The sequence below is a fragment of the Microbacterium sp. GW821-FHT01D02 genome (genome assembly GCF_059422585.1).
Genome location: NZ_JBWKXB010000002.1, coordinates 678,906 through 736,576, shown reverse-complemented (window position 1 = coordinate 736,576; position 57,671 = coordinate 678,906). Strand labels below are relative to the sequence as shown.

At 70.5% G+C, this 57,671-nt stretch carries 45 protein-coding genes (2 of these 45 cut by a window edge); 30 read left to right on the top strand and 15 right to left on the bottom strand.

The annotated features are described in order from the left end of the window. Together AC07VM_RS12305 and AC07VM_RS12300 are read right to left on the bottom strand one after the other, a co-directional pair. Window positions 1-208, bottom strand: partial view of a hypothetical protein gene (locus AC07VM_RS12305; protein WP_494911443.1) — the 5' portion only. The gene continues 134 nt to the left of window position 1, outside the view; the window shows 208 of its 342 coding nt (coding positions 1-208); its start codon is at window positions 206-208; the stop codon falls past the left edge of the window. Window positions 209-252: 44 nt separating this feature from the next. Then, window positions 253-402 (bottom strand): hypothetical protein, encoded by a 150-nt coding sequence (locus AC07VM_RS12300; RefSeq protein WP_494911441.1) that lies wholly within the window; start codon window positions 400-402, stop codon window positions 253-255. Here AC07VM_RS12300 and AC07VM_RS12295 point away from each other — a divergent pair. Continuing rightward, the gene (locus tag AC07VM_RS12295) at window positions 401-736 is read left to right on the top strand and encodes a hypothetical protein (RefSeq protein WP_494911440.1); all 336 of its coding nucleotides are present in this window, start codon (window positions 401-403) and stop codon (window positions 734-736) included. The two genes, AC07VM_RS12300 and AC07VM_RS12295, sit on opposite strands and share 2 nt — an antisense overlap. Continuing rightward, the gene (recQ, locus tag AC07VM_RS12290) at window positions 664-2,640 is read left to right on the top strand and encodes a DNA helicase RecQ (protein WP_494911713.1); all 1,977 of its coding nucleotides are present in this window, start codon (window positions 664-666) and stop codon (window positions 2,638-2,640) included. Before AC07VM_RS12295 ends, recQ begins: the two co-directional genes overlap by 73 nt. A gap of 164 nt (window positions 2,641-2,804) precedes the next feature. Here the strand turns inward: recQ and AC07VM_RS12285 are convergent, their stop codons facing one another. Then, entirely contained in the window at window positions 2,805-4,079 is a 1,275-nt protein-coding gene (locus tag AC07VM_RS12285; protein ID WP_267417129.1) for a TetR/AcrR family transcriptional regulator, read from the bottom strand. Window positions 4,080-4,213: 134 nt separating this feature from the next. Here AC07VM_RS12285 and AC07VM_RS12280 point away from each other — a divergent pair, with 134 nt between their 5' ends. The 3 genes from AC07VM_RS12280 (at window position 4,214) to AC07VM_RS12270 (ending at window position 9,534) form a co-directional block, all read left to right on the top strand. Then, window positions 4,214-5,512: an MFS transporter gene (locus AC07VM_RS12280; RefSeq protein ID WP_494911438.1), complete on the top strand. Its 1,299-nt coding sequence runs from the start codon at window positions 4,214-4,216 to the stop codon at window positions 5,510-5,512. A gap of 2 nt (window positions 5,513-5,514) precedes the next feature. Next, window positions 5,515-7,269, top strand: coding sequence for a glycoside hydrolase family 3 protein (locus AC07VM_RS12275; RefSeq protein WP_267417131.1), 1,755 nt, complete (start codon window positions 5,515-5,517; stop codon window positions 7,267-7,269). A gap of 201 nt (window positions 7,270-7,470) precedes the next feature. Further along, complete coding sequence (locus AC07VM_RS12270) at window positions 7,471-9,534, top strand: acyl-CoA dehydrogenase family protein (protein WP_494911437.1); 2,064 nt, start codon at window positions 7,471-7,473, stop codon at window positions 9,532-9,534. A gap of 91 nt (window positions 9,535-9,625) precedes the next feature. On the opposite strand, the gene AC07VM_RS12265 is transcribed toward AC07VM_RS12270, so the two are convergent. Next, window positions 9,626-10,090, bottom strand: a complete 465-nt coding sequence (locus tag AC07VM_RS12265) for a DUF6841 family protein (RefSeq protein ID WP_494911435.1) — start codon at window positions 10,088-10,090, stop codon at window positions 9,626-9,628. Window positions 10,091-10,153: 63 nt separating this feature from the next. Then, complete coding sequence (locus tag AC07VM_RS12260) at window positions 10,154-11,257, bottom strand: hypothetical protein (protein ID WP_494911434.1); 1,104 nt, start codon at window positions 11,255-11,257, stop codon at window positions 10,154-10,156. A gap of 110 nt (window positions 11,258-11,367) precedes the next feature. Here AC07VM_RS12260 and AC07VM_RS12255 point away from each other — a divergent pair, with 110 nt between their 5' ends. The 18 genes from AC07VM_RS12255 (at window position 11,368) to AC07VM_RS12170 (ending at window position 39,829) form a co-directional block, all read left to right on the top strand. Continuing rightward, window positions 11,368-12,414, top strand: coding sequence for an NAD(P)-dependent alcohol dehydrogenase (locus tag AC07VM_RS12255; protein WP_494911432.1), 1,047 nt, complete (start codon window positions 11,368-11,370; stop codon window positions 12,412-12,414). Window positions 12,415-12,461: 47 nt separating this feature from the next. Then, on the top strand, window positions 12,462-13,031 hold the full coding sequence (locus tag AC07VM_RS12250; RefSeq protein WP_494911431.1) for a DNA-3-methyladenine glycosylase I: 570 nt from the start codon (window positions 12,462-12,464) through the stop codon (window positions 13,029-13,031). Window positions 13,032-13,178: 147 nt separating this feature from the next. Then, window positions 13,179-19,235, top strand: a complete 6,057-nt coding sequence (locus tag AC07VM_RS12245) for an Ig-like domain-containing protein (protein ID WP_494911430.1) — start codon at window positions 13,179-13,181, stop codon at window positions 19,233-19,235. Window positions 19,236-19,287: 52 nt separating this feature from the next. Further along, window positions 19,288-20,259, top strand: coding sequence for an AAA family ATPase (locus AC07VM_RS12240; RefSeq protein ID WP_494911429.1), 972 nt, complete (start codon window positions 19,288-19,290; stop codon window positions 20,257-20,259). After that, a complete protein-coding gene (locus tag AC07VM_RS12235) occupies window positions 20,259-21,521 on the top strand; it encodes a DUF58 domain-containing protein (RefSeq protein WP_267417139.1) in 1,263 nt (420 codons plus the stop codon). Before AC07VM_RS12240 ends, AC07VM_RS12235 begins: the two co-directional genes overlap by 1 nt. Further along, window positions 21,518-23,923, top strand: a complete 2,406-nt coding sequence (locus AC07VM_RS12230; protein WP_494911428.1) for a transglutaminase TgpA family protein — start codon at window positions 21,518-21,520, stop codon at window positions 23,921-23,923. Before AC07VM_RS12235 ends, AC07VM_RS12230 begins: the two co-directional genes overlap by 4 nt. Continuing rightward, a complete protein-coding gene (locus AC07VM_RS12225) occupies window positions 23,920-25,248 on the top strand; it encodes an RDD family protein (RefSeq protein WP_494911426.1) in 1,329 nt (442 codons plus the stop codon). The genes AC07VM_RS12230 and AC07VM_RS12225 overlap by 4 nt, the downstream gene beginning before the upstream one ends. Next, window positions 25,245-26,063 carry a PP2C family protein-serine/threonine phosphatase gene (locus AC07VM_RS12220; protein ID WP_267417142.1) on the top strand — a complete coding sequence of 273 codons (819 nt, stop codon included), beginning with the start codon at window positions 25,245-25,247 and terminating at the stop codon, window positions 26,061-26,063. Before AC07VM_RS12225 ends, AC07VM_RS12220 begins: the two co-directional genes overlap by 4 nt. After that, window positions 26,063-27,289, top strand: a complete 1,227-nt coding sequence (locus tag AC07VM_RS12215) for an FHA domain-containing protein (protein WP_494911423.1) — start codon at window positions 26,063-26,065, stop codon at window positions 27,287-27,289. Before AC07VM_RS12220 ends, AC07VM_RS12215 begins: the two co-directional genes overlap by 1 nt. Next, complete coding sequence (locus tag AC07VM_RS12210) at window positions 27,286-28,929, top strand: serine/threonine-protein kinase (RefSeq protein WP_494911421.1); 1,644 nt, start codon at window positions 27,286-27,288, stop codon at window positions 28,927-28,929. The genes AC07VM_RS12215 and AC07VM_RS12210 overlap by 4 nt, the downstream gene beginning before the upstream one ends. Next, window positions 28,926-29,654 (top strand): hypothetical protein, encoded by a 729-nt coding sequence (locus AC07VM_RS12205; protein WP_494911419.1) that lies wholly within the window; start codon window positions 28,926-28,928, stop codon window positions 29,652-29,654. Before AC07VM_RS12210 ends, AC07VM_RS12205 begins: the two co-directional genes overlap by 4 nt. Beyond that, entirely contained in the window at window positions 29,651-31,099 is a 1,449-nt protein-coding gene (locus AC07VM_RS12200; protein ID WP_494911418.1) for an RDD family protein, read from the top strand. The genes AC07VM_RS12205 and AC07VM_RS12200 overlap by 4 nt, the downstream gene beginning before the upstream one ends. A gap of 43 nt (window positions 31,100-31,142) precedes the next feature. Next, complete coding sequence (locus AC07VM_RS12195; RefSeq protein WP_267417148.1) at window positions 31,143-35,663, top strand: type VII secretion EssC family protein; 4,521 nt, start codon at window positions 31,143-31,145, stop codon at window positions 35,661-35,663. Between the two features lie 41 nt (window positions 35,664-35,704). Further along, window positions 35,705-36,592, top strand: a complete 888-nt coding sequence (locus AC07VM_RS12190) for a hypothetical protein (RefSeq protein ID WP_494911416.1) — start codon at window positions 35,705-35,707, stop codon at window positions 36,590-36,592. A gap of 127 nt (window positions 36,593-36,719) precedes the next feature. Continuing rightward, window positions 36,720-37,007, top strand: coding sequence for a WXG100 family type VII secretion target (locus AC07VM_RS12185; protein ID WP_028501988.1), 288 nt, complete (start codon window positions 36,720-36,722; stop codon window positions 37,005-37,007). A gap of 150 nt (window positions 37,008-37,157) precedes the next feature. Continuing rightward, on the top strand, window positions 37,158-37,472 hold the full coding sequence (locus AC07VM_RS12180; protein ID WP_267417152.1) for a hypothetical protein: 315 nt from the start codon (window positions 37,158-37,160) through the stop codon (window positions 37,470-37,472). Between the two features lie 10 nt (window positions 37,473-37,482). Further along, window positions 37,483-39,144 carry an alpha/beta hydrolase gene (locus tag AC07VM_RS12175; RefSeq protein WP_494911415.1) on the top strand — a complete coding sequence of 554 codons (1,662 nt, stop codon included), beginning with the start codon at window positions 37,483-37,485 and terminating at the stop codon, window positions 39,142-39,144. A 118-nt stretch (window positions 39,145-39,262) separates the two neighbouring features. Beyond that, a complete protein-coding gene (locus tag AC07VM_RS12170) occupies window positions 39,263-39,829 on the top strand; it encodes a hypothetical protein (protein WP_267417155.1) in 567 nt (188 codons plus the stop codon). 80 nt (window positions 39,830-39,909) lie between these two features. On the opposite strand, the gene AC07VM_RS12165 is transcribed toward AC07VM_RS12170, so the two are convergent. Together AC07VM_RS12165 and AC07VM_RS12160 are read right to left on the bottom strand one after the other, a co-directional pair. After that, on the bottom strand, window positions 39,910-40,383 hold the full coding sequence (locus AC07VM_RS12165; protein WP_267417157.1) for a recombinase family protein: 474 nt from the start codon (window positions 40,381-40,383) through the stop codon (window positions 39,910-39,912). A 51-nt stretch (window positions 40,384-40,434) separates the two neighbouring features. Then, window positions 40,435-41,424 (bottom strand): malate dehydrogenase, encoded by a 990-nt coding sequence (locus tag AC07VM_RS12160; RefSeq protein WP_494911413.1) that lies wholly within the window; start codon window positions 41,422-41,424, stop codon window positions 40,435-40,437. Between the two features lie 52 nt (window positions 41,425-41,476). Between AC07VM_RS12160 and AC07VM_RS12155 the strand changes: the two genes are divergently transcribed. Together AC07VM_RS12155 and pip are read left to right on the top strand one after the other, a co-directional pair. After that, window positions 41,477-42,361 (top strand): neutral zinc metallopeptidase, encoded by an 885-nt coding sequence (locus tag AC07VM_RS12155; protein WP_494911412.1) that lies wholly within the window; start codon window positions 41,477-41,479, stop codon window positions 42,359-42,361. A gap of 59 nt (window positions 42,362-42,420) precedes the next feature. After that, a complete protein-coding gene (gene pip, locus AC07VM_RS12150; protein ID WP_494911410.1) occupies window positions 42,421-43,389 on the top strand; it encodes a prolyl aminopeptidase in 969 nt (322 codons plus the stop codon). Between the two features lie 91 nt (window positions 43,390-43,480). Here pip and AC07VM_RS12145 read toward each other — a convergent pair whose 3' ends face one another. Genes AC07VM_RS12145 through AC07VM_RS12135 form a run of 3 tightly spaced genes read right to left on the bottom strand, consistent with a single transcriptional unit; the run spans window position 43,481 to window position 46,995 of the window. Beyond that, window positions 43,481-45,277, bottom strand: coding sequence for an aldehyde dehydrogenase family protein (locus AC07VM_RS12145; protein WP_494911408.1), 1,797 nt, complete (start codon window positions 45,275-45,277; stop codon window positions 43,481-43,483). A 28-nt stretch (window positions 45,278-45,305) separates the two neighbouring features. Next, complete coding sequence (locus tag AC07VM_RS12140; protein WP_494911407.1) at window positions 45,306-46,700, bottom strand: MFS transporter; 1,395 nt, start codon at window positions 46,698-46,700, stop codon at window positions 45,306-45,308. A 31-nt stretch (window positions 46,701-46,731) separates the two neighbouring features. Then, a complete protein-coding gene (locus AC07VM_RS12135; RefSeq protein WP_267417165.1) occupies window positions 46,732-46,995 on the bottom strand; it encodes a glutaredoxin family protein in 264 nt (87 codons plus the stop codon). A 145-nt stretch (window positions 46,996-47,140) separates the two neighbouring features. On the opposite strand from AC07VM_RS12135, the gene AC07VM_RS12130 reads away from it, so the two are divergent. After that, entirely contained in the window at window positions 47,141-47,533 is a 393-nt protein-coding gene (locus tag AC07VM_RS12130) for an SIP domain-containing protein (protein ID WP_267417166.1), read from the top strand. Between the two features lie 14 nt (window positions 47,534-47,547). Here the strand turns inward: AC07VM_RS12130 and AC07VM_RS12125 are convergent, their stop codons facing one another. Next, on the bottom strand, window positions 47,548-48,003 hold the full coding sequence (locus AC07VM_RS12125) for an FAD synthase family protein (protein WP_494911406.1): 456 nt from the start codon (window positions 48,001-48,003) through the stop codon (window positions 47,548-47,550). Between the two features lie 120 nt (window positions 48,004-48,123). Between AC07VM_RS12125 and AC07VM_RS12120 the strand changes: the two genes are divergently transcribed. After that, window positions 48,124-49,344 carry a glycosyltransferase gene (locus tag AC07VM_RS12120; protein WP_494911405.1) on the top strand — a complete coding sequence of 407 codons (1,221 nt, stop codon included), beginning with the start codon at window positions 48,124-48,126 and terminating at the stop codon, window positions 49,342-49,344. Here AC07VM_RS12120 and AC07VM_RS12115 read toward each other — a convergent pair. Genes AC07VM_RS12115 through rfbA form a run of 3 tightly spaced genes read right to left on the bottom strand, consistent with a single transcriptional unit; the run spans window position 49,341 to window position 52,623 of the window. Next, entirely contained in the window at window positions 49,341-50,756 is a 1,416-nt protein-coding gene (locus AC07VM_RS12115) for a sugar nucleotide-binding protein (RefSeq protein WP_494911403.1), read from the bottom strand. The genes AC07VM_RS12120 and AC07VM_RS12115 overlap by 4 nt on opposite strands. Continuing rightward, on the bottom strand, window positions 50,756-51,754 hold the full coding sequence (gene rfbB / locus AC07VM_RS12110) for a dTDP-glucose 4,6-dehydratase (RefSeq protein WP_494911402.1): 999 nt from the start codon (window positions 51,752-51,754) through the stop codon (window positions 50,756-50,758). Before rfbB ends, AC07VM_RS12115 begins: the two co-directional genes overlap by 1 nt. Beyond that, window positions 51,754-52,623 (bottom strand): glucose-1-phosphate thymidylyltransferase RfbA, encoded by an 870-nt coding sequence (gene rfbA, locus AC07VM_RS12105; RefSeq protein WP_494911400.1) that lies wholly within the window; start codon window positions 52,621-52,623, stop codon window positions 51,754-51,756. Before rfbA ends, rfbB begins: the two co-directional genes overlap by 1 nt. Window positions 52,624-52,800: 177 nt before the next feature. Between rfbA and AC07VM_RS12100 the strand changes: the two genes are divergently transcribed. Further along, window positions 52,801-53,823 carry a glycosyltransferase family 4 protein gene (locus tag AC07VM_RS12100; protein WP_494911399.1) on the top strand — a complete coding sequence of 341 codons (1,023 nt, stop codon included), beginning with the start codon at window positions 52,801-52,803 and terminating at the stop codon, window positions 53,821-53,823. Between the two features lie 13 nt (window positions 53,824-53,836). On the opposite strand, the gene AC07VM_RS12095 is transcribed toward AC07VM_RS12100, so the two are convergent. Then, a complete protein-coding gene (locus AC07VM_RS12095; protein WP_494911397.1) occupies window positions 53,837-55,831 on the bottom strand; it encodes a glycosyltransferase in 1,995 nt (664 codons plus the stop codon). 192 nt (window positions 55,832-56,023) lie between these two features. Between AC07VM_RS12095 and AC07VM_RS12090 the strand changes: the two genes are divergently transcribed. Together AC07VM_RS12090 and AC07VM_RS12085 are read left to right on the top strand one after the other, a co-directional pair. Continuing rightward, window positions 56,024-56,977, top strand: a complete 954-nt coding sequence (locus tag AC07VM_RS12090) for a glycosyltransferase family 2 protein (RefSeq protein ID WP_494911395.1) — start codon at window positions 56,024-56,026, stop codon at window positions 56,975-56,977. Further along, on the top strand, window positions 56,968-57,671 hold the 5' portion of the coding sequence (locus AC07VM_RS12085; protein WP_494911393.1) for a CDP-alcohol phosphatidyltransferase family protein. The gene runs 16 nt beyond the window's last position; only the first 704 of its 720 coding nucleotides appear in the window; it begins with the start codon at window positions 56,968-56,970; its stop codon lies off the right edge, out of view. The genes AC07VM_RS12090 and AC07VM_RS12085 overlap by 10 nt, the downstream gene beginning before the upstream one ends.

Here is a 57,671-nt window from a genome sequence, read left to right as displayed (position 1 = left end):
CGGCGAGGAGCACCACGGCGTCGAACACGAGGAATGCCTGCACCGTGTTCCACTGCAACGTGTAGTCGCACTGATCCGGACCGCATCCGGCGACGCTGAGCGACGTGAGGAAGATGTCTGCGGCGAAGAAGAGCGCCACGAGGATGTGGATCACCAGCAGCACGACCGCGCCGCCTGTATCCGTCGCCCTCGTCCGTTCGCCGCTCACGCCGCCCACTCTAGGCGGGCGGCGTGAGTGGCCGGGAGGTCCGGTCAGCCGACGGTCTCCCGCACGGCGGTCCCGTGCACGTCTTCCCGACTCTTCTTGGGGAAGAGGAAGGTCAGGGCGAGGAAGGCGATCAGCCGCGGTCCCACGACTCCGACCGAGCTGGGGCACCGTGTCGAGATCTCGACCGCCGCCATGACCCTCGTCCTCAACCGGCTCGAGGATCGCGGGCACGTGCGTCGGGACCGGCGCGTCGAAGCGCGGCGCGCGGTGTGGTCGCGGGACGCTCTGGGTTTTCGCCGGAAGAGCCACTCGCCTGTGGATGAGGTGCCGCCCGCGTCGGCGGGGGTCGTTACGCTGGAGGGATGCCGCAGACTCCCCGTGACCCGTACGCGGATCTGCCGTACGCCGACGAGCCCTACGACGACGGCTGGGAGTCCTCCGCTCCGCCGGAGCCCATGGACTGGGAGCCGCAGGGCGCCGGCTACGAGCCGCCGCTCGACTGGGGGCAGGGGCCGGTCACGCCGGTGACCTCGCCGTCTGCCGCCGCCGCCGCGGCACCGACCACCCGCCGGGCGACGCCGAGCCGTTATCCGACCGCGCGCGAGGCGCTGCACACGGTCTTCGGCTACGAGGAGTTCCGCGGCGACCAGGCCGACATCGTCGAGCAGGTCATCGCGGGCGGAGACGCGGTCGTGCTGATGCCGACCGGTGGCGGAAAGAGCATCACGTACCAGGTGCCGGCGCTCGTGCGCGAGGGCACCGGGCTGGTGATCAGTCCGCTCATCGCGCTCATGCACGACCAGGTCGACGCGCTGCGGGCGAACGGCGTCAACGCCGCGTACCTCAACTCCACGCAGGCGATCGACGAGCGCCGCGAGGTCGAGCGCGCCTACCTCGCCGGTGAGCTCGACCTCATCTACGTCGCCCCCGAGCGGCTCTCCAACGCCCAGACCACCGCCCTGCTGCAGCGCGGCACCCTCAGCGTGATCGCGATCGACGAGGCGCACTGCGTGTCGCAGTGGGGTCACGACTTCCGGCCCGACTACCTGGCCCTCGGCGACCTGGGCGAGCGGTTCCCCGGCGTTCCGCGCATGGCCCTCACCGCTACCGCGACCGCGGCGACGCACAAGGAGATCACCGAGCGGCTGCGGCTCGACGGCTCCCAGGGGCGTGCGGAGGCGAAGCACTTCGTCGCGAGCTTCGACCGCCCGAACATCCAGTACCGCATCGTGCCCAAGGTCGATCCGCGCAAGCAGCTGGTGGCGTTCATCAAGTCGCAGACTCCGGCGAGCGACGACGGCGCGCAGCCGGCGGGGATCGTCTACGCGCTCAGCCGCAAGTCGGTCGAGCAGACGGCGACCTATCTCGCTGCCCAGGGTCTCGACGCGCTGCCGTACCACGCGGGCCTGCCCGCCGAGGTGCGTGCGGCCAATCAGGCCCGCTTCCTCCGGGAAGACGGCGTGGTCATGGTCGCCACCATCGCGTTCGGCATGGGCATCGACAAGCCCGACGTGCGCTTCGTCGCGCACATCGACCTGCCGAAGTCGGTCGAGGGGTACTACCAGGAGACGGGGCGTGCGGGTCGCGACGGCGAGCCGTCCGTGGCCTGGATGGCGTACGGGCTCGGCGACGTCGTGCAGCAGCGCCGCCTGATCGACCAGAGCCCCGGCGACCGCACGTTCAAGATGCGGATGGGCCAGCACCTCGACGCCATGCTCGCGCTGTGCGAGACGGTCGAGTGCCGCCGTCAGAACCTGCTCGGCTACTTCGGGCAGGACTCGCAGCCGTGCGGCAACTGCGACACGTGCCTCGACGACACCGAGACGTTCGACGGCCTCGTCCCGGCGCAGAAGCTCCTCTCGACGATCGTGCGACTCACGCGCGAGCGCAATCAGGCGTTCGGCGCCGGGCACCTGATCGACATCCTCCGCGGCGCGTCGACGGAGCGCATCCGGCAGCAGGGGCACGACAAGCTCGCGACCTACGGCATCGGCAGCGACCTCTCAGACCAGGACTGGCGCAGCGTCGTGCGGCAGCTCCTCGCCCGCGGCATCCTGGTCGCGCAGGGCGACTACGGCACGCTCGCGCCGGGGGAGCAGGCCGCCGGAGTGCTGCGCGGCGAGACCGCCGTGCCGCTGCGCAAGGACACGATCGGGCGTCCGACCTCGTCGTCCCGCGCCCGCAAGGCCAGTGCGGCCGATGCCCTGGATGCCGGAGACCGTGGCCTGTTCGAGGCGCTGCGTGCCTGGCGGGCGGAGACGGCCCGCGAGCAGGGCGTCCCCGCGTACATCGTGTTCGGGGATGCGACGCTGCGCGCCCTCGCGGAGCATCGCCCGGCGTCCCTCGCCGACCTCGAGGGCATCACCGGCATCGGCGAGAAGAAGCGCCAGGCGTACGGCGAGGGCGTGCTGGCGGTCATCGCCGCGTCCTGACCCGACGCCGCGACCCGACGCAGCGGCCTGCCCGACCCGACGCCGCGACCCGACGCAGCGGCCTGCCCGACCCGACGCCGCGTCCTGACTCGACGCCGCGTCCTGACCCGCCGCGAGCCGTTCGGCCAGGCGTGAGCGGCCTGACCCGATGCGGCCGCTGCCGGTCAGCGCGCGGGCAGCACGTCGTCGAGGTGCGCACGCAGGTGGGCGGCGACGTCGACGGCGGAGCGGTCGTACAGCCACTGGTACTGCAGGCCGTCCCACAGGGCGATCAGCCAGACGGCTTCGTGCGCGGGGTCGCGGTGCTCCGGGAGATCCCCGTCCACCTGGGCGAGGCGGAACAGCTCGGTGAAGTATTCCAGGGCGTTCGCGAATCGTGACGCGAAGTAGTCATGCGCCGGATGCACGGCGGGGACCGCCTCGCAGGAGAGCACGGCGTACACCTCGATCAGTCCCGGTTCGTCGCGGGCGCTGAGCTCGGCCCCGTCGGGGATCCCGCGGAGCAGCTCTCCGGCGGAGGCGGCACCGCTGAATCCCTGATTCGCGTCGATGGCGCTGTCGCGCTCGGTGAGGACGGCGCTGAGCAGCACCTCCTTCGACGGATAGTGGTGCAGCAGCGTCGACTTCGACACCCCGACCGCCGCGGCGATGTCCTTGAGACTGGTGTCGCCGTAGCCGTCGCGGGCGAAGAGACGCATCGCGTCGGCGAGGATCCGGGCGCGACGACGTCGTCCGACCGCGTAACCGGGGTCGGTCTCGGGAGCGACGGTGGTGCGCAGCGCGGGGAGAGGACCCGCGGGTTCGGAGCCGTCGGCATCGGAGCCGTCATCCGGATCCCGCCACGCGAGCGGCAGCGCCCACAGGTTCTCGCGCTCCTCGAGCATCTCCACCACATCGACCTGGTCCGGCAGATACTGCGAGAGCAGCTGCAGGCCGTCCCAGCCCGCGGTGTGCCGCACGGTCTCGCCGGCGACATCGCGGTCCGCGGCGATCACCCCGTGGTGCTTCGCGTCCTCCAGGACGTCGCCGCTCAGCGCGCGCAGTCGGCAGTACCGCTCGCGCATCCGCTCGTGTGCGGGGTGGTCGGGGGCCGAGGCCTCCCCCGTGAGCGCGGCGAACAGCTCGAGGTAGCCGGGAGTGCGCGCGTTGCGCTCGGCGAGGGCGGCGAACACCAGCTCCCCGGGTTCGGATGCCGCCGCGATGCCGCTGAACACGGCTTCGTTCTCGGCTTCGAGTCCGGCGACCACCTCGGCGAGCAGGTCGTCCTTGGAGGCGAAGTGCCCGAGGAGGCCGGGGTGGCTGACGGATGCGGCGGCCGCGATGTCGCGCAGCGACGTGGAGCGGTACCCGTTGGTGACGAAGAGGTCGTGCGCGGCGGACAGGATGCGCTGTCGGGTGGCGGCGGCACGGGCGTGCCGCGAGCCGATCATCGTCGTCATCGCATCCTCCTCCCGCATCCTATCCTCGCTCATTACCACGCGGTCGACTTTCACTTACCAAACGGTCGAGTTTGATGTATCGTCATCCCAGAACCGCGTCGCCCGAAGACGTGCGGTGAATCGAAAGGACTGTCATGACAGAGCTGTCATCCGCCGCCACTGCGGCCGCGGTCGGCACCACCGGGTTCAAGGCCCCCGGCACCACGCCCCCGAAGACCCCGCGCGGCTACACGCCCGGCCTCGCTGCCGTGAACTTCGGCGTCTACCTCGCCCTGCTCACGCCGGTCATGGTGTCGATGGCCTTCAAGATCCAGCACATCGATCCCGTGAACACCGAGGGCAGCCTCGGTCTGGTCATGAGCATCGGTGCGGCGTTCGCCCTCATCGCGAACCCGCTCGTGGGTCGGCTCTCCGACCGCACCACGTCCCGGTGGGGCATGCGGCGTCCGTGGATCCTCGGCGGCGCCATCGTGGGACTCGGCGGATTCGCCATCATCGGCGTCGCCACCTCCGTCTGGATGGTGCTGCTCGCCTGGTGCCTCGTGCAGGCGTCGATGAACGCGGTGCTCGCCGCCGCCAACGCCACCCTGCCCGACCAGGTGCCGGTGTCCAGTCGCGGCAAGGTCTCCGGCATCATCGGCATCACCACGCCCATCGGCATCCTCGCCGGCAGCTTCATCGTCAACTTCCTCCCCGGTGACTTCGAGCGCTTCCTCGTTCCGGCCGTGATCGCCCTCATCCTGGTGATCGTGTTCGTGCTGACCCTCAAGGACCGCCGCCTCACGGAGAAGCCCGCCGACCGGTTCACGGTCGGCACGTTCTTCGGCTCCTTCGTCTTCAACCCGCGCAAGCACCCGGACTTCGGCTGGACCTGGCTGACCAAGTTCTTCGTGATGTTCGGCTACGCCGGCATCGCCACCTACCTCCCGCTGTACCTCATCACCAAGTTCGGCCTCGACGAGCAGGGCGCCGTCGGCACGATCCTCCTGGCCAACCTCGCCTCGATGGCGGCCATGGCGATCTCCTCGCCGCTCGGCGGGTTCCTGTCCGACCGGATCGGCAAGCGTCGTCCCTTCGTCGCGATCGCCGGCGTGGTCATGGTGGTCGGCCTCGTGATCCTCGCGATCGCCCCCGATGTGACGACCGTGATCATCGCGCAGGCGATCATCGGCCTCGGCGCCGGATCCTTCCTCTCGGTCGACCTCGCGCTCGCCACCGAGGTGCTGCCCAACCCGGCGGACACCGCCAAGGACCTCGGTGTGCTGAACATCGCCAACGCCCTGCCGCAGTCGATCGCCCCCGCCATCGCCCCGGCCATCATCGCCATCGGCGCGGCCACGCCGCTCGGCGGCTACACCACCTGGTACCTGTTCGGCGCGCTCGTCGCACTGGCCGGTGCCGTGCTCGTCTATCGCATCAAGGGAGTCAAGTGACCATGCCCGAGACCACCACCGCACGCCCCTGGCTGGACGCCGACCTGCCCGTCGACGAGCGGGTCCAGCTGCTCCTCGACGCGATGTCCGTCGAGGAGAAGGCCGGGCTCTTCTTCCACACGATGATCGCGATCGGCGACCTCGACGAGGCCGACCCCACGTTCGCGTCGCCCTCCGCGCGCGAGTTCCTCGAGAGCAAGCGGATGACGCACTTCAACCTGCTCGGCGCGGCGCCGACCGGTCGGGAGATCGCGGCCTGGCACAACGCGCTGCAGCGGCTCGCGGCATCCACCGGCCTCGGCATCCCCGTGACGCTCTCGACCGACCCGCGGCACTCGTTCAGCGAGAACCCCGGTGCCTCCATCCTGGCCGGCCCCTTCTCGCAGTGGCCGGAGACGCTCGGTCTCGCCGCGACGCGCGACGAGGAGCTCGTCGAGCGCTTCGCCGACATCGCGCGGCAGGAGTACACGGCGGTCGGACTGCGCGTCGCGCTGCACCCGCAGGTCGACCTCGCGACCGAGCCGCGGTGGGCGCGGCAGACGGCGACCTTCGGTGAGGATGCGGAGCTCTCCGGCAGGCTCGGAGCGGCGTACATCCGCGGCTTCCAGGGAGAGTCGTTCGGGCCGGGGTCGGTGTCGACCATGACCAAGCACTTCCCGGGCGGCGGACCGCAGAAGGACGGCGAGGACCCGCACTTCCCGTACGGTCGCGAGCAGGTCTACCCGGGCGGCGAGTTCGAGCTGCACCTGAAGCCGTTCGAGGACGCGCTCGCCGCCGGCACCCGGCAGATGATGCCCTACTACGGCATGCCCGTCGGCACCGAGTACGAGGAGGTCGGCTTCGGCTTCAACAAGTCGGTCATCACCGGGCTGCTGCGCGAGCGCTACGGCTTCGACGGCCTGGTCTGCACCGACTGGGGCCTGATCAGCGACTCGGAGATCTTCGGGCAGCCGTTCCCGGCCCGCGCATGGGGCGTGGAGGACCTCACCCCGCGCGAGCGGATGAAGAAGGTGCTGGATGCCGGAGCGGACCAGTTCGGCGGCGAGGCCAACCCCGAGCTGCTGCTCGAGCTGATCGCCGACGGCGAGATCAGTGAGGAGCGCCTCGACGTCTCCGCCCGACGCATCCTGCGCGAGAAGTTCGAGCTCGGACTGTTCGAGAACCCGTTCGTGGACGAGGATGCGGCGGACGAGATCGTCGGCCGCGCCGACTTCCGCGCAGCGGGGGAGGACGCTCAGCGCGCCTCGATCACCGTGCTCGCGAACGACGGCGTGCTGCCGTTCGCGCGGGGAGTGAAGCTCTACGTCGAGGGCATCGATGCGGCGGTCGCGGCGTCGTTCGGTCAGATCGTCGAGACGCCCGGTGAGGCCGACCTCGCGGTCATCCGCCTCCAGGCGCCGTTCGAGGAGCGCGCGACGATGTTCGAGAACTTCTTCCACGCGGGGTCGCTCGACTTCTCCGACGAGGTCGTGGCGCACGTGCGCGAGGTCGCCGCCGCCGTGCCGACCGTGGTCGACGTGCTCGCGGATCGCCCGCCGATCCTCACGTCGATCGCGGAGGCCGCGGCCGCGGTGACCGTGAACTGGGGAGCGTCGGGAGCTGCGCTCCTCGATGTGCTCAGCGGCGCCGTGCCGGCGAGGGGCACGCTGCCCTTCGACCTGCCTCGCTCGATGGCTGCGGTCGAGGCCTCCCGCCCCGACGTGCCGTTCGACACCGCCGACCCGCTCTTCCGCTTCGGGCACGGGCTGTCGCTCTGAGTCGCGGCTGAGCCGGTGGGGCGTTTCGCGGCGAGGCGGAACGCCCTCACCTGTCGCGAGGCGACAATGCCCCACCTGTCGCGAGGCGACAATGCCCGAGGGGGACGTGCCGCCGATCCGTTGGAGGAAGCGCACAGCGGAGTTCGTGCGTGTTTGTCGCAGACCTACCATGGAGCCATCCCTACTTCCTGGAGGAATGCCATGGTCGACGCCGCCGTCCGTCCTTCGACGACATCCGCTGAATCGCACGAGATCGCGGCTCCGCCGCAGATCGACGTCGCGCGTGTGAACGAGGCCCTGATGGGCACGTGGGGCGACGTCCGTCGCCAGGCACGCGAGATGATCAAGGACTCCGCGTTCTGGCGCAAGGACGAGCTGGGCAAGGACGAGCACCGCGAGCGCGTGCTCAGCCAGCTGCACCTCCTCGTCGAGAACAAGGCCGTGCACCGCGCGTTCCCCAAGTCGCTCGGCGGCGAGGAGAACAACGGCGCGAACATCGCCGGCTTCGAGGAGCTCGTGGTCGCCGACCCCAGCCTGCAGATCAAGTCCGGTGTGCAGTGGGGGCTGTTCGGCTCGGCGATCCTGCAGCTCGGCACGAAGGAGCACCACGAGAAGTGGCTGCCCGGGGTGATGGATCTCTCCATCCCCGGTGCCTTCGCGATGACCGAGATCGGACACGGCTCGGACGTGGCGGCCGTCGGCACGACCGCGACCTACGACCCGGAGACCGAGGAGTTCGTCATCAACACCCCGTTCCGGGGAGCGACGAAGGAGTACCTCGGCAACGCGGCCCTGCACGGCGTCGCGGCGACCGTCTTCGCGCAGCTGATCACGAACGGCGTCAACCACGGCGTGCACTGCTTCTATGTGCCGCTGCGCGGTGAGGACGGCGTCGACCTTCCCGGCATCGGCCGCGAGGACGACGGGCTCAAGGGCGGACTCAACGGCATCGACAACGGACGCCTCTCGTTCGACCACGTGCGCGTTCCCCGCACCAACCTGCTCAACCGCTACGGCGACGTCGCCGCGGACGGCACCTACTCCAGCGCGATCGACAGCCCCGGCCGTCGCTTCTTCACGATGCTCGGCACCCTGGTCCAGGGGCGCGTGTCCCTCGACGGTGCGGCATCGTGGGCTTCCGCGCTCGGCCTCCACATCGCGATCACCTACGCCACGCAGCGTCGTCAGTTCGACGGAGCGGACGGGCAGGAGGTCGTGCTCATGGACTACGGCAAGCACCAGCGCCGTCTGCTCCCGCGCCTCGCGACCACCTACGCCCACATCTTCGCGCACGACGAGTTCCTGCAGAAGTTCGACGGCGTCTTCTCCGGTCGCACCGACACCCCGGCCGACCGTGAGGACCTCGAGACCCTCGCGGCCGCGCTGAAGCCGCTGTCCACCTGGCACGCGCTCGACACGCTGCAGGAGGCCCGCGAGGCCACCGGCGGCGCAGGGTTCATGTTCGAGAACCGTCTCGTCGGCCTCCGGCAGGACCTCGACATCTATGTCACGTTCGAGGGCGACAACAACGTGCTGCTGCAGCTCGTCGGCAAGCGTCTGCTGACCGACTACGCCAAGCAGTTCCAGGGCAAGGACGCGGCGGCGCTCGCCAAGTTCGCCGTCGGGATGACCGCGGGAAAGGTGTTCCACGGCGCCGGACTCCGACAGCTCGGTCAGGCCGTCTCCGACTTCGGTCAGGTGGCGCGATCGGTCGAGCGCGGGCTCCGGGAGGAGCAGCAGCACGACCTGCTGGCCGGCCGTGTGCAGCAGATGGTGGCCGACATCGCCGGCCGTCTGCGTCCGGGAGCGAAGGACAAGGCGCTCGGCGCTCGGCTGTTCAACGAGAACCAGGCCGAGCTGATCGAAGCCGCGCGTGCGCACGGAGAGCTGCTGCAGTGGGAGGCGTTCACCGACGCCGTGCACCAGATCGACGACGCCGACACCAAGAAGGTGCTCACGTGGCTGCGCGACCTGTTCGGTCTGCAGCTCATCGAGAAGCACCTGGCCTGGCACCTGATCCACGGACGCCTGTCGACCCAGCGCGCCGCGGCCGTGTCGAGCTACATCGACCGCCTGTGCGCGCGGCTGCGCCCGTACGCCCTCGACCTGGTGGACGCGTTCGGGTACGAGCCCGAGCACGTGCGCGCACCCATCGCGAGCGGCCTGGAGAAGCAGCGCCAGGACGAGGCCCGCGCGTACTACGCCGACCTCGCCGCGACGGGGAAGGCCCCGATCCAGGAGAAGGCGCTGAAGCAGAAGCGCTGACCGCTCGTCTCACCGCTCAGGAATCCCGCTCCCGCGTCGTCGGGGGCGGGATCTCTGCGTGTGCGGCCTGCTCCGATGTGGAGCGCCCTGATCAGGACGAGGTCCACCCGTGGAGGTCGACGCCGCGCTCGGCAGCCAGCGCCTGCAGCTTCTCCGCCGCATCGGTCTCGACGCAGAGGCAGGCCCGCAGCCCGGACTCCTCCTCCCGGAGCAGGTAGTGGCTGGTGGTGTCGGTCAGCTGCTCGCCGTCGGCATCGCGGAACAGCCACCGCACCCGCACCAGCACCAGCCGCTCGGACAGGGTGTTCGCGTCGAGAAGCTCGTGGCCGACGGATGCCAGCCCGAGCTCGCGGTACAGCGGATAGGACTGCTTCAGCCCGACGATCATCGCCTCGCGGGACTCGAGCACGCCCGACACGTGGTCGTCGGCGATCATGCCCGGCGTCGACCACAGGTCCGCGGCCGCCTCGGCGTCGAATGCGGTGAGCGAGGCGGCGTAGCGCGCGAGGTACTCGTCGATCCGTTCGGTGGGGATCCGTTCGGTGGGGATGCTCATGGTCCGAGCGTACGGATCGAGGTGCTGCCCGGCAGGGGGCTTGACGGATCGGGGGAGCGTCCCTCAGGACCCGGAGGCCGGGGGAGACGAGGGTGGTGCGGGAAGGGGCGCGGGCGGTGGCGCGGGCGGTGCGGCCGTGGGCGGATACGGCAGGACCGGCGGGGCGGTCAGGAACGGTGCTGTGCCCGGCTCCGGCGAACCCGCTCCCGGGTGCGGCTGCGGCTGCGGCTGCGGAAACGGATACGGCTGGGGTGCGGCCGCGGACGGGGCCGGATATGCCGCCGGAGGCATATGCTCCGCGCCCACCGCGGGAGACGACGACTGCCTCCGCACGCGCACCAGCACGAACGTGAAGGTGACGTAGATCAGGGCCGTGGCGGTTCCCGCACCGAGGAGCACGAGTGTCAGCAGTGTGTGGGTGCCTTGCATCGGAAGGGCGGAGAAGAGCCGGAGGAACACGGTCGGCACGAAGACGAGGACGCTCCCCACGAGTGCCGCCAGGGCCGGGAGCAGCAGCGCGAAGGCGGACCACCGCGTCGCCAGGATCCCCGCGACGATGAGCAGCGTTCCGAGCAGGACGCCGACCGCGGCTTCGGGGATGAGGCCTCCTCCGTCCTGCTGGTAGGCGATGAGCCGTCCGTGCCCGAGGCCCCAGGACGCCAGCAGCGCCCCGGTCAGGAGCAGCACGGGCGCGGCGATGGCCCCCACGGTGACGGGTCCGGGTCCCGGGCGCGCGGGGCGGCGGCGCACGATCGCGAGGACGACGCCCATCGTGCCGAGCGCCGGGAGCAGGAACAGCGGCAACCCGTAGGCCAGACCCTCGACCCACTCGCGGGGAAGGACGCCCGGGCCGAGCCGGAAGGTCTCGAGCACGAGCGGCGGGAACAGCGCGCACGCGAGCGGGAACAGGGCGAGCACCCCGACGGCGATGAGTCCTGCGGAGCTCCAGATGCCCGTCAGCACGACGAGGAGGAGGAGCAGGACGCCGACGACCTGGAGCACGATCGGCATCGCGAACCGGACGGTGTCGACCTCCGCCATCGCGTACTGCGCGTAGGTGAACACCCAGGTGCTGCCGCCGGTGGCGATCAGCCCCACGGCGAACGGGGTGACGACGACGGCGATGAGGATGGTGATCAGTCGCGCGGGCAGGATGGATCGACGCATGGTGACTTCCCCCTCCGGAGTCATGCGCCTCACCCTACCGGCGCCCCTCGCGACGGAAGAGGCGGAAGTGGTGCGTAGGGTGGACCGAGCCCCCGGAAGAAGGAGTCCCCGTGACCCGCGTCAACGCCTACGCCGCACCGAGCGAAGCGGCCCCGCTGGAGAAGACCGTCATCGAGCGGCGCGCGCTCGGTCCGCACGACGTGCTGATCGACATCGCCTTCGCCGGCATCTGCCACTCCGACATCCACACCGTGCGCGGCGACTGGGGCCCGCAGCAGTACCCGCTCGCTCCGGGCCACGAGATCACCGGGACGGTCGCCGCGGTCGGCGAGGCCGTGACCCGGCACGCGGTCGGCGACCGGGTCGGCGTCGGCTGCCTGGTGAACTCGTGCGGCGAGTGCCGCAACTGCCGCCGTGATCAGGAGCAGTTCTGCACCGGAGGTCGCGTCCTCACCTACGGCGACACGGATCGTGACGGCACCGTCACGCAGGGCGGCTACTCCGAGCAGGTCGTCGTCACCGAGGGGTTCGTGCTGCGCATCCCCGACGGCCTCGCGCTCGACGCCGCTGCGCCGCTGCTGTGCGCCGGCATCACGACCTACTCGCCGCTGCGGCACTGGAACGTCGGGCCGGGGTCGCGCGTCGCCGTGGTCGGGCTCGGCGGACTGGGTCACATGGGCGTGCAGATCGCGCACGCGCTGGGCGCCGAGGTGACCGTGCTCTCGCAGACGCTGAGCAAGAAGGACGACGGGCTGCGGCTCGGCGCCGACGACTACCGAGCGACGAGCGATCCGGCGACCTTCCGCGAGCTGCGCAGCTCGTTCGACGTGATCCTCAACACCGTGAGCGCGGTGATCGATCTGCGCGCGTACCTCGGGCTGCTCGACATCGACGGCACGATGGTCTGCGTCGGCGCCCCGGCGGAACCGCTCTCCGTCGGCGTGATGTCGCTGATCGGCGGGCGCCGCTCGCTCGCCGGGTCGAACATCGGCGGCATCCGCGAGACGCAGGAGATGCTCGACTTCTGCGCCGAGCACGGCATCGCCGCCGAGATCGAGGTGATCCCGGCGTCCGACATCAACACCGCCTACGAGCGCGTGCTCGCCTCCGACGTGCGGTACCGCTTCGTGATCGACGCGGCCACCCTCGCCGACTGACGCCACCCTCGCCGGCCGACGTCGGTGGCGGCGGATACGTTGGGGAGATGATCTCTCTCCTCACGGGCCCGGACGCCCGCGACCGCTGCGCCTGGGTGGGCGACGACGACGAGTACCGTCGCTATCACGACGAGGAGTGGGGCACCGCGCTGCACGGCGACCGCGCGCTGTTCGAGAAGATGGCGCTGGAGGGCTTTCAGGCGGGACTCTCCTGGATCACCATCCTGCGCAAGCGCCCGCGGTTCCGGGAGGTGTTCGCGGGCTTCGAGCCCGAGATCGTCTCCGAGTTCGGCGAGGACGACGTCGAGCGGCTGATGGCGGATGCGGGCATCATCCGCAACCGCGCCAAGATCGAGGCGACCATCGGCAACGCCCGCATCGTGCGGGGCATGGCCGACGGCGAGCTCGATGAGCTGATGTGGTCGTTCGCCCCACCGGCATCCGCCACTCGGCCGGCCTCCTTCGACGAGGTCCCGGCGGTCACGGCGGAGTCGACGGCGCTGAGCAAGGAACTGCGCCGTCGCGGGTTCCGGTTCGTGGGGCCGACCACCATGTACGCCCTGATGCAGTCCGCCGGGATGGTCGACGATCACATCGCCGGGTGCTGGCGCGCCTGATCGGAGCCGATGGGGAGTTGTCCCCATCGAGTGGTATTCCGCGACGCGGTTAGGATGAACGGGTGCTCCGTGGCCCGTCGGGTCCGCGTATGAGTAATCGGAGAGTGTCACCCTGGGGGGGAACCGGGAATGAAGGCGTTGTCATGGATGCGCGAGCGACCCAAGGCACTGGCATCCGCTGCCGGTGTCACGGTCGGCGTCATCGCCATCACCACCATGGCCTTCACCTATGAGGGGTTCCCGACCACCAAGGTCGACCTGAACGACGGCGGCGTCTGGATCACGAAGACGTCGAGCCTGCTCGTCGGGCACTTCAACAACGAATCCACCATCCTCGACGGCGGTCTGCGCACCACGAGCGAGAACTACGACATCCTCCAGGAAGCCTCCAACGTCCTCGTCGTCGATCAGAGCGCATCGACCGTGACGGCGATCGACCCCGCGCGGGTGTCGCTCGGAGACTCCACGATCATCCCCGCGACCGCGAAGGTGGCGCTGGGCGCCAGCACGGCCGCGATCCTCGACGAGAAGTCCGGCGACCTCTGGGTCGTGCCGGTGAAGGGCATCGCCTCCTTCGAGATCGAGGCGGCCGAGCCGATCGCCGAGCTGGGGAAGGACGCCGACGTCACGGTGGCCGACGACGGCACGGTGTTCGGCCTCTCCGGAGAGCGTGGCGAGGTCGTGACCGTGCCGGTCGACAACGAGGGGACGCCCGGCGATTCCTCGAGCGCCAGCGTCGGCGACCTCGACCTGTCGAAGCGTCCGACGATCACCGCCGTGGGCCGCACGCCCGTCGTGCTGGACGCCGCCGCGGGCGTCGTCACGACTCCCGGCGGCTTCCGCACCGAGGTCGGCGGCGCGGCGGATGCCCTGCTGCAGCAGGCCTCCGCCGCCACCGACGCGGTCGCCCTCGCCACGCCCTCGGCGCTGGTCCGGGTGCCCCTCGACGGCAGTGAGCCGGAGGAGACCTCCGCCGGGAGCGCGGGCACCGCAGCCGCACCGGTCTGGCTGCGCGGCTGCACCTACGGCGCGTGGGCGGGGTCGGCGACCTTCATCCGCGAGTGCCCCGGCGACTCCAACGACGTGAACGCTCCGATCGACGGCGCCGAGGATTCCACGAGCCTCACCTTCCGCGTCAATCGCGACGTGATCATCCTCAACGACGCCGTCGGCGGAGCCGCCTGGATGGCCAACGAGAGCCTGCAGCGCGTCGACAACTGGAACGACCTCACGCCGCCCGAGGGCGAGACCGAGAACGAGGAGGACTCGACCGAGGAGACCGTCGAGACCACCCTCCCGGAGCGCAGCGAGGAGAACACCCCGCCGATCGCGGAGGACGACTCCTACGGCGTGCGCCCCGGTGCGACGACCCTGCTCCCCGTGCTCGACAACGACAACGACCCCGACGGCGACGTGCTCGTCGCGGCGCTCGCCGAGGCCCAGCCGTCCATCGGCACGGTGCAACCGATCAACAACGGCGGAGCGCTGCAGATCGCTGTCGAAGAGAAGGCGACCGGCACCGCCAGCTTCACCTATGAGGTCGACGACGGACGCAAGGGCAAGGACACCGCGGTCGTCACCCTCGCCGTGCACGACTGGAACGAGAACGCGGCCCCCACGCCGAAGCGGAAGACCTCCCTCGCGGTCGAGACCGGCGGCACGATCTCGTACAACATCCTCCCGGACTGGATCGACCCCGACGGCGACGACATCTACCTCAAGGAGGTGATCGCAGCCCCCGGCGACGAGGTCGACTTCAGCAAGGACGGGCAGATCACCTACAAGGCGACCGCGAGCCTGCAGGGGCGCAAGGACGTGCAGGTCACCGTCGCGGACGCGTTCGGGAAGCTCGGCAGCTCGACGATCGCGCTCGATGTCCGCCCGCAGGGCTCGACGAACCCGAAGACCAACGCCGATCACGTGATCACGAAGGCCGGCGAGCAGGTCACCGTCGCCCCGACCGCGAACGACACCAGCACCTCTCGCGAGCCGCTGCGTCTGAGTCGCGTGCTGGACACCCCGGGTGCGACGATCGTCCCGAACACGCCCAACAAGACCTTCACCTTCATGGCGGAGAAGCCCGGCGTCTACTACGTGCAGTACCAGGTCACGACCGGCCCGAAGAACGGCGAGGGCCTCGTCCGCGTCGACGTGATGGCCGAGTCGGAGACCGATCTGCCCCCCGTCGCCGTGCGCGACGTCGCCCTGCTGCCGACCGGCGGCGACGTGCTCCTCGGCGTGCTCAACAACGACACCGACCCCGCCGGCGGGATCCTCGTCGTGCAGTCGGTGTCCATCGAGCCGAACAGCGGCATCTCGGTGTCGGTGCTCAACCACGAGACGCTGCGCATCACCGATCAGGGAGCGCTCGAGGACCAGGTGCGCATCAAGTACCGCATCTCGAACGGCTCCAAGTCGGCCGAGGGCGAGGTCGTGGTGATCCCGATCCCGGCGCCGGAGAAGCTTCTGCAGCCGGTCGCGAATCCCGATACCGCGACCGTCCGCGCCGGCGACGTCGTGACGATCCCGGTGCTCGACAACGACACGCACCCGAGCGACGACGTCATGCACGTCGAGCCCGAGCTCATCGAGCCCTTCGTCGACCCCGAGGACGGCGAGGCGTTCGTCTCTCAGGACACGGTGCGCTTCAAGGCCGGCCCCGAGGCGAAGACGGTGTACCTCACATACGAGGTCTCCGACTCCCGCCAGCAGAAGGCGGCAGGCTACGTCACGATCCAGATCCTGCCCGTCGACGCCGAGAACAACGCGGCCCCGCGGCCGCAGGACCTCGTCGCCCGCGCCCTGGCCGGCAGCGAGGTGAACATCGCGGTGCCGCTCGACGGCATCGACACCGACGGCGACTCGGTCGAGCTCGTCGGCCTCGAGTCGAGCCCGAGCAAGGGGCGCGTCACGACGGGCCCGAACTACTTCACCTACGAGGCCGCCGACGGCGCGAGCGGCGTCGACGTGTTCAAGTACCGCGTGCGCGACCGTCTCGGCAAGGAGGGCGTCGCCACGATCCGCGTCGGCATCGCCCCCGCCGAGCAGATCAACCAGGCGCCGTACGCCGTGAAGGACGCCGTGGTCGTGCGACCGGGGCGCGAGATCGCGGTTCCCGTCCTCGCGAACGACTCGGACCCCGAGGGTGACAAGATCATGCTGGTCGAGGACGGCCTCGAGCTGCCGGAGGGCCTGGAGGCGCGCGTCTCCGGCGATCGGGTGATCGTCACGGCTCCGAACGGACCGACGGAGACGTCGCTGCAGTACACCGTGGCGGATGCTCGCGGGGCCACCGCCACTGCGACCCTGCAGATCACGGTGGACGAGGACGTGCCGTTGCAGGCGCCGATCGCGCGCGACGACCGGTTGCTGCCCGCCGACCTCAAGGACGGCGGTCTGACCGCCGACCTCGACATCCTGGCCAACGACGAGGACCCCGACGGGACCAAGGACCGTCTCGACGTCGAGGTGGGCGCCGGCGGCACACGGCTCGAGAACGGAAAGGTGCGCGTCACCGTCACCGACGAGCTGCAGCTGATCCGATACACCCTCACCGACCGTGACGACCTGCAGGCCTCGGCGTTCATCTTCGTCCCCTCGCGGTCCGATCTGCGCCCGACGCTCACGTCGACGAAGCCGCTCGAGGTGGTCAGCGGCGAGACCGAGACCCTCCCGCTCTCGGAGTACGTCACGGTCGCCGGCGGCGGCGACGTGGTCATCACCGAGAAGGCCAAGATCAGCGCGAACCATGCTGACGGGTCCGATCTGCTCAAGGACGCGAAGACGCTCGTCTACACCTCGGCCGCGGGATTCTTCGGGCCGGATGCGCTCACGTTCGAGGTCACCGACGGCGACGGGCCGGATGATCCGGAAGGCCGCAAGGCCACCCTGAGCATCCCGATCAACGTCCTTCCGCCGGAGAACCAGCAGCCGACGTTCGTGCAGGGTCAGGTCGAGGTCGCCCCGGGCGATCCGGCGACCTCGCTCGATCTCGCGGCGCTCACCGACGATCCCGACCCCGAGGACGAGGGGAAGCACGAGTACCGGCTCCTCGGCGGCGAGGAGAAGGGCGTCTCAGCGCGGATCGACGACGGTGACAAGCTGATCGTCGAGGCGGCGTCCAACGCCAAGAAGGGCACGACCGTCGCGCTGAAGCTGCGCATCTCCGACGGCACGACCGAGCCGATCGAAGGTACCGTCGCCGTGGTCGTCACGGCGTCGACGCGACCGATGCCCGCCGCGAACACCGATACGGTCTCGCAGGCGGACGCGGGCAAGACGATCGTCGTTCCGGCCCTCGCCAACGACTTCAACCCGTTCCCCGAGACACCTCTGAAGATCGTGTCGGCCGTGGCGGAGTCCGGCGTCGGCGATGTCGAGTTCACCTCCGATCAGGTCACGATCACCCCGGGCAAGTCGTTCGTGGGGACGCTGGTCGTCCGCTACCGCATCCAGGATGCGACGGAGGACGTCGATCGCGAGGTCAACGGCCAGATCGTCGTCACCGTGCAGGACGTGCCGGACGCCCCCGGGGTACCGACGATCGCGAGTGTGCAGGACCGCACGGTCGTCGTCTCGTTCTCGGCGCCGTCGAACAACGGTGCGGAGATCACGAAGTACACCGTGAAGTCGGTGGGTGGCAACCCGTATTCCAAGGAGTGCCAGTCCACGACCTGCACGCTCGACGGCCTCACCAACAACGTCGAGTACACGTTCCAGGTGACCGCGACCAACCGCGTCGGCGAATCGAAGCCGTCCGGTCTGTCGGCTCCCGCGCGTCCGGACGCACGTCCGGACACCCCGAACCCGCCGTCGCTCAAGTTCGGCGACAAGTCGCTCCAGGTGGCGTGGGTCACCCCGACGACGCCCGGTTCGCCGGTCGACCGGTACACGCTCGAGATCTCGCCCGCGCCGCCCTCCGGCATCACCCAGAAGGAGGTCACGGGCAACTCCATCACATGGGAGGGACTCGAGAACGGCTCCGACTACCAGGTCCGGGTGCAGGCGCACAACAGGGCGCCCGACCCCTCCAGCTGGAGTGGCTGGTCGGCTTCCGAGATCCCGGCGGGGCCCCCGCTCGCTCCCGCGGCTCCCATCACGGCCGAGCTCTCGCCGGTGGGCAACCAGGCGCAGATGCAGGTGAGTTGGACCGCGCCGGACAAAAACGGCGACGCGATCCGCGGGTACCGACTCGAGGTGCTGCGCGGCGGCCAGGTCGTGCGCACCATCACCCCCGGTCCCGAGGCCACGAGCCAGGCGGTGGTCGTCGAGACGTCGGAGACCGCGTACACCTACCGCATCCAGGCATACAACAAGGCCGGGTGGGGCGACATGAGCGCCCCGTCCGCACCACGGCGCGGCGTCATCGCACCGGGGGCGCCGACGAGCCTGAAGGTCACCCGGGAAGCGGATCGCGCACTGGTCATCGACTACCGTGCGGGATCGAGCGGCGGCGCGAAGTCCGGCGAGATCACCTACCAGTACCGGCTCGACGGCGGCGGCTGGAACATGGTCCCGGGCAACAAGACCATCGGCGGGCTCACGAACGGTCACGACTACACCGTGGAGGTGCGCGCGGTCGCGAACGTCGACGGCTCGACGTATGCCGGTGCCGTGTCGAACGCCGCGAGGGGCAACCCCTACGGGAAGCCGTCTCCTCCCGCGGTGAGTGCGGAGTCGCTCGCGAGCCAGGTGCGCCTGAACTGGAATGCCGGCAACTCGCCCAACGGGCGCAACATCGACACTGTTCAGGTCAGCATCGACGGGGGCGGCTGGCAGGGTGTCGCGGCGTCGGGTCACGTCGATGTGGGCAGCTACAGCGAGTACCACACGATCAAGGCGCGTGCGCGGGACACGACGGGCGTCTGGTCGGATGAGAGCGGCACCGCCGGAAACACCGCGCAGGCGAAGCCGCAGCCGCGCTGGTGGGCCTCGCAGGGAGTCGACTCCCGCAACTGCAGTCCCGACACGTGCTACTACCTGAACCTGAACACGGCGAACGTGCCGGCGGGCACGTACATGATCCGCTGCCTCGACAACGGACAGCCGTACCGCTCGTCGTCCGGCCAGGTCTCGACCTACAACCGCTACAACGTGCCCGCCAACGGCACGATCCAGCTCTCCTGCTGGCACGGCGGAATGGGCAGGACCCTGCAGGCCGACATCCAGGGAATCGGCGCGTCCGAAGGCACCAGCTGGCCGTAGTAGCCGCCGCTCCCGCTACACGAACTCCCTCACGACAAGGAACCCCACACTCATGACAATGACCCCCGAGCAGGCCGCCTGGTTCCAGGGCACCTTCCAGCGACTGGTCGAGAACGTCGACAAGGCGGTGCAGGGCAAGAAGGAGATCGTCGGGCTGGTCCTGGCGTCGATGCTCGCCGAGGGGCACGTGCTCCTTGAGGATGCTCCGGGCACCGGCAAGACGAGCCTCGCCAAGGCGCTCGCGGCGACCGTGCAGGGCACGAGCGCGCGCATCCAGTTCACGCCCGACCTGCTGCCGTCCGACGTCACGGGTGTGACGATCTACGACCAGCAGTCGCACCGGTTCGAGTTCCACAAGGGCCCGATCTTCGCGTCGATCGTGCTGGCCGACGAGATCAACCGCGCCTCGCCGAAGACGCAGTCGGCGCTGCTCGAGGTCATGGAGGAGTCGCGCGTCACGGTCGACGGCGTCACGCACGAGGCCGGTCGCCCCTTCCTCGTCATCGCCACGCAGAACCCGATCGAGCAGGCGGGAACCTACAAGCTGCCCGAGGCCCAGCTCGACCGCTTCCTGATCAAGACGTCGATCGGCTACCCCGACCTCGCGGTCACGGAGAGCATCCTGGCCGGGGCCTCCGACCGCAACCCGTCCGCCGGTCTCTCCGCCATCATCACGACGAGCGCCGTCGCCGATATGGCCGACCTGGCCGCCACCGTGCACGTCGAGCCGGCCGTGCTCCGCTACGTGGCGGAGCTGGCCGAGGCGACCCGTGAGGACGGCGCGATCCGTCTGGGCGTCTCGGTGCGTGGAGCGATCGCCATGATCCGCATCGCCAAGGTGTGGGCCGCGGCGCAGGGCCGTCACTTCGTGCTTCCCGACGACATCAAGGCCCTCGCACGCCCGGTGTGGCAGCATCGTCTGCTGCTCGACGCCGAGGCCGAGTTCGCCGGCACGAGCAGCGACGTCGTGATCGCCCGCGTGGTGGACGGCGTCGCAGCTCCTCAGGCGCGAGCGGCGGCCTGATGACGACGGAGGCCCTTCAGGCGACGCCGCCGCAGACGGAGCGCGACGCCGGATGGCGTGACATCGCGGCCGTCCTGGGTGCGCGCGCACTGACGCGCCTCCGGAAGATCTCCTCCGCGATCCGGCCCCTGGCCTGGGTGCTCATGGCGATCTCGGTGGGCTTCTGGGTGCTCGGGCAGATCGCCGGGTGGTCGGAGTTCACGGTCGCCGCGGTGGTGATCGCGATCGCCGTCGCCCTGTGCGCGCTGTTCCTGATCGGACGCACCGCCTACGACGTCTCGCTCGACCTCGCCCGCACCCGCGTGGTGGTGGGGGAGCGCGCTGTCGGCGCTCTCACCCTCGCGAACCGCGGCACCAGGGCGATCCTGCCCTCGCGCGTGGTGCTCCCCGTCGGCTCCGGCCGCGGAGAGTTCGGGATCCAGCGGCTCGCGCCGGGGGACGAGGCGGAGGAGCTCTTCGCCATCCCCACCCAGAAGCGCGCCGTGGTGAAGGTCGGACCGGTGAGCGTCGTCCGCGGCGACCCGCTCGGTCTCTTCGAGCGGGCGCACCGCCGTGACGAGCCGGTCGACCTCTTCGTGCACCCGCGCACGGTGCTGTTCGACGGCCAGTCCCTCGGCTACCTCCGCGACCTCGAAGGGCTCCCGGCCGCCGACCTCTCCCGCGACGACGTGTCCTTCCACGCCCTGCTGGAGTATCAGCCGGGCGACGACCTGCGCCACGTGCACTGGCGCTCGACCGCCCGCACCGGCACCATGATGGTCCGCCAGTACGAGGAGACCCGCCGCTCGCACTTCGTGATCGGGCTGTCACGCTCCCTCTCCGATTACGCCACCGCCGACGACTTCGAGTTGGGCATCTCGGCCGCCGGCTCGATCGGTCTCCGGGCGATCCGCGACTCGCAGCGCGTCGACGTGCGGGTGCAGGGCCGCGAGCTGCCCGCCGGCACCGGCAAGCAGCTGCTCGACTCCCTCGCGGCCGTCGAGAACAGCAAACCGAGGGAGGGCGGCATCGCCGAGCTCGCCGGGATCGTCGCGGCCACGATGCCGCTGGCGAGCGTGGTCGTGCTCGTGTGCGGATCACGGGTGCGCTCGGACGATCTGCGCCTCGCATGCTCCCGCCTGCCGTTCGGCGCGAAGGTGCTCGCCGTCGTGGCCGACACCTCGGCCTCCGCGCCGACCCTGCGCCGCATCGGCGATGCCGACGTCGTCACGATCGGCGCGCTCGAACAGATTCCGCTCGCCCTGCAGAAGGTGCTCGCATGACCGCGCCCTCCACCACCGCGTCCGTAGCCCTGCCGCTGCGGCGCTGGATCCTCGATCTCGGAGCCAGCGCGCTGCTCGTGCTCACCGCGCTCATCGGCTTCTGGCCGACCTTCGCCGGCCCGTCCTTCCTCCCGGCCGTGATCGGCGGGATCGTGATCGGCCTCGCGATCGCGACCGTCGCGGTCTGGCGGCGCTGGGGAGTCCTGATCATCGCCGGCCTCACGGTCGCGGCCTACTTCGTCTTCGGCGGCGCGCTCGCCCTGCCGCAGACCTCGATCCTCGGATTCATCCCCTCGCTGGAGACGCTGCAGAAGCTCGCGCTGGGAACGGTGACGGCCTGGAAGCAGATGCTCACCACGGTCGCGCCGGTCGCGGCGGCCGACGGACACCTCCTGGTCCCGTTCCTCCTCGCCCTCGTGGCCTCGACGGTCACGGCCTCCCTCGCCCTGCGCCTGCCGCACGTCGCCTGGGCGCTGCTGCCCGCGGGCGTGCTGCTGATGCTCGTCATCGCGCTCGGCACGCCGGAGCCCGCCTTCCCGCTCGTGCAGGGCCTCGTGTTCGCGGTGGTCAGCATGACCTGGCTCGCCCTCCGGCAGCTGTGGGCACCGCAGAACATGGCGGTCTCGGTGAGCGAGGTCGATCCCTCCCGAGCGGCGCACATGCGCACGCGGCGGCTGCTGGCCGGTGCCGCCGTGCTGGCGATCGCAGCCGGGGCGGGGGTGGCGACCAGCGCGGTCGCGACACCGGCGCAGCCGCGGCACGTGTTCCGTGACGTCATCATCCCGCCGTTCGACATCCGCGACTACCCGAGTCCGCTCCAGGCCTTCCGCAAGAACGTGCGCGATGAGGCCGACGAGACGCTCTTCACCGTGCAGGGCCTGCCCAAGGGGGCGCGCATCCGCACGGCCGTGATGGACCAGTTCGACGGCATGGTCTACAACGTCACCGACGGCGGCCCCACGTCATCGAGCGCGTTCGCTCCGCTGCGCTCGAACATGGCGCCGGAGACCGAGGGCATCCCCGTCACGCTCAAGATCCAGATCGACGACTACCGCGGCGTCTGGATGCCCACGGCCGGCGAGCTGTCGGAGATCCGCTTCGGGGGAGACCGTGCCGAGGACCTGCGTCGCGGGACGTACGTGAACACGTCCACCGGGACGGCCGTGGCCACGCCGAAGCTGACCGCGGGCGACGAGTACGCGGTCGATGCGGTGATGCCGAACGTGCCTGACGACGAGCAGCTCGCGGACGTGCCCTTCGGCCGGGTGTCGATGCCGAAGCCGAGCAACGTGCCGGAGGAGCTCACCTCGTTGGCCGCGGAGACCGTGGCCGGCACCGAGACGCCGATCGAGCAGGTGCGGGCTCTGGAGACGTTCCTCTCCGAGGGCGGCTTCTTCAGCCACGGGCTGGAGGGCGAGGTGCTCTCGCGTGCCGGACACACCGCCGAGCGCATCTCGACGCTCGTCGGAGCGGACCAGATGATCGGCGACGACGAGCAGTACGCGGTGGCCATGGCGCTGCTCGCCGGGCAGATCGACATCCCCGCCCGCGTCGTCCTGGGGTACTACCCCGACGAGGAGCAGGCCGGTGAGGCCGTGTTCACCGCGACCGGTGACAACGTGCACGCCTGGGTCGAGGTCAACTTCGAGGGGATCGGGTGGGTCACCTTCAACCCGACCCCGCCTGAGGACCAGGTTCCCAACGACCAGAACACGAAGCCGCGTGTCGACCCGAAGCCGCAGGTGCTGCAGCCGCCGCCCCCGCCGCAGGAGCCCGTCGACCTGCCGCCGACGCTCCCCGACGACCGCGAGTCCGAGGACGAGAGCCTCAACCTCGCCGGCATCATCGGCGCGATCCTCCTGATCGGCGGCATCTCGCTCGCCGTGATCGCCGTGCTCGCGTCCCCGTTCATCGTGATCGGCGCGTGGAAGGCGTCGAGGCGCCGTTCCCGTCGGGCCGCCGCCCGCACCTCCGACCGCATCAGCGGCGGCTGGGACGAGCTGACCGACCGGGCGATCGACTACGGCGCCCCGCTCGCGCCCGGCGGCACCCGGACCGAGGAGGCCGCGGTCGTCGCCTCCTCGCTCACGGTCCCGCAGGTGACGGCTCTCGCCGAGCGCGCCGACGCCGAGGTGTTCGGACCGGCGGAGCCGACGGCGCAGGACGTCGACGTCTTCTGGCGCGAGGTCGATGAGATCGTCGGCGGGCTCGGGAAGGAGGCCGGCTTCTGGAAGCGCACCAAGGCGCGACTGAGCATGCGGTCCCTTCTGGGCGGCACGGCCATCTCGAGCGGGCTCCAGAACCTGAGAGACGCGGCGACCGCGCGCGTTCGCCGCGAACCTGGCACCATCAAGAGCAGCCCCGGCACGACGCCCCCGTCCTCCGAGAGTGAGACCCCATGACGCAGCCCGCGCTCGATCAGATCGCGCCGATCTCCCGTCGCGCGGTCGCCTACGTCATCGACGCCCTCATCGCCGGGGGACTGAGCTTCCTCCTCATCGGCGGTCTGGTCGTCGCCGCCACGCTCTCCGGCGGACTCGAGGCGTCCATCGCCACCCTGCTCATCGGCGGCCCGATCGTGGGCCTCGTGCTCCTGGCCTGGTTCGTCGTCTACACGGTCATGCAGGCGGGCGCGGGCTCGATCGGCATGCGGGCGCAGGGGCTCCGCCTGGCCTCCGCGGCCGACGGCGCCCCGCTCGGTTTCGGCCGCACGCTGCTGCGCAACATCATCTTCGGCCTCGCCGGAGCCATCGTGGTCGGCTACTTCAGCCCGCTGTTCGACGGCTCCGGCCGCTTCCAGGGCTGGCACGACAAGGTCGCCGGGTCGTTGATGCTCGACGCGCGGGTGACGGCACCCACCGGGGCATCCGCGGCCGCCCCCGCCGTTCCGATCCCCGGCATCGCCGCGCCCCCGGCCGCTCCCGCGGTGCCCGGGATCCCGCAGCCGGTGGCGGCTCCGGCGGCCCCCCCGGCTCCGGTAGCCCCGGCTCCGGCAGCCCCCGTGACACAGCCGGCTCCCGCGTCGGCGCCCATCCCGCCGCGACCGGCAGCACCCGCCGCGCCCGTCGCCGACCAGGGGTCGCTGATCGCGTTCGTCCCCGGCATCACCCAGGACTCTCCGGCGCGGACCGCCGCGGCCCCGGCGACGGACCCCGAGCTCGACGAGACCATCCAGCAGCATCCCGCGGCGCCCGCGGCTCCGGTCGCGTCGCCTCCCGCCCCGCCCGCTCCGGTCGCCGCTGCACCCGCCGCTCCGCCTGCGCCGCCGACTCCGCCCACCGTCGTCGCGCCGCCCGCCCCGCCCGCCCCGCCTGCGCCCGCGGCCCCGGCCCAGCCGGAACCTGAGCGACTGGCGCCCGCCGCCGACGAGGACGACCTCGAGGACACGCGGATCAGCGTGCCGGGACACCGTCTGGTCTTCACCTGGGACGACGGCACTCGGGTCTCGGTCTCGCGACGGACGCTGTTCGGCCGCAACCCCGCACCCGAAGAGGGCGCGATCCTCGTCCCGGTGCGCGACGAGACCCTTTCGCTCTCCAAGACGCACTTCGAGGCGGCCGCCGAGACCTCGGGCGGATGGGTGCTCGACCGGCACTCCACGAACGGCATGACCATCGTCCGCGACGGGCAGCGGATCGCGTGCCCCGCCGGACAGCGCGTCCCGGTGCGTCTGGGAGACGCCATCGAGATCGGCGACCGCATCGTCACGATCGGCGGCTACGCATGAGGCCCGGGCTGGTCGTCGCGACCGGGTCGGCCACGCACCCGGGACTGCGTCGAGCCCTGAACGAGGACGCGCACCTCGCGTCGGCACCCGTGTTCCTGGTCGCCGACGGCATGGGCGGGCACGAGGCGGGGGAGCGCGCGAGTGCCGCCGTGATCGCGGAGTTCGCGGGATACATCGGGCGTCCGGCACTCGGTCTCGACGACGTCCGCCACGCGCTGTCCGTCTCGCGCGACCGGGTCGAGGAGCTGTCGACCTCGGGCAACGGGCGTGCCGGGACGACGCTGAGCGGCGTCGTCATCGCCTCCGTGGACGGCATGGGCTACTGGCTCGCCGTGAACATCGGGGATTCTCGGACCTATCGTCTCGCGGACGGCGAGCTGGAGCAGATCAGCGTCGACCACTCCGTGGTGCAGGAGCTGATCGAGTCCGGCGAGCTCACGCCGGAGGACGCCCTGGGCGACCGCCGCCGCAACATCATCACCCGGGCCATCGGCGCGAGCAGCACGGGGGACGCCGACTACTGGATGTTCCCCGCCGAGCTCGGCGACCGGATCCTGGTGTGCTCGGACGGACTGACGTCGGAGGTGGGCGACGCCCGCATCCGCGAGATCCTCACCTCCGAGCCCGACCCCCAGGTGGCCGCCGACGTCCTCACCGACGACGCGGTCAGCGCGGGTGGGCGGGACAACATCACCGTCATCGTCGTGGATGCCGTCTCCGTCGCGTCGCGGCCGGGCACGCTGATGTCCACCGACGACCGGGACATCGACCTGGACACGCGTCCACGGGAAGCCGCAGCAGGAGGGGTTCGCTGATGCAGACCATCTACCGACCGGGACACTGGTACCTGATCGTCATCCCCGGCGCACTCGTCGCCCTGCCGCCCGACATCCCCGGCGATGTGGTCGCACGGCTGTGGGAGCGGCTGCCGGAGGAGAAGACCCTCGCGACGGTCGTCGACGTCCTCACCGCGCACGTCGGCGGCTCCTTCACCTCGCTGCCCTCGTTCGTCGCCGCGGTCGCCGAGGGCGCGGACGTGCGCATCGCCCTGCGCGGCGGCGTCACCGCGCAGGTGACCACCGCGACCGAATCCTTCGAGCTCTCCGGCGCCGAGGTCACGACCTGGAACGAGCGCTTCCTCGGCGGTGCGACGGCGTTCGAGATCACCGTCGAGACCACGGACGAGGCGGACGGCCTCCCCGTGCAGGGCGGCATCGTGCGGGCATCCGCCGCGAGTGCCGAGCTCGAGCCGAGCGACGCCGAGCCGCTCACCGCCGCACTCGGCCCGGCGCCCGTCGTGGGCTCGGCCGTTCCGGAGGCGCCCGCTGCCCCGGAGGCGCCCGCTGCCCCGGAGGCGCCCGCTGCCCCGGAGCCCGTCGCGCCGCCGGAGCCCGTGATCGAGCCGGAGCCGGAGCCGGAGCCGGAGCCGCTCCCGGTCATCGAAGACGCGTCGCTGTCTCCGACGGAGGTCACGCTCGCTCCGCCGGTCGACGACGACTTCGATCAGCTCTGGGGCGCCACCGTGCACTCCGCGGGCGCGGCGGCCACCCCTCCGGTGGTGGCACCGGTCGCGGCGACAGGCGACCATGACGGGGCCACCGTCTCGGCCGCCGAGCTCCGCGCGCTGCGCCAGCAGCCGCCGGTCTCGAACGACGCGCCGACGGAGGTGCTCGACGTCGCCCCGGCACCGGCTGCGGCATCCGGCGGTCGCATCCGACTCTCCACGGGGCAGGTCGCTCCTCTCGATCGCACCGTGATCATCGGGCGCCGTCCGCGGTCGACGCGGGCCAGCGGCGCGAACCTCCCGCACCTGATCGCGGTCGACAGCCCTCAGCAGGACATCTCGCGCAGCCACCTCGAGGTCAGGCCGGAGGGCGACACGGTCGTGGTCGTCGACCTGCACACCACGAACGGGTCCACGCTGCTCCGTCCCGGCGCCGATCCGGTCCGACTGCACCCCGGAGAGACGACGCTCGTGCTCTCCGGCGATGTGGTCGATCTCGGCGACGGTGTGACCGTCGCGTTCGAGGATCTCCCGTGAGTCGTCGCCCGTCACCGCCGCCGGAGCTCCCCGGCTTCACGTATGTGGAGCCCCTGGGCACCGGCGGATTCGCCGACGTCTTCCTTTACGAGCAGGAGATGCCGCGTCGTCGTGTCGCGGTGAAGGTGCTGCTCGCCGACCGCATCTCCAGCGGGGCCGCGCAGGAGTTCGCCGACGAGGCGAACGTGATGGCGATGCTGTCGACGCATCCCGCGATCGTCACGATCTACCAGGCGGGTGTCGCCGGCGACGGCCGCCCCTACCTGGTGATGGAGTACTGCCCGCGGCCCAACCTCCAGCTCCGCGCGCGGAAGGACGCGTTCTCGGTCGCCGAGGCGCTGCGCGTCGGCGTGCAGGTCGCCGGAGCGGTCGAGACGGCGCACCGCGCGGGCGTGCTGCACCGCGACATCAAGCCCGCCAACATCCTCGTCACCGAGTACAACCGACCGGCGCTCACCGACTTCGGCATCGCGTCGACGACGGGGGCGACCGGCGAGGCGTCCGGCATGTCCATCCCGTGGTCGCCACCGGAGTCCTTCGCCGAGCCGCCGCAGAGCGGGCCGCGCACCGACGTGTGGGCACTCGGGGCGACGCTGTACACGCTGCTCGCCGGACGGTCGCCTTTCGAGCGACCCGGGGAGCGGAACTCGAGCGCCGACCTCATCGAGCGCATCGAGCGCGCCGCGCTCCCGTCGCTGGGCAGGCCGGACTCGCCGGAGAGCCTCCAGCGACTCCTCGAGCGCTCGATGGCGAAGAACCCGGACGACCGCTTCCCGAGCGCCGTGGCGTTCGCGCGGGCGCTGCAGAAGGTGCAGATCGAGCTGTCCCATTCGGTGACGCCGATCGACATCGTCGACGATCACCCTCCGGCGGAGGACCTCGACGACGACGGCGACGGACTCACCCGGGTGCGGGAGATCGTCAGCATCGATCCCGACATCGCCGCGTTCACCCGCCCGTCGGCGACGACGCAGCGCAAGGAGCCGGCCGGGCCGCTGTCGGAGATGCCGCGTTTCGAGAGGCCGGTCGTCGAGGAGGCGGTCGAGCAGACGCAGCTGCGCATGCCGACGGCTGCCGCTCCGATCGCGACCCCGGATGTCGACGACCGCACGATCGTCCGGGCGCCCCAGGTGGTCGCCCCGGAGGCGGCATCGCCGTCCCTCGCTCCGGCACCGCTGCCGCAGGCCGCACCGAGCGCGCCCGCGGCCCCCGTCGAGCCCGCCACGCCCCGCCGTCGCAAGGGTCTGTGGATCACGCTCGCCGCAGCCGGCGTCGTGCTCGTGGTCGGCGGCATCGTCGGGATGAACCTCCTCGTGGCCGGGATCACGCCCGAGCCGGAGGACACGGCCGAGGCGGTCGACCCGCAGGACGTGCGCTCGGATGTCGTGCCGAAGGTCACCGAGATCGCCGGCACGCGGGACGGCGATCGGGTCGTGTTCACCTGGACGAATCCCGATCCGCTGGAGGGCGACTCGTACATCTGGTCGCAGGTCGCGGTGTCCGGCGAGGTCGATCCGCAGCAGACACCGGATCCCACCGCGACGATCACGGGGGCGGGGTCGGGAACGGTCTGCGTCGACGTGATGCTGCGCCGCGACGACGGCCGCGCATCCGAGACGGTGCGGGGGTGTGTGGAATGAGCGGCACAGCGGGCGTGACCGTCGAGTTCGCGGGCGAGTACTTCCCCATCGCGCGGGGCGGCAGATTCATCGTGGGGCGCGAGGGCGACCTGGAGCTCGACGACAACCTGTTCCTGCACCGTCACTTCCTGGAGATCACCGACGCCGACGGGCTGTGGTGGCTGTCCAACGTCGGCACGCGGCTCACGGCGACCGTGACCGACTCCGCCGGCGGTGTGCAGGCCTGGCTGGCGCCGGGGGCCCGGCTGCCGCTGGTGTTCGAGAAGACGACGGTTGTGTTCAGCGCGGGGCCGACGACGTACGAGCTTACGCTGCATGCGGCCGAGCCGGCGTTCCGGGCGACCCGGCGCGAGCACGACGACGGCGGCGCCTCGACGATCGGAGACGTGCCCCTCACGCTCAGCCAGAAGCTGCTCATCCTCGCGCTCGCGGAGCCGCAGCTGCGCCGGGACGGCACCGGCATGAGCGAGATCCCGACCTCGGCGAAGGCTGCGGAACGGCTCGGATGGACGGTCACCCGGTTCAACCGCAAGCTCGACAACGTGTGCGACAAGTTCGACCGGATCGGCGTGCCCGGGATGCGCGGCGGACAGCGCAGCTTCGCGACCAACCGGCGGGCGCGGCTGGTCGAGCACGTGATCGCCTCCCGCCTGGTCGGCAAGAGCGACCTGCCCCTGCTGGACACTCCGCACGCCGTCGATGACGCCGAAGGGGACCAGGAGTGATCTGGGAGATCGACGACGGTGTCGCGGAGATCGAGGGTCTCGACGCGCACGGGCGTCCGGACCCCGCCTATGCGGAAGCGCTCGGGCTGCGTGCCGCGGGCCGCGGAGCCCGCGCGCTGGCGGCCCTGCTGGAGTGGGTCCTCGCCGTCCTGATCGCCCTGCCCGCCCTGATCGCGCTGACCCCGGTGCTCGCGCAGGCGCTGTCCGGGAAGCTCGACGCGGCGGAGTTCTTCGCGCGCGGCGACCTCGTCTGGCTCATCGTGGCGGCGGCCGTCTCGCAGGGCCTGATGACCGCCTACATCGTCGTCCAGCTCGTGCTGCACGGGCGCAAGGGCATCACACTCGGCAAGGCCGTCTTCGGCATCCGCTCCGTCAACGTCCGCACCCTCGAGCGCCCCGGCTTCTGGCGCGGTGCGGTGGTGCGCTACCTGGTCGCCATGGCCTCGTTCCTCGTGCCGCTGATCGGCCCGGTGCTCGTGGTCATGCTCTCCCCGCTCTTCGACGTCGAACGGCGCGGACGCGGATGGCTCGATCTCGCGGCCGCGACCTGGTTCGTCGACGTGCGCCAGGGCCTCAACCCCTACGACTCGAAGCGGATGCGCATCGCCCGCAAGCGCGTGAAGACGCCGGAGCACGAGGAGAAGGCGCCGCTGCCGTCGCTCGCGACGCCGGTCGACCGGGATGCCCCGGCGGAATACGTCCCCAGCGCGCGGCTCTCCGGCGGGGTGATCGGCGCGCATCGCTCCGCGTCCGCCCCGACGGCGGACCAGCCGGAGGCCCCGGCACCCGGCGCGATGGTGTCTGCGGTGCCGCCCTCGCTGGCCACCGGCGCTCCGGCTCCGGCATTCGTCCCGCCGGTCCCGGTGGCAGCCCCGGTTGCCCCGGCGGCCCAGCCGACAGCGGCACCGACGCCCGCGCCTGCCGCCCCGGCGTCCGCGCCTGCGGATCCGGTGCCCGCCCCGCAGGCCGCTCCCGCGCCCGCCGCCCCCGCACCCGCCGCCCCCGCACCCGTCGCCCCGGTCGCCGTTCCTGCACCCGCACCCGTCGCCCCGGCATCCGCGGTCGCTCCGGCCGCCGCCCCCGAGGCACCGGCCGCCCCCACGGCCCCGCCCGCGGGCGTGCGGGCGATCATCGTGCTCGACTCGGGAGAGCGCATCGAGGTGCGCGGGACGACGCTGTTCGGACGCTCCCCGGCCGCCGCGGCCGGAGAGAGCGCGGCCCAGCTGGTGCCGGTGTTCGACGAGACGCGTTCGATCTCCAAGACGCACCTCGCCGTGATGCCGGCGCGACGCGGCGTCTTCGTCGTCGACCGTGCGTCGACGAACGGCAGCTCCGTCGTCCGCGGCGGGGCCGAGACCGTGCTGACGGCCGGGCAGCCGGCCGAGCTGCAGACGGGGGACACGGTGCGCTTCGGCGATCGCTCCCTCGTGGTGGAGTGGGTATGACCCTGAGCAGTGAGATGCGCCCTCGGCGCGGTGAGGACGAGCGATGAGAGTCAAGCTGACCCTGCGTCGACCCGCAGCACCCCTGACCGACGTGGTCGTGATGGCGGACTCGACCGCGACCATCGCCGATGTCGCGCGGCAGATCGCCACGACGGATCCCGCGCGCAGCATCGCCGCGGGGCCGTCGGACGTGCTCACGCTCTCGGTGGCCCCGCCCACCAGCGAGCAGCTCACGATGCTCAACCCCGACCTGCTCGTCGGGGATGCCCCGATCGGCTCCGGCTTCCTCGCCGAGGTCATCAACGTCGGGCCGAACCACGCCTCCGTGGGTGGTGCCGGTGCGCGGCCGGCCGCCGTCCTCACGGTCGTCGCCGGACCGGCGGCCGGTCAGGAGTTCCCCTTGCCGATCGGCCACTTCCTGATCGGTCGGGATGGGGCGAACGACATCACGATCGCGGATCCGCTGGTGTCGAAGAGGCATGCGCGGATCGAGGTCGCGGCGACGTTCGTCGAGCTCGTCGACCTGAACTCCGCGAACGGCATCCTCGTCGACGGCGGCCTCGTGCAGCGTCTCCGGGTCATCCCCGGGCAGACCTTCGCGCTCGGCGACTGCGAGTTCGTCGTGCACATGGTGAGCGACTTCGACGGTTCGGCCTCCGGCGATCCGGTGCTCGAGCGCGGTGGGGCGCTGCTGTTCAACCGCAGCCCCCGTGTCGAGGAGCGGTTCGCGGGGGAAGACCTCGACGAGCCGCGCTACCCGCGCGATCAGGTGCAGCGGCTCTTCCCGTGGCCGATGCTGGTGGCGCCGATCCTGCTCGGACTCTCGATCTACGCGATGAGCGGGAACCCCCGATCGCTGCTCATCGTCTTCATGTCGCCGCTGATGATGCTCGGCAACTTCATCTCCCAGAAGACCAACCTCGGTCAGCGCCTGCGCAAGGAGGAGGAGTCGTTCGAGGAGCAGTTCGAGCGGCTCGAGGAGAAGCTGTACCACGCGCACCCCCGCGAGCGAGAGGTCCGTCACAACGAGGTCCCCGCCGTCGCGGTCGTGTTCGACGAGGCGATGCGGCTCGGTCCGCTGCTGTGGACGCGCCGCCCCGAGCACTGGAACTTCCTCTCGCTGCGGCTCGGCGTGTGCGAGGACGAGTCGCGCACCCGGATCAAGCGCACCGAGACCCCGGAGGCGCTGGTCGAGTACGTGGAGCGCGTCGACCGCCTCGAAGAGCGCTACAAGATGATCCCCGACGTGCCGATCCTGGAATCGCTGCAGAGCGTGGGGTCGATCGGCGTCGCCGGGCCGACGTCGCTGGCGAGTGACGCCCTGCGCGGCATCGCGGTGCAGCTCTTCGGCATGCACTCGCCGAACGAGCTGGTCACGGTCGCGCTCACGGAGCCGGGATGGGCGAACGAGCTCGACTGGCTGAAGTGGCTTCCGCACACGTCCAGCGAGCGCAGCCCGTTCAAGGACGTGTCGCTCGCCGACTCCGCGTCCACGGGTGCCGCCCTGCTCAGCGGTCTCGAGGAGATCGTGCTGCGGCGCTCGCGCGAGGCGAAGTCGCAGCGACCTCCCTATGGTGAGGACTGGGACCCGATGCTGTACGGGACCGACGTCAAGCGCGCCGCCGAGGACGCCACGTTCCCCGGGCAGACCGCGATCCTCGTGATCGTGACCAACGACGCACCGGTGGACCGGGCGCGGCTGACGCAGATCCTCGAGCGCGGTGCCGACGTGGGTGTCTACGGGCTGTTCGTCGCTCCGGTCGTCGCGGCGCTCCCCGCCGCCTGCCGCACGTTCGTCGATGTCAGCGCCGGCCTCGACCGGGCGACCGTCGGCACGGTCCGCAGCGGTGTGGGCTACCGTGACGTGCAGGTCGAGGGCGTGTCCCATTCGTACATGACGATGTTCGCGAAGCGCCTGGCCCCGGTGGTGGATTCCAGCACCGTGATCGAGGACTCGTCCGACATCCCGAACTCCGTGATGTTCCTCTCCCTCGTCGGCACCGACCTCGCCGAGGACCCCCACGCGGTGATCGACCGCTGGCGGCAGAACAACACCATCATCGACCGCTCCGGCGCGCCCCAGTCGCGGCTGAAGAAGGCGGGCAACCTGCGCGCCATCATCGGACAGTCGCAGACCGATGCGATGACGCTCGACCTGCGCACGCAAGGCCCCCACGCTCTCGTCGGCGGCACCACCGGAGCCGGCAAGAGCGAGTTCCTGCAGGCGTGGGTGCTCGGCATGGCCGCCGCGCACAGCCCCGACCGGGTCACGTTCCTGTTCGTCGACTACAAGGGCGGCTCCGCCTTCGCGGACTGCGTCGACCTGCCGCACACCGTGGGGCTCGTGACCGACCTGAGCCCGCACCTCGTGCGCCGTGCCCTGACCAGCCTGCGGGCCGAGCTGCACCACCGCGAGCACCTCTTCAACCGCAAGAAGGCGAAGGACCTCCTCGAGCTCGAGAAGCGCCGCGACCCGGAGACGCCGCCCGCGCTCGTGCTCGTGATCGACGAGTTCGCGGCGCTCGCCGGAGAGGTCCCCGAGTTCGTGGACGGCGTGGTCGACATCGCGCAGCGCGGTCGCTCCCTCGGCATCCACCTGATCATGGCGACGCAGCGCCCCGCCGGCGTCATCAAGGACAACCTGCGCGCGAACACGAATCTGCGCGTCGCCCTCCGCATGGCGGACGAGTCGGATTCCAAGGACGTCGTGGACGACCCCGTGGCCGCCTCCTTCCCGCCGTCGCTCCCGGGTCGTGGCATCGCCAAGACCGGACCCGGTCGCCTCGTGCCGTTCCAGTCCGCCTACGCGGGCGGCTGGACCACGGAGGAGGCGCAGGCCGCCGAGGTCAAGGTCGCCGAGCTGCGGTTCGGCTCGATCCAGACCTGGGAGTCCGAGCAGGCTCCGGAGTCGGACTCGCACGACGAGGATCTCGGCCCCAACGACCAGAAGCGCATCGTGGCGACGCTCGTGAACGCGTCGCGACTGGCCCGTATCCCGGCGCCTCGACGTCCGTGGCTCGACGACCTGGAGGGCGCGGTCGACCTGCGCGACCTCCCCGTCCTCGGCGACGGACAGGTGCTGCTCGGCAAGATGGACGTCCCGGAGCGCCAGCTCCAGGAGCCGGCCTATTTCGTGCCGGACAAGGACGGCTCGCTCCTCGTCTACGGGACGAGTGGATCAGGCAAGTCCACGGTGCTGCGGACGCTCGCGATCGCCGCCGGATTCGATCCGACGCGCTCGAACGTCGAGGTCTACGGTCTCGACTTCGGTTCCGGCTCGCTCAAGAGCCTGGAGGTGCTGCCGCACGTCGGATCGATCATCTCCGGTGATGACGCGGAGCGCGTGCAGCGCATCCTGCGCTCGCTCGCCAGGGTCCTCGACGACCGGGGCAAGCGGTTCAGCGCGGCCAACGCGTCGAGCCTCACGGAGTACCGCGAGATCACCGGCAAGGACGAGCCGCGCATCCTCTTCCTGATCGACGGATTCCCGCAGTTCCGCGGCGAGTGGGAGTCGACGACGGCGCGGATGCCGTTCTACCAGACCTTCATGCGCATCCTCGGCGAGGGCCGCCCGCTCGGCGTGCACGTGATCGCGAGTGCCGATCGCTCGGGCTCCGTGCCCACGGCGGTCAGTGCCAACGTCTCGCGTCGCGTCGTCCTGCGCCTCGCCGACGAGGCGGGCTACGCGATGCTCAACGCCGCCAAGGATGTGCTCGACGAGCGCTCGGCCCCCGGGCGCGCGATCGTCGACGGCCTGGAGACGCAGATCGCCACGCTCGGCGGCACGCCGAACGTGGCCGAGCAGACCAAGCTCCTGGAGCGTCTCGCGGCGGAGCTCCGTGCCGGAGGTGCGCGCGAGGTCGCCGAGATCGGCGCCCTGCCGACGCGGCTCGCGGTGCGCGACCTCCCGGACCGCATCGGGGAGTTCCCGGTGCTGGGCGTCGCGGAGGACACCCTGGCCCCACGCGAGTTCGATCCGGTCGGGACCTTCGTCGTCGCGGGACCGCCGCTCTCCGGAAAGACCACCGCCCTCAAGGGGATCATCACGTCGGTGCGCCGGCTCGACCCCGAGGTCCGGCTGTTCCACTTCGGCGGCCGGCGCGCGCAGCTCAAGGGCTACGTCGACTGGACCCGGAGCGCGGTCACGCCGGAGGACGCCAAGGAGCTCGCGAAGGAGCTTGCCGAGATCATCGCCGACGAGTCCCTGTCGATGCGGGTGCTCGTCGTCGTCGAGGATGTGCCGCAGTTCGCCGACAGCCCCGCGGAGCGCGAGATGAAGGCGCTGTTCCAGGCGATCAACCGCAGCGATCATCTGCTGGTGGGGGATGCCGACGTCACGCAGGTGACGAGCGGTTTCGGGTTCATCGGCGACTTCAAGGCCGGACGGAAGGGCATCATCCTGAAGCCCGACGCCTTCGATGGCGACGCGATCTTCAAGGTGCCGTTCCCCAAGGTCAAGCGCACCGACTTCCCCGAGGGGCGAGGGATCTTCGTCCAGGCGGGTCGTCAGGTCACCGTGCAGCTGCCGCTCGTCGAGGGCGACACCTGGGCGCCCGTTCGCTGAGCACCGGCGCCCGGGCACCGCACCGGAGGGAAGGATGAGCGATGACCTCTGACGCGGTCGGCGATCTCGAACGTCGCGTCCTGGACGCGAACGCTCCGCTTGCCGCCGTGCATGGCGCGTCGGTGTCCGCGGGGCAGGTCCGCATGCGGGAGCTGGCGGCGCGGATCGCCTTCCCCGCCTGGCCGGGGGCCACGTCGGCTTCAGCGCTGAAGCGCGCGGCCCAGGAGGCGGAGATCACCGCCGTCCTCGAGGAGTATGCGACGTCGGCGCGCAGCCTGATCCGTCCCGCCGATCAGGAACGCTGGCAGGCTCTGGTCGCGGAGAGGCAGCGGAGGAGCGGTGAGGGTGTTCTCGCCGACCTCCTCGGGCGCAGCGTCGTGGGCGCGTCCCTGCTGCGGGAGGAGCTGGGCTTTCGCGGCTCCCAGCGCCGAGGCGTCTCGTGCGTGTGCGGCTACGCCGTGGACGGCATCCTCCCCGCCCGACTGTGTGATGAATGCGAGGAGCTGCTGCTGCGACGGTGGGTGGCGGAGGAACGGCGGCTGCTGCGGGGCATGCCTGCCTACGCCGAGGAGGTCGCGCTGGTGATCGGGAAGGTCGCCCAGCGGCAGACCAGAATCTTCCAGACCCGCGGTGACGACCTCGACTCCGAAGCCCTCGGCGCGCGCAAGTCCGGCGGCCGGCAGATCGCTCGTCTGGCGCGGAGGCATCGCGAAGACCTCGCAGGGCTCGACCTGCGGCGGTGGTCGAGCTTCATCGAGCCGCTCTCGCACGCCTCGACCACCTACGTGCGGCTCACGCTCGGGAAGGTGCACAAGCGCGGTCTCGGTGCCGCGGCGCTGACCGAGCTCGCCGTGCGGTCGAACGACGAGGGCATGAAGGCGTACCTCCGGACCGTGGAGAAGGAGAAGCGCCGCAGGTGGCGAGTGTGATCGCCGTACCTCGGCCCTGAGGGGGATGGGGAGTTGTCCCCATCGACGGTGTGGGGTGGGGTTCCGTAGTGTGGGGTGTATTCGGGCCGGAGGGGTCCGGTTCTCTCGATTTCCGGAGGTGTGGACGATGGCCGATTTCGGTGCGTCTTATGCAGAGATGGAGCAGGTGGCGTCGTCGCTGTCGCAGGCTCGTGATGACATTCAGGGTCAGCTGGACACGCTGAAGGGTCAGGTGGACACCCTGCTGGGTGAGGACTTCAAGACGCAGCACGCGTCGGGGAAGTTCGGTGAGGGCTACACGGAGCTCACGACGGGTCTGAAGACCGCTGTCGACGGCATCAACGACATGTCCGAGTCGCTGCTCGGCATGATGCGCGCGATCCAGGACCTGGACCAGCAGCTCGCCGGCAGCTGACACGCAGTATCGGGAGGGGTCGACGGTTCGCCGTCGGCCCCTTTTCCCTTCGCGGTGTCCCTGACTGCAGGCGGACATCGATGGGCAGTTCTCCCCATCGGCACGAGGTCCGATGCCGGATAGGGTCGAAACGCATACCGGGGGGTGGACATGGCAGACGTCGAGATCGACAAGCAGGCGCTCGAAGGCGCGATCGTGCAGATCGGTTCGGCGATCGGCGAATACGTCACCTACGCGAACGACATCGCCGCTCGCGATACGGGGGTCGGCAATCCGGTCGGACGCACGGGGCTGCGGGTGATGCTCGAGAACGCGCTGGGCCAGGCGATGCTCGAGGCGCGCGCGCAGCACCTCGCGAGCATCGGGATCTCCGACCGCCTGATGCGCATCAACGAGTCGTTCGAGGACCTCGACGTGTCGCTGAGCAGCGGATGGGACATCGACTATGTCGCTGACTTCGCCTAACCGCGGATGGGTGCTCGAGAAGATCGAGTACGACAGCGGACAGCTCGAAGGCATCCACGCCGATCTCGGCACGCTCGGCGATGCCGGGGGCAACGCGCAGATCGTCCTGCGCAACATCGACGGCGGGCTGGAGGGGAGCGGCCAGAGCATCACCCTCGTGCAGAGCGAATCCGGCACGCTCGCGAACCGGATGAATCCGACCATCGCGACCCTCGGCCGCATCGCCGACGTCGTCCGGGCCTACGGCGAGGCCGTCGCGGTGCATGCCAAGGCCGCGAACGACCTGATCGACGACATCGAGGCCGCGCACACGGCGAACCAGGCCGCGATCGCCGACCTCGACACCGCGGAGCCGTCGCAGCGACAGTGCACCCCCGACGACGATGCCAGTACACGGGCGACCGCGGAGCAGGACGTCACCGACGCGGAGAGTTCCCTCGCGGCGACCCGCAGCGCCCTCCAGGACCTCTGGGAGAGCTGGGAAGCCGCGTATGCGCTCTGGGACGACGCGTATGGCGCCGCCGTGGCCGGGCTCGTCCGATCGGACGGCACCACGCTCAGCGACGCGACCCTGTCGGCGATCGATGCTCTCGCCAACGTCGACACCCCGGCCGAGGTGACGGAGATCTGGGACAGCCTCACGGACGCACAGCGGGATGCGCTCCGCCGGACGTACCCGGAGTTCATCGGGAACCTCGAGGGCGTTCCGTACCTCGACCGCATGCTCGCCAACAAGGCGGCATACGACAAGATCGTCGAGGCCGGCCCTTACGGCGAGCCGCTCGACACGCAGTTCGCCACACTCGGCCTCGAATTGACGGACTTCGACGGTCAGCTGCTGATGTTCAACCCCTTCGAGCAGCCGCAGGCCACCGCGGCGGTCATGTACGGCGTGAGCATCTCGGACGAGAACGGGGATCCGATCGATCCGATGGAAGGGATCACGAACGTCAACGTCCTCGTCGGAGGGATGTTCTCGAGCCTGGAGGATCTCGAGGCCTGGGGGGAAAGCGCACGCAACCTGAACAGGTACGCCGACGATTACGGAACGGATGCCGGGGTGCGCTCGGCGACCATCGCCTGGTACGGGTACGACTCGCCGAACCTCCTCACCGAGCACACGATGGGCAGCGCGACGGAGGGGGCCGCGACGCTCAGCGCGACGCTCAGGGGTCTCGACAACGAAGTGTCGTCGAGCGTCACGACCTCGGTCATCGGTCACTCGTACGGCAGCACGACCGCTTTCCTCGCGGTGGGTGGATCATCCGACAACCTCGGCGTCGACAACCTGATCGCGGTGGGTTCGGCGGGCGTGCCGGACGGGTACCACCAGAGTTGGACCGGCGACGATGCCATGGACTACTCCGGTACACAGATCTACGCATCGCGGGCACCGGGTGACCTGGTGGCGCGCTATGGCGAACACAGCTCGTTCGGGCACGGGACCAACCCCGAGGAGCTGCCGGGAGCGATCAGCTTCGAGAGCGACGGCGGAACGGTGCCGAAGCTCGATGGCGGAACCGAGAACGGACTCGGAACTCCCGGCCACGCGTCCCATGATGGCGGTAACACCATCTGGGGCTGGTGGGAGCAGGACAACGGCTACCTCGCGAGAGACTCGGAGTCGTTCCGTAACATTGCCAATATCGTGGCCAACGGCGAACCGTTGTGATGCGCAGGGCGACGTTGAGGCAGGCGGAGGAACAGGGATGAAGAAGCGCTGGCAGACCATTGCGGCGACAGCGGTGTTGGCGCTCGCCCTCACCGGATGCGCGAACGAAGGAGACGGCATGGCTACGCCCACAGGCGATGAGCTGGTGGCTCAGGCCGAGCAGCACTACCTCGACTACCGAGGCGTGACGAACGACATCCAGGCCCTGATCTTCGATGGGCCCTGGCCGGTGGAGGTCGGGTCCTTCGGAATGCAGCCGTCGGGGGCCGGCTGCCCGGACGGCTCGTACAAGTTCGACCTCGCGAGATCGACGCAGGTGGATCCCGCCCAGCATGCGGCCCTGAGCGAGTCGGTGCGGGAGCACCTCATCGAAGAGGGCTACGACGTCGAGGGACAGGACCTCGGGTCGGGTGAGGCGAAGTCGACGGACGTGATCGTGCGGAAGCAGGGTGACTTCTCGTTGCTGATGGTGACGTTCATCGCGAACGGGTCCGTGTCGGTCACGGCGACGACCAAGTGCTGGCCGGGCGACCGCATCGAGCTCAGCGACCTGATGTTCGGGGGAGCCACGCTCTCCGAGGGGTACCTGCCGCGCGAGGAGTCGCCGAGCGATCCGCTGTTCTTCGGTGTGACGCCGGGTGAGCCGGCCTTCGGCCCGACGCCGAAGCCCACCGCGACGCCGTAGCGAGAGTCCGGCGGAGCCGCAGCCGGTGGTGCCCGATCCGCCGAAGGCTCCCTACGGGGGTGGAGTTCCCGCCTCGCCTCTCAGCGTGCCGCCGCGTCGGCGAGGTGCCGGGCGTTGTGGTTGAGCACCTTCACGATGATGCCGTGGCGCCGCAGCTCGGCGACCGTGCGCGCACCCTCGTCGGAGTCACGGCCGAGGGCGTTGATGTTCGCGACGACCAGGACGTCTCCGTGCTTCAGTGTGGAGATGAGGCGGGCGAGACGGTCGTTCCAGCTCTCCAGGATGTCGGGCGCCGGGTGGCGGAAGCCCTCGATCGGCACGCCGAACCGGGTGAGGTCATCCCGCTGCTCGACGACCGACGGCATGCCCTCGCGGGAGACGACGAGTCCGACCAGGCGGGAGTCGTCCGGGCGCGCGGTCCAGAAGTTGCGGTTCTGCTGCAGCTCGGTGAAGCACTTCGGGCACGCTGCGGCGTCGTGCGGCAGGTGCAGGGGGCTCGTGAGAGCCTCCTCGACGGTAGCCGTCACCTTCGTGGGATCAATCGTCTCGCTCATCGCGCACCTCCGCCTCCATTCTGCCCTGCCGGAGGCCCGAGCGGGGACCCTTCAGAGCATCCCGAGCGACCGGACCGCCTCACGCTCCTCGACGAGCTCGGCCACCGAGGCGTCGATGCGGGCTCGCGCCCAGTCGCTCAGCTCCAGCCCTTCCACGATCCGCCACTCGCCGTCGATCGAGCGCACCGGGAACGACGAGATCAGGCCCTCGGGCACGCCGTACTCGCCGTGGGAGACGACGCCGGCCGAGGTCCAGTCGTCCGTGCCCTGCACCCAGTCGCGCACGTGGTCGATCGTCGCGCTCGCGGCCGACGCCACGGACGAGGATCCGCGCACCTCGATGATCTCGGCCCCGCGCTTCGCGACCCGCGGGATGAAGGTGCCCTCGAGCCAGGCCGGCACGTCGCCGACGATCTGCGCGAGCGCCTCGCCGACCGGCTCCCCGCCGACGGTCGCGTGCGAGATGTCGGGGAACTGCGTGGCCGAGTGATTGCCCCAGATGGGAACCCGGCGGACGGTGTGCACCGGGGCGCCGAGGGTCTGTGCGAGCTGTGCTCGGGCCCGGTTCTCGTCGAGGCGGGTCAGGGCCGTGAACCGCTCGGCGGGCACGCCGTCGGCGGAGGCCGCGGCGATCAGCGCGTTCGTGTTGGCGGGGTTGCCGACCACGGTGATGCGCACGCCGGACGCGGCGTTCGCCGCGATCGCCGCGCCCTGGGGGCCGAAGATCCCGGCGTTGGCGGCGAGCAGATCTGCGCGCTCCATGCCCGGTCCGCGCGGGCGGGCGCCGACGAGCAGAGCCAGGTCCGTGCCGTCGAAGCCCACGGCCGCGTCATCCGTCACCTCGACGTGCTCGAGCAGGCCGAACGCGCCGTCCTGCAGCTCGAGGGCCGCACCCTCCGCGGCCCCGAGCCCCTGCGGGATCTCCAGCAGCCGGAGCCGCACCTTCTCCTCCGGGCCGAGCAGGTCGCCCGCGGCGATCCGGAACAGCAGTGCGTAGCCGATCTGTCCGCCGGCGCCGGTGATGGTGATCGTGGTCGTCATGCCCCGAGCCTACGTCCGTTCGGCAGGCCCTCGCTCGGAGTAATCTCGACCCATGACCTTCAATCCCGATGCCGACATCTCGGGCAACACCACGCGTCGACGTGGACGCAACGCGGCTGTGGCGGGCGGCGTCGGCGTCGGCGTGCTCGGCATCATCGCGCTCATCGCCGGACCGCTGCTGGGTATCGACCTGACCGGCTTCCTCGGCGGTGGTACGCCGAACGGGGGCAACGAGCCGGCCGGCGGATCGGCCATCGAGAACTGCGAGACCGGGGCGCAGGCGAATGCCGACGTCGACTGCCGCATGGCGGGCGCGCAGGTCGCGCTCGACGCCTTCTGGACCGACAACGTCGACGGCTATCGCAAGCCCGGCTTCATCGTGGTCGACGGCTCGACGAGCACCGCCTGTGGGACGGCATCCAACGCCGTCGGCCCCTTCTACTGCCCCGGCGACGAGACGGTCTACATCGACCCGACGTTCTTCCAGCTCATGCAGCAGCAGTTCGGGGCATCCGCCGGCAACCTCGCGCAGCTGTACATCGTCGGTCACGAGTGGGGCCACCACATCCAATGGATCACCGGTGTCATGGACGATTATCCGAACAACGGGACGGGTCCTGGCAGCAACGGCGTGCGCACCGAGCTGCAGGCCGATTGCTACGCCGGTGCCTGGATCGGACGGATCTCGGAGGAGAAGGACAAGAACGGCGTCCCCTACCTGCAGCCGACCACCGAGGCGCAGCGCATCGATGCTCTGAATGCGGCATTCGTGGTCGGAGACGACCACATCCAGGAGCAGTCCGGATTCTCGAACCCGGAGAGCTGGACGCACGGCTCCAGCGAACAACGTCAGCGCTGGTTCGCCGAGGGATACCAGGGCGGACTGGACGTCTGCGAGCAGACGCTGACTCTCCGCGCCGACCAGCTGGATCCGTGATCCGGTCGGGCACCCGCTACCGTTGACGAAGAAGTCACGCACGACCGGCTGGGGGGCCGATGACGAAGAATCTGGATGCACTGTATCCGCCGATCGAACCGCACGAGACGGGCGAGCTGCTCGTCGGTGACGGTCACCGCGTCTACTGGGAGGTCAGCGGCAACCCGGACGGTAAGCCGGTGGTGTTCCTGCACGGCGGTCCCGGCAGCGGCACCTCGCCGTGGCAGCGGCAGTACTTCGACCCCGACGTCTACCGGATCGTGCTGCTCGACCAGCGCGGCTGCGGGAAGAGCACGCCGCACGCGGGCGAGCCGGACGCCGACCTCCGCCACATCACGACGGCGCACCTGATCGCCGACATCGAACTGCTGCGCAGGAACCTCGGCGTCGAGAAGTGGCAGGTGTTCGGCGGGTCCTGGGGGAGCGCCCTCGCCCTCGCCTACGCGCAGGCGCATCCGGATGCCGTGACCGAGCTCGTCCTGCGCGGCATCTTCACGCTGCGTCGTGCGGAGCTCGAGTGGTTCTACGAGGGCGGCGCGGCCGCGCTGTTCCCCGACCTCTGGGAGAGCTTCCTCGCGCCGATCCCCGTGCTCGAGCGCTCGCGCATGATCGAGGCCTACCACCGTCGCCTGTTCGACCCCGACCCCGAGGTGCACGTCCCCGCGGCGATCGCCTGGTCGACGTGGGAGGCGGCGACGGTCACGCTGACGCCGAACGCCGCGCAGATCGCCGCGATGTCCGACCCCCGTTCCGCCACCGCGTTCGCCCGCATCGAGAACCACTTCTTCGTCCATCGCGGGTGGTGGGAGGAAGGGCAGCTGATCGCGGGGGTGGACGCCATCCGTCACATCCCCACCGTCATCGTGCAGGGCCGCCACGACGTGTGCACCCCGATGATGACCGCGTGGGACCTGCACCGGGCCTGGCCCGAAGCCGAGTTCGTCGTGGTCGACGACGCGGGCCACGCGGCCACGGAGCCGGGCACGCAGAAGGCGCTCCGCGCCGCGACCGACCGCTTCGCCCGCTGAGGACGTTTCGTCTCGGTCGCTGCGCTCCCTCGCTCGATGACAGAGCGTTCGTTGAGCGAGCGGAGCGAGACGAAACGCCTCGACCCGGGCCTCAGGCCTGCAGCGCCTTCGTCAGCGTCTTGAGGAGACCCACGATGTTGCCGTCCACCCGGTAGCGGGTCAGCCCCTCGCTCACGGCGGCACCCGTGCGCGCGGACACGAACCACGGCGGCTTCGGCAGGATCGTCACTCGTCCGCCGCCGTTCGCGATCGGGAGCGACCGCGGGAAGGGACGGAACGGGCCGCGGAGCACGGAGCGTTCGACCCCGTCCAGCAGCAGGGCGTTGTGCACCACGCCGATGCCGCTGCCCACATCCTCGATCGTGCTGCCGGGGAACGCGCCCCAGGTGAGGGTCGGGGTGATGAACCCGAAGGCCGTCCACCCGTTGATCGCGATGGACCCGTAGTGCAGGTCTGCGATCGCCCGCTCGAACCCCGTGCCGAGCGCCTTCTCGGTCGCGGGGTCGATCAGCAGATTCGCGCCGAGCGTGCCCTGGAGCCGCTCGTTCGCGTGGGCCACCGCGGCGTCCAGGAACTCCTGTCCGGTTCCCGGGACGGTGACGACGCCCAGCACCGGTGCGAAGTACTCGGTGGTCTCCAGGGCGGTCGGGTCGTCGTCGGCATCGATCTCGACGAGCACGCGGTCGCCCAGCACCAGCGCATCGGGGTAGGCCTCGGTCGCGAGATCCATCCGCGCGGGGGATCCCGGGTACCAGATCGGTCGCTCCGGGGCGTTCGCGTACGCGCGTCGCAGGGCGGCACGGAACGCGTCGGCCTGGTCCCAGTCGGACGACATGATGACGACCTGGCCCGCGATGCAGTTGTGCCCGCAGTTCTGCAGGCGCATCGTGGCGATGTGCTCCGCCTGGTAGGTGAGGTCGGCGTCGGTCCACGCGCCGGGCACCACGATGATGGGGGAGACGCCGCCGAGCTCGGCTGTGATCGGCTTCTTCAGCTGTGGGCGGTTCTCCCGACGACGGCGCTTCGTCGCGGCCGCGCCCGTGCCCTTCGACGGACCCCAGACGATGGTGTCGAACGTCGCCGCCGAGCCGGTGATGTGCACGTGCACGAGCCCCGGGTGCCCGGTGAGGTAGGCACCGGCGGCGGGTCCGCCGCGCGCGATGCGCAGGAATCCGGGCTCGATGAGCGGGGCGAGCGCGCGCTTGTACACCGGCACCAGGGGGTCCTGCGTGGGGTTCACCTTGAGCAGCGCGGTGCGGTTGTGGGCGAGCAGCTCGTAGAGCACGTCGAGCACCGGGATCGAGGTGACGTTGCCCGCGCCGAGCACGAGACCGACGCCGCCCGAGGAGGCGGGGGTGCGCTGCGCGAGCCCGGCGGAGGCGCGTGCGGCGTTGGGGGTGATACCCGGTTCGAGCCACACCTCGCCCGTGAAGCCGGACAGCAGGAACTTGTCGATCCCGGTCAGGGGGAAGGCGTGCACCCGTGTCCGCCCGCCCGGGGCGCGGTCGATCGTGATGCCGTCGAGCGGGTTGGTGCCGTTCGCGAGGCGGGTGAGCGTCTCGATGTACGCGTCGAGGGCGCCGAGCACGCTGTACGGTCCGCTCAGCCATTCCTCGCCGCGCAGCGGATGCTTCGCGTCGAGGCCCTTCGATGCCGCAGCGGTGTGGGCCCAGTCCTCCGCGGTCGCTGCCACGCTCGTGCGCACCGCGCGCAGCAGGGTCACCCGCTGGGCGACGGTGAGCGCCGCCCACGTGCGCGCTCCGACCTGAAGGTCGTCGACCGCGGCGTCGAGACGTTCGCGTTCGCCTTCGCCGAGCTCGGACGCCACCTCCTTCGGCACGCTCTTCGAGGTCGTGGCGGGGGTGGCGGCTGTGCTCGCAGAAGTCATCGACGTCTCCTTCGGACGGGATCCCAGCTTAGGCGTCGGAGGTGACGACGGCGTCGATGTCCTCGCGGCGCAGACGGTAGTGACGGAGGGTGAGCAGGCTGGCCGCCATCAGCACCGCGGGCAGCACGCTGAAGCTGAGCACGATGCCCGCGATCGCGGCTTCCGGCTGGGCGACCGACGCTCCCGCGACGGTCGACACATAGCCGGTCGCCGCGAGCGTGAGGGACACCGCCGTCGCACCGAGCGCGAAGCCGACGGTCTCGCCCGCGGTCCAGATGCCGGTGAACGTGCCCGCCTGACCGGGTCCGCTGGTGCGCTCGTCGTGCGAGATGACGTCGGGCAGCATCGCCATGGGCAGGGACTGGAGCCCGGCGTACGCGATGCCGGCCACGGCGACCGAGGCGTAGATCCAGGCTCCGGGACTCCAGACGGCGAACACGAGGGAGGCTGCGGCCGCGGTGAAGAGCACGCTGGCCATCGCGAACGCCCGCTCCTTGCCGACGCGTCGGGCGATGACCGTCCACCCCGGGGTCGCGAGCAGCGCGGGGCCGACGAGGGCGACGAACACGAAGGTCACCGCATCCTCGGAGCGCAGCACCCAGGTCGCCACGTACTGCGCGCCGGCGAGCATCGTCCCCGTCGCGAGGGCCTGCAGCACGAAGGTGCCCAGCAGGGCGCGGAACGGCTGGCTGCGCCCCAGCGCCCGGAAGCCGGACATGTACTGGTCGCGCCAGGTGGACGAGGGCGTCGCCACCGGGAGGGCGGACGCGGTGCGCCGGGAGGCGACATCCGCCGTCCGGGAGGCGATGAGCATCCCGATCCCGATCACCAGACCGGAGGCGATCCCCATCAGGAGGTAGCCCATGACGGGGTCGTCGCCGGCGTTGCGCAGCGCCGGTCCGCCGGCGCCGAAGAGGAGGATCGCCGCCGTGAGGACGACGACGCGCCATCCCAGCAGACGCGTCCGCTCGTCGTAGCTGCCGGTCAGCTCGGCCGGCAGCGCGACGTACGGCACCTGGAACAGGCTGAACGCGGTGGCGGTCGCGAGGAAGGCGAGCAGCACGCTGATCGCCCCCGCGACCGGTCCCCACGAGGGAGGCACGGCGAAGGTGAGCGCGAAGAACAGCGGCAGCGCGAGCGCGCCGGTGACCATGAACCCTCGGCGGGACCCGGTGCGGGCCAGCTGGCGGTCCGAGGCGGCGCCGATCAGGGGATCGATGAGCACGTCCCAGATCTTCGCGGCGGTGACGATGAGTCCGGCGGCGAGGGCCGCGACACCGAGGTTGTCGGTGAGGAAGTACGTCAGCACCAACCCGGGCAGGGTGGCGTAGCCGCCGGTGCCGAGCGATCCGATCGCATACAGGACGATCGTGCGCGGGGACAGGCGGGCGGATGCTCGTTCGGGCCGAGCCTCAGTGCTCATCGCGCCAGTGTATCCGCGCGATGACCCGGGATCAGATCAGCGAGAGCTCGCGCAGCTTCGACTCGACGTCGGCGTTCGACGGCTCGACGTGGTGCGAGGCATCCGGGTAGACGACGACCGGGATGTTCGTGCGACCCGAGATCTCCTTCGCGACGTCCGCCGCGGTGGGCTCGGCGACCAGATCGACGTAGGTGTACTCGACGCCGAGCTCATCGAGCTGCTTCTTGGTGCGGATGCAGTCGCGGCACCAGTCGGCGCCGAACATCGTGATGGTGTCGGAAGCGGGAGCAGTCATGCATCCAGCCTAAGGCCGTCTGCATGGGCTGGCGCTGAGAGCGGTCCGGCCGGTCAGCGCCCGGTGCGGCAGTGCCTCGGTAGGGGAGGCGTCGGTCGCTGCCGACCCTTGATAAGTAAGGTTACCCTTACCTATACTGAGTGCCATGAGCAGCGCATGCGAGCACCTGGAGGATCCCGACTGGGACAGCATCGAAGGTGCCGTGCTCATCGCCGGCGATGCGGCCGATGCCGGCTTCATCGCGAGCATCGCCGCGCGACTCCCGTGGGACGCGCAGGGCGTCGTGATCCTGGAGGCCGCGGCGCGCATCCAGTTCCGCCACATCGACGTCCCGGAGGGGGTGTCGGTGCGCTGGCTGGTGCGCGGTGACGGCATCCGCGCGCACACCCGCGGCGAGCGGCTGGCGAACGCCGTGCACGCCTGGTGCGTCGAGTGGACGTGCACCGAGCCGCCGTCGCAGTGGACCGTCTGGCTCGGACCGCACACCCCGCCGCACGTGGCGCGGATGGCGCGCAGTCTGCTCGGCGTCGCGAACTGACCGACGGTCGCGGGTCAGCGGGTCGCGGCGACCGCGGGGACGTTCGCACTCGCGGTGATCGCATCGAGCGCGCGACGCAGCGACGAGCTCGACGTGTGTGCCGTGTACGGGAAGTACACGACCTCGACGCCGACCTCGGCGAACTCGCGCTCCAGGCGCAGGCCCTTGTCGGTGCCGCGCCAGTCGTCGCCCTTGAAGAAGTGCGTGAACTGGACGTCGCGCCACGAGTCCATCTTCGACGGCGTCGTCTCGACGTAGACGTCGTCGACGAACGAGATGTGCTTCACGATCTCCGCACGCTCCGCCGTCGGGATGACGGGCTCGATGCCCTTCACCTGGCGCAGCATCTCGTCGCTGACGACGCCCGCGATCAGAATGTCGCAGTGCTGCTTGGCGTGACGAAGTAGATTCAGATGCCCGACGTGAAACAGGTCGAAAGCACCAACGGCATAGCCGATACGCGTCCCCATGATCTCCCCAGATCAGTGATTCCCCAGTAAGCGGATCCCCATCCGCTCAGCGACTCCCACAGCCGCAGTTCGGAAGTCTAGCAGGTACGGGTTTCCTTCTGCATAGGAACCCGTGGAACGATGGAGGCCGCGCACGAGGTGCGCGCGGAACAGGGGGCGCAAGTGGGGGCACCGGTCACGGTCATCGTGCCGACGTTCAACGAGCGCGACAACGTCGCGGAGCTCGTCGCTCGCACCACCGCCGCGCTCGCCGGGTGGGACGCGGAGATCCTCTTCGTCGACGACAGCACCGACGACACGGCCGCGGAGGTGGCCCGCGTCGCGGTCGACGCCTCTCTGCCCGTACGCGTCATCCACCGCACCGAGAACACCGGGGGATTGGGCGGTGCCGTGGTCGTCGGGCTCGAGGCCGCGGCGTCCGACCTCTGCATCGTGATGGACGGCGACCTGCAGCATCCGCCCGAGCTCCTGCCCGTCCTGCTCGAGCGCCATGCCGCGGGCGACGCCGACGTCGTGGCGGCCTCCCGCTACATCGGCGGGGGCGACACCAGCGGTCTCGGCACGGCCATGCGCTTCGGCGTCTCACGGGCGGCGACGTGGCTGACCCGGGCGATGTTCCCGATCCGCCTCGCGCGCAGCACCGACCCGATGACCGGCTTCTTCCTCGTGGACCGCGGCCGGCTCGACCTCTCCGTGCTCAAGCCGCAGGGCTTCAAGATCCTCCTCGAGATCCTCGCGCGCAACGACGTGCGCATCGCCGAGGTGCCGATGGAGTTCGCCGAGCGCCGGCACGGCACGTCCAAGGCGAGCCTGCGGCAGGGCGGGACGTTCATCGCGCACCTCGCCCGGCTCCGCTTCGGCAAGATGTCGCTGTTCGCCCTGATCGGGGTGATCGGCGCGGTCGCGAACCTGGGGATCATGTGGGGTCTCACCGTCGCCGGGGTGCCCTACGTGTGGGCGGCCATCATCGGCGCCGAGGTCACCATCATCGGCAACTTCCTGCTGCAGGAGCGCTTCGTGTTCGCCGACATGCGGACCGACGCCCGCGGGCTCGGCATCCGCTTCGCCAGCTCCTTCGCGTTCAACAACGTCGAGGCGGCGCTGCGGATCCCGGTGATGGCCCTGATGGTCGAGACCTGGCACATCTCCAGCGTGCTCGCGACGGCGCTGTCCCTGATCGTGGCGTTCTTCGCCCGGTTCCTGTTCCATTCGCTCGTCGTCTACGCGCCCCAGCGGCGCCGGAAGGGCGAGGCAGCGGTGTCCGAGCCGTCGACCGACACGGCGGCGCAGCGCGTGATCCGCGCGATCGACGTCGAGGCGATGAAGCCGGGCGAGCTCTAGGGCTTCGCGGCGAGATACGCCTCGAGCGCGGCATCCGCGTCGCGAGGGGTCCATCCCGTCGCCTGGATGCGGCTCAGGTCCAGCACGCTGTTGAGCGGACGCGGGGCGATCGGACCCGCCTGGTCGGCGAAGTACTCCGCCGTCGTCACGTCGGTCACCGCAGCCGGGTCGTGCCCGGTCAGACGGTAGACGGCGCGGGCGATGTCGGCCCAGGAGTGGGATGCGCCCGCGCCGGTCACGTTGTACACGCCGAAGGGCGCGGCGCTCGAGAGCAGATGCGCGATGGCCGAGGCGAGGTCCTCCGTGAAGGTCAGGCGCCCGATCTGGTCGCCGACCACCCGGGGGGCGATGCCGCGTTCCGCGAGCGACGCCATGGTGCGCACGAAGTTCCGGCCCTCGCCGATGACCCAGGACGTGCGGACGATGTAGTGGCGCGGCACCGTCGTGATGACGGCGTCTCCCGCGGCCTTGGTCTGCCCGTAGACGCCGAGCGGCCGCACCGGGTCGGCCTCGGTGTACGGGCTCTCCTTGCCGCCGTCGAAGACGTAGTCGCTGGACACGTGCACGAGGGTGATGCCGTTCTCGGTGGCGATGCGGGCGAGCGCCGCGACGCCGGTCACGTTGGCGGCCCACGCGTTCTCGCGCCCCTCGGGGGTCTCCGCGAGGTCGACGGCCGTGTACGCGGCCGCGTTGACGATCGCCCCGTAGTCGCGCCAGCGGCGGGCGGACGGCAGGTCGGCGGCGCGCAGATCGAGGGTCTCCCTCGTCGTGTACTCGACGTGATCCGCATCGCCGAGCAGCTCTCGCAGTGCGAGTCCGAGCTGTCCCGCGGCGCCCAGCACGAGCACCTTCCGCGGGCCGATCGGCGTCACGTCGGCGAGCCGGGGGTGGGCGAGGTCCTTCGCGGACACCTCGACCTCCGCGAGCGGGATGGGCCAGGCGATGGCCGCGGTCTCGTCCGCGAGGTTCAGGAACGAGTACTCCGCGTCGGGTGACCAGTGGTCGTTGACCAGGTAGGTGTAGGCGGTGTCGGCCTCGAGCGTCTGGTACGAGTTGCCGACGCCGCGCGGCACGAGGATCGCCCGGGACGGATCGATCTCGGTCGTGAAGACCGTGCCGAACGTGTCACCCTCGCGCAGGTCGACCCAGGCGCCGAAGATCTTCCCGGTCGCGACCGAGACCCACTTGTCCCAGGGCTCGGCGTGGATGCCGCGCGTGGTGCCGACCGCGTCGTTGAACGAGATGTTGTTCTGCACCGGGCCGAAGTCCGGGAGGCCGGCGGCGACCATCTTCTCGCGCTGCCAGTTCTCCTTGAACCAGCCGCGCGAGTCGCCGTGCACCGGCAGGTCCACGACGAGCAGACCGGGGATCGGCGTCTCGGTGACCGTGAGCGCCTTGCCGAACTCCGTCATCACTGCCCCTTGGCGGCGTAGAAGGACTCGGTGGCGTCCTTGGCCGGCGCCCACCAGGCCTCGTTGTCGCGGTACCACTCGATGGTGGAGGCGAGGCCCGACTCGAAGTCGGAGAACTGCGGCGCCCAGCCCAGCTCGGTGCGCAGCTTCGTGGAGTCGATCGCGTAGCGCAGGTCGTGGCCCGCCCGGTCGGTCACGTGGTCGTAGGCGTCCGCGGGCTGCCCCATCTGCGTGAGGATGAGCTCGACGACCGACTTGTTGTCCTTCTCGCCGTCGGCGCCGATCAGGTACGTCTCACCGATCTCGCCCTTCTCGAGGATGGTCAGCACCGCGGAGGAGTGATCGTCCGCGTGGATCCAGTCCCGCACGTTCTGGCCGGCGCCGTAGAGCTTCGGGCGGATGCCGCGCAGCACGTTCGTGATCTGCCGCGGGATGAACTTCTCGACGTGCTGGTACGGACCGTAGTTGTTCGAGCAGTTCGAGAGAGTGGCCTGGACCCCGAAGGACCGCACCCAGGCGCGCACGAGGAGGTCGCTGCCGGCCTTGGTCGACGAGTACGGCGACGACGGGTTGTACGGCGTCTGCTCGGTGAACCGCTGCGGGTCGTCGAGCTCCAGGTCGCCGTAGACCTCGTCGGTCGAGATGTGGTGGAAGCGACGGTCGTGCCGACGCGCGGCCTCCAGCAGCGTGTACGTGCCGATGATGTTCGTGTCGAGGAACGGCCGCGGGTCGTGCAGCGAGTTGTCGTTGTGCGATTCGGCCGCGTAGTGCACCACCGCATCGACCTTAGCGAACAGGGCGTCGACGAGCTCGGGGTCGGCGATGTCGCCCTCGACGAAGGCGACCCGATCCGCGGGGAGCCCGGCGAGCGATGCGCGGTTGCCCGCGTAGGTGAGCTTGTCGAGCACGGTCACGTGCGCGTCGGTGTGGTCCACGACGTGGTGCACGAAGTTCGATCCGATGAAGCCGGCGCCGCCGGTCACGAGCAGACGGGTCATCACTTGCCTCGTTCCAGGAGTTCGAGCAGGTACGAGCCGTACCCCGACTTCACGAGAGCCTCGGCGCGCACGCGCAGCTCGTCGTCGTCGAGGAAGCCCTGCCGCCAGGCGACCTCCTCCGGTACGCCGATCTTCATGCCGGTGCGCCGTTCCATCGTGCGGACGTAGTCGGCGGCATCCGTCATCTGGTCGAACGTCCCGGTGTCGAGCCAGGCCGTGCCACGGGGGAGGACCTCGACCTGGAGCTTGCCGCGCTCCAGGTACTCGCGGTTCACGTCGGTGATCTCGTATTCGCCGCGCGCGCTCGGAGCGAGATCGCGGGCGATGTCGATCACGTCGTTGTCGTAGAAGTACAGCCCGGGCACCGCGTAGTTGCTCTGCGGAGCCGTCGGCTTCTCCTCCAGCGACACCGCCTGGCCCTCGTCGTCGAACGCCACGACGCCGTACGCCTCGGGCTCGGCGACCCAGTAGGCGAAGACCGCGCCGCCGTCGATGTCGGCGAAGCGCTTGAGCTGCGTGCCGAGGCCGGGTCCGTAGAGGAGGTTGTCGCCGAGCACCAGCGCGACGCTGTCGTCGCCGATGAAGTCCGCGCCGATCGTGAACGCCTGGGCGAGCCCGTCCGGCGACTCCTGCTGCGCGAAGGTGAGCGAGATGCCGAACTGCGAGCCGTCTCCGAGCAGGCGCTCGAAATGGGCGGCGTCGTGCGGGGTCGTGATGACCAGGATCTCCCGGATGCCCGCGAGCATGAGCGTCGACAGCGGGTAGTAGACCATCGGCTTGTCGTACACCGGGATCAGCTGCTTCGAGACTCCCAGCGTGATCGGATGCAGTCGCGTGCCCGAACCGCCCGCCAGAATGATGCCCTTCATGATCCCCCTCGTGATACGTCGCTGTCCGTGGTGGCGTCACAGAAGGGACGGCCATCCCCTGCCGTCCGACGACCCCCACAGTCGTAGGGACGACTCTACCGGGTCGCATCCCGCGGGTGTGAGGGCCGCCGGAAACTCTCTCTTGTCAGGACCGCGCCCGAGGTCCATAGTTGGCTCGTGGAATCCGAGGGTGGTGCCTCGTTGTCTCTCACCTGGGCGCATCGTGCCGAGCAGTCGGCGCACGCCTGGGAGCAGAGTCACGCCAGGGGAGAGGTCCCGAGCATCTGGCCGTACGGACTGGATGCGCTGCGCGAGCATGCCGCGGTCGAGGTGATCGATCTCCCCGCCCCCGGTCGTGTCGCGCGGGCGCGGGCACGGCTGGCTCTGGGGCCACGTCCCGTCGACGGCCTCGCGCTCACCTGGGACGAGAACACCGCCTATCGCCTGCAGACCCTCCACCCGCGCGCGCACTTCGCCACCGGGGTGATCTGGCTGACGGACCTGGCCGGCGCCGGCGCACCCCCGACCCGCCTGATCTCGATGCTGAGCGGGGCCGACTCCGTCTGGGTGCTCAGCGAGGCGCAGATCGTGCCGCTCCGGCAGGTGGTGGGCGCCCGGGGGGCGCAGGTCTTCGCGGTGCCCTTCGGCATCGACAGCGAGTTCTTCGGGACGCGTCCGTACCCGGATCGCGCGCGTGTGGTGAGCGTCGGCAACGACAGGGACCGCGATCCGGCCACCCTCTACGCCGCGCTCGCCCGGGTGCTCGCCGTGCGTCCGGACACCGAGGTGATCGTGCAGACGACCTCCGACCTCGCGCCGCCCGAGGGCGTGCGGGTGATCCGCCACATGCCGCACGCGGAGCTGCGCGAGCTGTACGCGACCGCGAGCGTCGTCGTGACCTCGACCCGGCCGAACCTGCACGCCTCGGGCATGACGGTCGCGCTCGAAGCGCTCGCGACCGGCCGGCCGGTCGTCGTCACCGCGACCCCCGGAATGGATCAGTACGTGAGCGAGGGGCGCACCGGACACCTGGTTCCACCGGGAGAGCCGGGGGAGCTCGCCGCCGCCCTGCTGGGCCTGCTGGCCGATCCGACGCGCGCGGCCGAGCTCGGGCGGAACGGCCGCGTCGAGGTGGAGCGCCACTTCACGACGCAGATCATGGTCGCGGCCCTGGTCCAGGGCCTGCGGCAGCGGGTGTGAGAGTCGACGCGACCTAGCGCTTCGCGCCGCGCTTGACCCGCACCGCCTCCCGGAACGCGTCGGCATGAGCCCGACCGGCGTCGGCCCAGTCGCGGCGTGAGAGGTCGGGTGAGCCGGTGAGCACCGTCGCGGCACGCCACGCCTCGACGACCGTCGGCGCGTCGAGGTCTCCGTCATACATGAGCACCCAGTCCTGGCCGACCTCGCGTCCGAGGGCCTCGTTCGCCTCGTTGCGGGGCACGAGCACGGGGCGGTCCATGGACAGGGCGGCGAGGACGCTGCCCGAGTTGTGCATGAAGCGGTAGGCCAGCACGATGAGGTCGGACGACGTCGCGAGCTGGACGAGTTCCGCATCGCTGAGGAAGTCGAGGTGGAGGTCGACGCCGGGAAGATCCGCGGTCCGCTCCCGGAGGTCGTCGCCGAGCTCGGGGGTGGAGGGTCGCCCGCCGATCCGCAGGCTCAGCGCCGGTTCGGTCGCCACCGCCTCCGCATAGGCGTCGATGAACCCCTCCAGGCCCTTGTACCGGCGGATCCCGCCGAACGAGCCGAGCTGCCCGCGCACGCGCTCGGCGGAGGGGAACTTGGCGTACCAGCCCCGGTAGTCGCCGTGCAGGATCAGGCTGTGCGGCGTTCCGGCAGGGAGCGGAGTCGTCTCGTTGATGACGATCCGGTAGTCGGTGTGACGGTCGATGAAACGCAGCAGCCAGAGCCGCGGCGCGTTGTCGTCGGGGAGCTCGATGTTGTGCACCGTCCGCACCACGGCGATCCGTCGGGACAGGCGGTGCCGGAACACGAGCGCCGTCGTGAGGAGGAACTTCCCCGTGGACTTCCACCAGGTGGAGCCGTGCAGCTTCGCCTCCGGCCAGTGCCAATGGAAGGCGTCGTACCGGCCGAACAGCGCCGTCCCCCAGGAGAAGCGCAGGCGGGTGAGCCCCTCGGTGGAGCCCAGCGCCTCGTCGAGCATCTTGTTGTACGGGTTCGTCGTCGGGCGCGGTGCGCCGAGCGACTGCATCACGCGGATGCTCGAAGCGGGATCGGTCATGGTCGTGTCATCCTCCGATGGGCGACGGTACTCGTCGTAGCGACGGCCGAGGGCGGCCGCGATCGTGCCACGGCCCCGATGGACGAGACGCGTTCCTCTGGCGTGATGGGTGATGTTCGAGGTCAGCGCGCCGAAGGCCCGCCGCAGTCCGCCGACGATGATCCGGGCGATGCCGCCCACCAGTGCGCGCACCCGGAGCAGCCCGCGACGGAACCTCCCGTCGGTCAGCTGCAGTTGGATCCGGGTGCCGGCGTTGGCCGAGCTGAACGCGCGCTGCGCCGCCCACGCCCGGCTGAGCCGCGCGGCGACGACGAGGTCTTCCGTCTCGGACTCGTTGCACCACACGATCCGGCCGCCTTGCCGCGCCAGCTGTCGGGAGAAGAGCGTGTCCTCCCCGCCGCCCAGGCCGAGTGACAGATCGAAGCGGAGCCCGAGCCGGCGGATGGCGCGCAGATCGAGCAGCAGGTTCCCCGCCGCAGCGACCTGCAGCACGGTGCCGGTCTGGCGGGGCGGTCGGCGGAAGGTGCCCGAGGCGAGCAGCCAGGGGTCGACGTCGTCGTCGAACACGGAGATGACGCGACCCATCACGGCGTCGGCGCCGTACTCGCGCCAGACCGAGACGAGTGCGGAGAGCCAGGCCTCCCGCGGGATCTCGTCGTCGTCGATGAACGCGACGAGGTCGCGGTCGGCGCACTCGTCCAGGATGCGGTTGCGCGCCGCGGCGATGCCCGGCGTCTGCTCGACCACGTAGCGGACCGGCAGGTCGGTGCCCGTCGCCACCTCTCGCGCCGAGCCCTCCGGGTCGTTGTCCACGACGAGCACGTCGATCTCGATGCCGAGGTCGGCGCACTCCGCGATGCGCGCGGGCAGCGTGCGCAGCAGCGCGTCGAGGAGTTCCGGCCGGCGGTACGTGGGCACGCCGATCGTCACAGCGATCACATCGCTCGATTCCGGTCCCCTGGTCATCCGCCCCCATCCCCATGGCAGTCGTGCGCCTCGACTCCGACGCCGGCTCATCGTATCGTGAACCCGATGCCGGTCTCCGGAGGCACCTCTCGCGTATAGTCGTTCTCCTGGGAGTCGACGCCGGTCGCGACTCCGGGGAATTCGACCGGCGACCCGAAGCGATCCGTGACCCGGATCCGGGGGGAGGATCGCGTGTCAATCGTGCACGGGCGGTTTGCCGTGGTGGTCGTGAACTACGCCTCCACCGGCCTGCTGCGGCGCAATCTGGTGACCGTCGAGCGTGAAGCGCGGACGATCGATCCGGACGCGATCGTGATCGTGGTCGACAACTGGTCCGGCGCGCAGGAGCGTCGCGCCGTCGGCGACGTCGCGAAGGAGCACGGGTGGCTGCTGGTCGAGCCCGACACGAACTCGGGGTTCGGCGGCGGCGTGAACATCGGCGTGACGCGCGCGCTCGCCGAGGGGGCGACCGACGTCCTCGTCATCAACCCGGATGCGCACATCGACGGCGACTCGCTCCGCCTGCTCGCCGCCGCGACCGCTGATTCGCGCACCACCCTGGCCTCTCCCGTCATCGCCGACTCCGAAGGACGCACCTGGTTCGCCGGCATCGACCTCCTCCTCGACGACGGCACGATGCGTGCGCGTCGCAAGCGCGTCGCCGGTGACGCGCAGCCGTTCGAGCCCTGGCTGAGCGGGGCCTGCCTGTGGATCACCCGCGAGCTGTGGGAGCTCTCCGGCGGGTTCGACGACGACTACTTCCTGTACTGGGAGGACGTCGACTTCTCCCGGAGGGTCGTGGCGGCCGGGGGTGAGCTCGCGCTCGTCGAGGACGCTCGGGCGGTGCACGACGAGGGCGGCACCCAGCGGGTCGAGCCCGAGGCGTCGCGCGCGAAATCCGAGGGCTACTACTACTACAACATCCGCAACCGGATGCTCTTCGCCGTGCGTCATCTCGACGACGCGGCCGTGCAGCGGTGGCGGCGCTCGATCCCGCGCACCGCCCGCGAGGTGATCCTCCGCGGCGGACGCCGGCAGCTCATCCAGTCGCCTGCCCCGATCCGCGCGTACCTCCGCGGCGTGCGCGAGGCGCGGCGGATCGCCAGGGCTCACGGGACGGACCAGAAGGGCAGGAAATGGTCGTAGACGCATATCACCGTCTCGCGCGGGCGCAGAAGGGGCATGCCCGGGGGGCGCCCGCGTACTCCGTCTACGTGAATCGGCGGATCGGGCGGGTCCTCGCCGCCGTGGCGTACCGGATCGGCCTCACGCCGAATCAGGTCTCGATCATCAGCGCCGTGCACTCCTTCGTGGCGATCGGCCTCATCGCGTTCGGTCCGGTGAACGTGCCGATGGGCATCCTGATCGCGGTGCTGCTCGTGCTCGGCTACGCCTGGGACTCGGCGGACGGGCAGGTCGCCCGACTGCGCGGGGGCGGGAGCGCGCAGGGCGAATGGCTCGATCATTTCATCGACACGCTCAAGATCGCCTCGCTGCACCTGGCGGTGCTGATCGGCCTCTACCGCGTCCTCCCGGAGACGCCGCTGCTCCTGCTGATCCCGATCGTGTTCAGCATCGTGGCCACGACGACGTTCTCGGGCATGCTCCTCAACGACCTGCTCAAGGGCAAGCACGCGGTCGCGTCGACGCACGAGCGCGGCGGTGGCACGCTCCTGCGCTCGCTCGTCCTCCTGCCCACCGACTTCGGCCTGGTGTGCCTGGTCTTCGTGCTGTGGGGCTGGGCCCCGGCGTTCCTCGTCGGCTACGGCGCTCTCTGCGCCGCGGCGGTCCTGTTCCTCGCGCTCGCCGCGGTGAAGTGGTTCCGTGAGATCGGAAGGCT

Excerpts from the sequence above, each read along its gene's own strand:
- AC07VM_RS12295 (WP_494911440.1), top strand. The coding sequence starts at position 401 with ATGACCCTCGTCCTCAACCGGCTCGAGGATCGCGGGCACGTGCGTCGG.
- AC07VM_RS12300 (WP_494911441.1), bottom strand. The coding sequence starts at position 402 with ATGGCGGCGGTCGAGATCTCGACACGGTGCCCCAGCTCGGTCGGAGTC.
- recQ (WP_494911713.1), top strand. The coding sequence starts at position 664 with ATGGACTGGGAGCCGCAGGGCGCCGGCTACGAGCCGCCGCTCGACTGG.
- AC07VM_RS12285 (WP_267417129.1), bottom strand. The coding sequence starts at position 4,079 with ATGACGACGATGATCGGCTCGCGGCACGCCCGTGCCGCCGCCACCCGA.
- AC07VM_RS12280 (WP_494911438.1), top strand. The coding sequence starts at position 4,214 with ATGACAGAGCTGTCATCCGCCGCCACTGCGGCCGCGGTCGGCACCACC.
- AC07VM_RS12275 (WP_267417131.1), top strand. The coding sequence starts at position 5,515 with ATGCCCGAGACCACCACCGCACGCCCCTGGCTGGACGCCGACCTGCCC.
- AC07VM_RS12270 (WP_494911437.1), top strand. The coding sequence starts at position 7,471 with ATGGTCGACGCCGCCGTCCGTCCTTCGACGACATCCGCTGAATCGCAC.
- AC07VM_RS12265 (WP_494911435.1), bottom strand. The coding sequence starts at position 10,090 with ATGAGCATCCCCACCGAACGGATCCCCACCGAACGGATCGACGAGTAC.
- AC07VM_RS12260 (WP_494911434.1), bottom strand. The coding sequence starts at position 11,257 with ATGCGTCGATCCATCCTGCCCGCGCGACTGATCACCATCCTCATCGCC.
- AC07VM_RS12250 (WP_494911431.1), top strand. The coding sequence starts at position 12,462 with ATGATCTCTCTCCTCACGGGCCCGGACGCCCGCGACCGCTGCGCCTGG.
- AC07VM_RS12245 (WP_494911430.1), top strand. The coding sequence starts at position 13,179 with ATGCGCGAGCGACCCAAGGCACTGGCATCCGCTGCCGGTGTCACGGTC.
- AC07VM_RS12240 (WP_494911429.1), top strand. The coding sequence starts at position 19,288 with ATGACAATGACCCCCGAGCAGGCCGCCTGGTTCCAGGGCACCTTCCAG.
- AC07VM_RS12235 (WP_267417139.1), top strand. The coding sequence starts at position 20,259 with ATGACGACGGAGGCCCTTCAGGCGACGCCGCCGCAGACGGAGCGCGAC.
- AC07VM_RS12230 (WP_494911428.1), top strand. The coding sequence starts at position 21,518 with ATGACCGCGCCCTCCACCACCGCGTCCGTAGCCCTGCCGCTGCGGCGC.
- AC07VM_RS12225 (WP_494911426.1), top strand. The coding sequence starts at position 23,920 with ATGACGCAGCCCGCGCTCGATCAGATCGCGCCGATCTCCCGTCGCGCG.
- AC07VM_RS12220 (WP_267417142.1), top strand. The coding sequence starts at position 25,245 with ATGAGGCCCGGGCTGGTCGTCGCGACCGGGTCGGCCACGCACCCGGGA.
- AC07VM_RS12215 (WP_494911423.1), top strand. The coding sequence starts at position 26,063 with ATGCAGACCATCTACCGACCGGGACACTGGTACCTGATCGTCATCCCC.
- AC07VM_RS12205 (WP_494911419.1), top strand. The coding sequence starts at position 28,926 with ATGAGCGGCACAGCGGGCGTGACCGTCGAGTTCGCGGGCGAGTACTTC.
- AC07VM_RS12195 (WP_267417148.1), top strand. The coding sequence starts at position 31,143 with ATGAGAGTCAAGCTGACCCTGCGTCGACCCGCAGCACCCCTGACCGAC.
- AC07VM_RS12190 (WP_494911416.1), top strand. The coding sequence starts at position 35,705 with ATGACCTCTGACGCGGTCGGCGATCTCGAACGTCGCGTCCTGGACGCG.
- AC07VM_RS12185 (WP_028501988.1), top strand. The coding sequence starts at position 36,720 with ATGGCCGATTTCGGTGCGTCTTATGCAGAGATGGAGCAGGTGGCGTCG.
- AC07VM_RS12180 (WP_267417152.1), top strand. The coding sequence starts at position 37,158 with ATGGCAGACGTCGAGATCGACAAGCAGGCGCTCGAAGGCGCGATCGTG.
- AC07VM_RS12170 (WP_267417155.1), top strand. The coding sequence starts at position 39,263 with ATGGCTACGCCCACAGGCGATGAGCTGGTGGCTCAGGCCGAGCAGCAC.
- AC07VM_RS12165 (WP_267417157.1), bottom strand. The coding sequence starts at position 40,383 with ATGAGCGAGACGATTGATCCCACGAAGGTGACGGCTACCGTCGAGGAG.
- AC07VM_RS12160 (WP_494911413.1), bottom strand. The coding sequence starts at position 41,424 with ATGACGACCACGATCACCATCACCGGCGCCGGCGGACAGATCGGCTAC.
- AC07VM_RS12155 (WP_494911412.1), top strand. The coding sequence starts at position 41,477 with ATGACCTTCAATCCCGATGCCGACATCTCGGGCAACACCACGCGTCGA.
- pip (WP_494911410.1), top strand. The coding sequence starts at position 42,421 with ATGACGAAGAATCTGGATGCACTGTATCCGCCGATCGAACCGCACGAG.
- AC07VM_RS12145 (WP_494911408.1), bottom strand. The coding sequence starts at position 45,277 with ATGACTTCTGCGAGCACAGCCGCCACCCCCGCCACGACCTCGAAGAGC.
- AC07VM_RS12140 (WP_494911407.1), bottom strand. The coding sequence starts at position 46,700 with ATGAGCACTGAGGCTCGGCCCGAACGAGCATCCGCCCGCCTGTCCCCG.
- AC07VM_RS12135 (WP_267417165.1), bottom strand. The coding sequence starts at position 46,995 with ATGACTGCTCCCGCTTCCGACACCATCACGATGTTCGGCGCCGACTGG.
- AC07VM_RS12130 (WP_267417166.1), top strand. The coding sequence starts at position 47,141 with ATGAGCAGCGCATGCGAGCACCTGGAGGATCCCGACTGGGACAGCATC.
- AC07VM_RS12125 (WP_494911406.1), bottom strand. The coding sequence starts at position 48,003 with ATGGGGACGCGTATCGGCTATGCCGTTGGTGCTTTCGACCTGTTTCAC.
- AC07VM_RS12120 (WP_494911405.1), top strand. The coding sequence starts at position 48,124 with ATGGAGGCCGCGCACGAGGTGCGCGCGGAACAGGGGGCGCAAGTGGGG.
- AC07VM_RS12115 (WP_494911403.1), bottom strand. The coding sequence starts at position 50,756 with ATGACGGAGTTCGGCAAGGCGCTCACGGTCACCGAGACGCCGATCCCC.
- rfbB (WP_494911402.1), bottom strand. The coding sequence starts at position 51,754 with ATGACCCGTCTGCTCGTGACCGGCGGCGCCGGCTTCATCGGATCGAAC.
- rfbA (WP_494911400.1), bottom strand. The coding sequence starts at position 52,623 with ATGAAGGGCATCATTCTGGCGGGCGGTTCGGGCACGCGACTGCATCCG.
- AC07VM_RS12095 (WP_494911397.1), bottom strand. The coding sequence starts at position 55,831 with ATGACCAGGGGACCGGAATCGAGCGATGTGATCGCTGTGACGATCGGC.